Consider the following 57,671-nt stretch of genomic DNA (forward strand, 5'->3'; position numbering starts at 1 on the left):
ATCGCTGATAATACTGCTCTTTTCAAGAGTGGGAATGTAGGTCGGTGCAGGGATAGGGAAATGTTTTTTTAGTCTTGCTTTTTATTTGATTTCATTATTGACTCATTGTTTTGTTTGTTTAGGGGTTTAATATTTTATGGTTTTATTCAAAGGTTTTTAGGGTTAAGAAAACGAGTTTGAAAACAAAATAAAACTTAAAATCATAACATAAGATCTAAAATCCAATTTTTTAGAAAGTTTAATATCTTTGGAAAGAGTCCGCACCAATTAAACATGGATTTAAGAAAAAAGTTTTATTCTCTAAAGAATGTAATTATTTATAAAACTCTTATCTAAGCTTCTTTTTAAAGGAAGTTTATGAAGTTTTTTAAAATCCCTAAACTGCACTTAAATTCTAAAGAGCGCTAAGAAATGTTTTTAGAAAGTTTTATTCTTTAAAAAGTTATCGCTTTACACAACCAATCTTATTCTTTATTCTTTATTCTTCCGCTGGTGTTGTTTTTTTATTTCTTTTGTTTTTAACTTTTTAGTTGGGGTGTTGTTTTTGATTTATGGTGTTTAACTTTTTGTTTTTGCATGCTCTAAACCGATGAGAGGTTGTTTGAAGTCTTCCCTGCTCATAAAACTTATCAGTTAACGCGCCTCTTCTCTGCCATGTCTTCAACAAATCTTTTTTCTGCCTAGGCTCTGTGGTTTTAGGTTTGACTTTTTGATGGTTGTTTTTGCATGCTTGATTTTATTGGTGGTGTTGTTTTTTATTTCTTTGCCTTAAGACAAACCATAGAGTCGGCTTGCTACCCCAAAATTCAGGCACTCTTAAGTTAAGTCTAAGTCTACTATACTCAAAAGCTTATAAAATCATCAAAAAGAGTGCTGAAATGAATGTTTTAATCAGATTGTGCTTTATTCTTGTGATTGGGTTTTTTGGCGCGAATAAATTATTTATAAGGAGATATTATGGCATTAGATTTAAGTAAATACACTATGGAAGAACGCTTTATTCCAGTATTTTTATTGTTAGATACGAGTGGTTCAATGAGTCATTCTTTGGGTAATGGCACACGCATTGGAGTGCTTAATCTTTGCATTCAAAAAATGATAGAAACTTTAAAGCAAGAAGCTAAAAAAGAGTTATTTAGCAAAATGGCTATTGTTACTTTTGGCGGAAATGGCGCGGTTTTGCACACGCCCTTTGATGATATAAAAAACATTGACTTTGAGCCTTTAAGCGCGAGTGGTGGCACCCCTTTAGATCAAGCGTTTAAATTGGCTAAGGATCTTATTGAAGATAAAGACACTTTCCCTACTAAATTCTATAAACCTTATAGCATTTTAGTTTCGGATGGTGAGCCAAATAATGATAAGTGGCAAGAGCCTTTGTTTAACTTCCACCATGATGGGAGAAGCGCTAAAAGTGTGTGTTGGAGCATTTTTATTGGCGATAGAGATGCCAACCCGCAAGTTAATAAGGATTTTGGCAAAGATGGCGTATTTTACGCAGATGATGTGGAAAAGTTAGTGAAGTTGTTTGAAATCATGACTCAAACCATTAGCAAGGGTTCTGCTTCAATTAAAAAGTTGAACTGGATTCCAGATGAATGATTTAAAATCTTTACGCCACAAAAACGCTTTGTTTATGGATTTAAACGAAGAAGTTGATAGATATTTTAAACTCTTTAAAGAGAAAACATGAAGATCATTATAGATAATTCAGGATCTATGAATGAAAACGGGAAAAAAGAAGCCCTTCAATTATGGCTTTTAGCTTTTGAGCAATTGGCTAAAAATAAAAATATAGATATACAAAAGTGGGATTTAAAGGGTTTAAAAGGGGAGTTTGAAGACGCTTTGTTCTTGAGCGATGGGCATTTTACAGAAGAAATTCAAGTTAAATCCAGTGTGGCTTTTGGAGCGGATGCCAATATGATCAAACTTAAAGAAATCTCTTCTAAAGTGTTTGATAGCGCTGAAATTTTTCAAGTATTGCATTTCATGAAGAAAGTGGATGTGATTAAGCAATGAGAGATTTTAAGGCGTTTGGGGCTTCTATTAGGGGAGTATACCATGCGTATGCTAGATTGCCTAATCAAGACGCTTTTTTAATCAGAAAAAATCAAAAGGGGTTATTGCTTGTTTTGTGCGATGGTTTAGGGAGTAAAAAGATTCACAAATTGGGGCTAAAAAAATGTGTGAGAGCGTAGAAAAAGCCTTAAATGCTATTGATATACAAGGTTGCAACTTAGGCGTTATTGAATAAAGTTGTTTTTAGTATTTGGGAGTGTCTGCTCTATCCTTTGGAAGTTCGCAATGCGCTAAGCACTCTGCAACTGGTTTTTATTGGCAAAGAAAAGGCGTTTATAGGTAAAGTGGGTGATGGGTTGTTGGCTGTTTTAGGAAAAGAACATAGATTATTAAGAGAGAATAAGCAAGATTTAACGCATTTCACAACACCTTTTGATCGCAATACGCTTTTAACCTGGGAAGTCTTAGAGAGTAAAAAAATTGATGCGTTATTCTTATGCACGGATGGATTAGATGAAAGCTTAATAGATGCAAGACGCTTGGATTTTGTTAAGGACATAATCAGTGAATTTAAACATAAAAAAAGGCATCAAAAAAGTGCTATACGCTCTTAAAGAATCATAAATTTTATGATGATACGAGTTTGATTATAGCGTATAGAAAGGATAGTTTATGGAGTTAGAAGAAATTGTTGATGGTGAGGGGAATATCCATAAGACTATAGAAGTTTTAGGAAAAGGCGGACAGGGTATAGTGTATCGCTGTTTGGATAAGGATGTGGCTATTAAGGTAGTATTGAGGGATGGAGATTTCATTAAAGACAAAGAATCCCTTAAACAATATGAAAAAAGCGTTCTAAATTTATCTTTTAAGCCGATAGAGAGGCATTTCCCTATGTCAATTCCGCTAGTAACTTTGAGAGGAAAACAAGGCTATGTGATGAAAATGGCTGAGGGCTATGAACCACTAAAAACTTTTTTAAAGAAGCCCAGTATTTTAGAAAACGAAGAAAAAGATGGGATTTTTAGGATCAATAATGCCATTCAAGAACTTTGCGAAGATAACCATCATATGGCTTTAAGTTTAAGTTATTACTCACAAACACAAGGATTGAGATCACGATTAAAAATACTCACCCATTTAGCAAAACTTCTATTCAGATTGCAAAGTAAGGGTTTGGTGTATGGGGACTTGAATTTAAACAATGTGTTTTATAAAGACAATTCAGCGTTTTTAATTGATGCGGATAATGTGCGTTATGAGAGCGAAAAAGCCCTGTGTGTTATTTTTGCGCCTAACTATGGGGCTTTAGAGATTAGCCAAACCTCTAAAAATAGCGATACAACCAATTACAACACCATGCTTAGCGATACCTTTTCTTTTGCCATCATAGCTTATGAACTTTTAAATATGGTTCATCCTTTTGATGGGAATAGTGCTGGTGATGCAGAAAATTTTATAGAATTGCCTTGGATTGAAGATAGTGAGAATGATAGCAATCGTTCTTGTGGCTTACTGCCTTTTTTCTTAACAAGGGATTTAAAAAATTTATTAGCACAATGCTTTGAAGAAGGCAAAAAAGATCCTTTGAAACGCCCTACTATGCCCTTATTTATAGAGAGCTTAGAAAAAGCTAGCTTGCAAGTGTTAGAATGTGAAAATTGTTCAATGACTTATTATGATAGAGAATGGGAGATTTGCCCTTATTGCGATGCTAAAAAAACCTATCAGACTTGTAGCAACAAGTTATTACCAAAATAGCGAAGTTTTTTATTTTGCCTCGAATTTTACAGACCCTATTTTTTTACCGACAACCTTATTTAAGGGGATTGAAGTGGTTAAAAGCGAATGGGAGTTTGCAGAGATTGCTAATAATATATTGATTTTTCATCATGACATACAACAAGAAAAGATTCTCATCAATGATAAAAGGTTGGATCACTATAGGATAGAAATAGATTTAGAAAAAGAATTGACTATTTCATACAATGGTTTTTTAATTAAGGTTCAAAAATGCTGAGTTTTATCAAAGAAGATAGCATCATCAAGGCTTATAACCTCAATACCGCAAAACTAGAGCCAAAAGATAGAGAAAAATTGGGATTATTAAAGATTGAAAAAGATAAAATATATTTTCATCTAGATGAAGAGCGTTATTTGAAATTAGAGATCATAGGCGAAACCAAAGAAAAAGAAATTGAAAACGCTTTTTGCAGTAACGCTTTTCTTGCAGCTCAAGTCCTAAATTTAAGCGAAAACCAAGAAAGACAAGTTTTAGAATTGAAGTGCCATTTCTTCAAACGCCCTATAAAAATTCTTCCTGAACCATTAAACATTAATTTCAAAGACACAATCGTAAAAAAGTTACTAAAAAAAATGGGCAAAGACAAAAAACTAGAAGATTTTAAAGAAACTTGTATTTTAAAAATAGCTGGTTTTACTTATTTTGTGTGCGTATTGCCTTATGAAGATGAGGATAAAGAGGATAAAGAGAATAGTGAAGAGATTTTAAAAGAAGATTTCAGGCTATTAAATACCAAGGGGGGATTAAGCGTTAAGCGCGCTTTGATAAATAATAGGCATTCTTATGAAGCGATAAAATTAATACCCATTAAACAAGCACTAGCGCCTGGTTTGTGTTTGTTTTTTCAAGGTTCATTAGAGTTTAATGATAAAACCACAAAAACCATGCGAACGAGCCTTTTAGACCAGATCCAGCAAGATAACAAATCTTATTTAAAAATTTGGAAAAAATATCTCATCAAAAGCGCTCAAAAAAGTTTTAATGAGGCAAAAGAAGTGGGGGTTTTAGAGATTGAAAGCGTGAGTAAAGAAGGAGGGAATTTAAGAATTCGTTTTAAGCCAGCTTTAGGCAAGAATAAAATGGAAATCTTAATAAAGAAAACGCAATTAAGAGAGGGGAGTGATTTAGGGGTTTTAGAGGGATTAGACCCACAAAATGAAGAAAGCTTAATCAATTTTATTTGCATGCCAAAGCCTTTGATGATAGTAAGGAAATAAGAGTGGAATGCAAGAATCACCCTATTGAAAAGATGGCAGAAAAATTAGAGGAAACTAATCCTAAATGGTTTAAAAAATGGAAGGAAAAACAATATACCCAAACTGACGAATCTAAGCCATCAAAACGAATCAAAGTTTTTAAAAATTTTACGGCATTTGATGACAGATTGCATACAATTGAAAGTAATTTAAAAAATCTAGATACCCATCAAAAAAAGTTTGAAATTTGTGGGGCTCTGTATGACATTTATGAACAAATTTTTGATGAAACACCAAGCTTGAAAGGGCACGATTTAGAAACATACAAAGCACAAGATTTGTCAAAGAAATTCATGCATTTAGGTTTTGAACAGATCTCAAAGGATTAAACGACTCTAGATTGAACGCTTTATTGCGCTATGAGGAAAAAGTCATGCAAGCTTTGGCTAAAAAATACCCTAGTTTTTTACAAGATTTGCATGATATAAAAAATACAGGAATAAAGATAAACACGGCGAGAAATCACAAGATGGGTCTTCTTTAACGAGAGTGGAATTAGAAAGATACAGAGATGAAATTTATTTTCTAGTAGAAAATCTTTTAAAAAACCCCTTGATTAAAGAGAGAGAAAATGCTCAAGAAGAAAAACATGAAGAAAAACATTATAAGAAAAATGCAGAGATTGACGCCCGATCCCAGCTATCAAACTTAAACGCACCCAAACCCTTATTTGAATGTTTTGTGGGAGTTAATCTGGCCAAAGCCAAATATTATTCTAAAAAAGAAGATAGAGAAAAAGAAAAGATGATTTTGAATTTTTGTAAGATATTTGAAATTATTCTTTTTGAAGCTATCCAAAAACAACCAAAGCTTGATCCTAAAACTAAAGACGAACTTTTAGGGGATTATCCTAATCTTAAAAATTTAGATTCTTTAAGAGAAGTGAGGGAAGACTTTTTGAAAAGAGCGTTTGAGTATAATAAAGCGAGTTTGGGAGCGTATGTGTTAGTGTTGCTTAGCTGTAAGTATTTTGAGAGCGTGTTTGAAAAAGTTCAAGAATGGCTAGATTTTATCGCTAGGCTTATTGCTTTGAGAGGCCATATGCACAAGATAAGTAAAGAACTTGAAAGATTAGAAGAAGAGGATTTAAAAAAATTGGAAAAACAAGCACTAGAATATTTTAATAAAATAGCAAATAAAATATATCCAAAGGAGAAACGATGAGTAGAAATGAAGAATTGGAGCTAAGAGCTAGAGAAACTGAGTTGGATAAAAGAGTAGCTGAGTTGGATAAAAGAGAAAAACAGATTAGAAAAGACATTGATGCGTTCAATCAAGAAAAAGAATTTTATCTAAAAAACCGAAAAGAATTTGAAGATTTTATAAAAGATAGAGAGATATTTGAAAAAAAGCAGGTTCAAAAAGTTGAAGAGGGCTTACGGACTTATGAAACAAAGAAAAAAGAATTGATCTTAGAAACAACAGACAAGCAACTACAAGAGCAACAAGAATCTCTCAATAAAGATTATAAAAAGAAGCTAGAAAGCATCAAAGAGCGCTCCGATAGGCTAGAGAATGATCTTAAAACGCAATTTGACGCCCAATTAGAAAAGTGGGAGCAAAATTTTAAGGGCTATGAACAACAACTAACAGACATCTGATGGTGTGGGGTCATTGATGAATTTGGATCAAATTTTCTATTTGGAGTATTCATACCAAGCCCAATTTTATACTTCTATGAACATTGAACCCACGCTAATTAGAAATGAACAAGATTTATACGCGCTAATTAAAAATAGTTTTTCAGTGAAAGATTTATCGTTTGAAAAGATACGTTTAAAAGCGAAAGAGTTTTTGGAATTAAAACAGCCTATAAATTTAAATCAAGAAATCCCGCAATTGGAATTGTGTAAGGGAGTTTATAAAGAAATGTATATTGATATGTTTAGCCCCAAACCCTTCGCTTTGTTAGTGGGTAATGACAATGAAGAAAAGATTTTAAAGCTCCCCCTTTTAGCCAAAAAGCAGGAGGATAATATTTACATCAACGCTAATGGCGCTAAGGGTGAGATAAATAAAAAAGGTTATTTGGCCAACGCTCTCAAAGGCTATGATGAGACTCTTGTGGAAGCTTTTATGAGAGATTTCAAGGAACGCTATAAGATAGAAAAATTATATTATTTATTAGATGATAATATTAAAAATTTTGAATTTGCTAAGATCAAGCATAAAATAAGCTTGTATTTTAAAGACGCAAAATTCTATCCTAAAAGCGTTGCTTTAGGACTTAATTTTTTGTTTGAAAATAAATTAAAGAAAAATGAGCGTTTGCGTTATAACGGCGTGGATTTGGTCGTTAAAGAAAACCATAAAAGTAAGACCTTTAATGATTGTGGCTTGGTTTTGGAGAGGCAAAAAAGCGATGATTCAAAAGCTTATTTATTAAAAGATGAGCCTTGTTATATCAAAAAAGCTTTAAAAAATTTTAAAAGAGCCTTAGGATTAGAAAAAGAAGGCTTTATTCTGTATAAAGAATGCTTGCCTAAGCTCTCTATGGAAGTGATTAAAGACAGGCGGTTTAAAAATTTTGAGATCATTAAAGATAAAACAATTTTAGGAGATAAAGAAACCCTAGAGATTGAAACGCCTTTTATTATCCCTAAAGGGCGAGAAAGCCTTGCTTTGCCCTTGATCCTAAATGAAGAAAAATCGCCTATCAAGGCAAAATCACCTCTAAAGATTTTCCCCTAGAAAATGACGAAGAATACAAACTCACGCTCACTTATGACATTGGCACCGAGTTTAACTATGTGTTAGAGTTTAAACCTGTCAATAATGATTTAAAGCCCATTGTTATAGAATGGCAGCGTATTGATATAAAGGGGGTTGAACTCCCTACGCCTAATCCCATCAAAAAACCAAGTATTAATGAACTAAAAAGCGACTTTAATCCTAATAAGGGCAAAAGTTCTGATTTATTTGAGTGGGCGCTAGAGCAATTAGAGACATTGAAAGATTTAAATAGTCCACCCAGATTTGTTTTAGAGAGAGGCATAGAATTCTCAGATAAAAAACTAAAATGCGGTGGAATCTCAAGAATAGGGAAAGATAGAAACAATGAACTTTTTTACATAGTGGAAACAAATGGTAAAGAAGTTTTTTGTCATAGCCGTCAATGCAAAGAGAGCGTGAACAAAAATGAGCTTTCACAAGGCGCGCGAGTGTGTTTGGAAGTGTTTGATAGGGAAGACCCTAGTAAATATTGAGGTAAAATTTATGGTTTGGAAAAAATAGAGAAATTGTTTTATTAAATACAGCTAAAAATTATTATCAAAGAAAACCTCTAGATGAGAAAATTGAACACAGAATAGAAGCGCTCAAAAGAATCAAGTATCCTTGTTTAAAAATTTTTTCACATTACACGCTTGAAGAGTTAGAAACCCTAAATCCTGAATTTGCTACTCCCTTTAAAGAACATTTGAGACGGTTAGAAGAGTATTATTTTGACCCACAAACAGACAAAGATTTTAAAAAAGAGATCTTGGATTTCTTTAGTCGCTTGAATGATAGCATTCCCGCAAAATTACAACAAGAATTTATTAATTTACCTTTTGAATTACCTTCTACGGATTTTTTAAGCAGATGTTTAGGCTCTCTTGAAAAAGACTTTCAAAAAACGATTTTTAAGAATCTTAAAACTACTTTTTTTAACCCTAAGATTGATCAAAAGATTCGTTTTACAATTTTAAGCATTGTGGCTAGGGCTAGTTGGATTAATGAGAAATTTTTAAAGAACTTGATGGCTCAAACCGACTTGGAGCAGCAAAAAGACTTTTTAGAGCGTATAGAAGAGTGTTTGAGAAATCCTGAGCCGCTTTATTTCAGTAGCGCATGCGAATTGTTGTTAGCGTTTTTGTCTTATCGTAACGCTAAAAGAGAGTTAGAATTGATCCCTGAAAGCGAGAAAAACCATGCGTTTATTGGACAGCATAGATAAAGCGATAGAAAAAGAGACTAAAATTAAAAGCTTTGTAAAATTAGAGCTAAAAAATCAAAGCTTCAACAATATCCCACCTTTGTTGTCGGCGTTACGCTTGTATTTAAGGGGGGATTTGGAAGGTGTTGGAATTGAAATTAAGGGGACAGAAGAGGATGAATAAATCAAACAAATTAGTCATTATCAATCGTGCCATTCCAGGTGGGGGCAAGACCTCTTTGACCAAACAGATTGAAGAGTCGGCAAAAAGCTTGGGGCGTTCTATCAGCGTTCATTCTACCGATGAATATTTTATTCAAATAGATGAAAAGGGTATCAGGCGTTATGTTTTTGATAAAAAGAAACTCAATGAATACCACCAAAACAATCAAGAAACCTTCAAACAAGCTTTAGAAAATCGTATAGATATTGTAGTGTGCGATAACACCAATTTTGAATCGTGGCAAAGCAAACCATATACAGATATGGCTAGAGGATTTGGCTATAAAATTTTGTTGATTGATTTTAAACCCAGAGAATTAGAATTGCATTTAGAAGCTCAAAAGATAACCCAAGAACGCCCTGATGCGCATCAAGTTGATAAAGATGTGTCAGAAAGAATGCATAAAGAGCGCAGGATTTCTAGTCCTTGCTTGGATAAGACCAAGATTTTAAGAATAGATACCTTAGAAACCCCCATGGATTATGGATGGGATGTTGCGCAATGCATCAAGAAGCCACGAGGTATTGCAAAACATTATGACTATGATTTTTATTTGGAGAGGGTTCCGGTTGAACAACAAGATTATGAAAAACAAAATAGAGAATTGAGCCTAAAAGCCTTAGAATTTTTAAAATACAATTTTGATTTTGATGTGATTTTTTATTCTTTTGGGGAGCAATTAATGCCTATTTTTTAGGAATGCGTCAATTTAGCGCTCAAAAACATGTTTTTATCACTTCTAGTTCCAAAAACGCTAAGACATTAAAGAGATTTTTTGAAGAACAAAAAGAAACTAATGAGAGTTTTCAAATCAATACGGATAGTCTTATTTCTATAGAAGTGAATGTTTTTGAACCTAAAAATATTTATGGAAAAATTTTGGAACATACAAACAAACATGGTTTAAAGGATAAGAGATTATGTTTTAATTTGACCGGTGGGACTAAAATGATGTTTCTAGCAGGGCTAAAGGCATCAGAATATTTTCAAGTGCCTTATTTCTATATTGAAGAAAAGGATCAACAATTATCATTTTTTAAAAATCCAAGCGAAATTGAGCCTTTTGCTATTCCGGCTATCCCCATTAAAGATGTGGAAACTTTTTTCTCTTTGCATGTCCCAAATCGTATGATAAAACAAAATGGTATTGTAGATGAAAAGAGTTTAAAAAAAATATAAGAGCGTAAAAATTTAAGTAATTTATTGTATGAATATCGTTCAAGAATTATTGAAAATTATCAAAAAAATTAATGATAGTTATTCTAAAGATAAAACGATGGATATTGATGAAAATAATCTTAAATTGCTTTACAAAGACCATCAAGTTTTCGTGAATATAGATGGAAAGGAAATAAAGCTTAAATATTCAGAAGATGAAGATGATTTTAGAGATTATATAATAGGGGGTTGGCTTGAAGAATATATTTATTGTGAATTACTGGAGTTGCTAGACAAACAAGTGATCTATGATCTACGCTTGAATATGATTTTGGGCGTTGAAAGCATGACTGCCATTCAAGAAGATAAGTGACCTATTTATACTGAGCTTGACATAGCTTTTAGCGATGGTAAAAATCTCTATGTTGTAGAGTGCAAGAGTGGGGAGTTAAAAAATAAGGGGGTTTTAACCGCTCTATCCACTAACACTCAAATTTTTGGTGGAGCCAATGCGAAATGCATTTTAGTAGCAAGCGATACTGATATTTTGTCTCAAAATATTCAAGAAAGAATTAAGAATTTGAATATTAAGCTTATTTCTAGAGATTTTAAAAAAAATATTGAGAACTATATTAATAACTCTAGGCGTTGATAAATTAGGGAGAGGGTGTTTAGTTGGTGTTAAACCAATATGCTATTGGATTTTAGAGTTGAAAGAAATTGCAAATCTCACTAAAGAGTTAAAGGGAATTTTAGAATCAGATTAATATTTTTAGGTAGGATTAAATGAATCAAAATATTTTAGGAATAGGGTTTGTTTATCCTACCTAGAAATTGGTATGAGAGCTGATCTCACCGATTCAAGCCATTCTCTTTTCTTGAGGTCATAGGGCGTTGATTCCTTGGAGCGATCGTTATTAAAATAAGTTTGGGTTTTTGTGGCAAAATTCTCCCATGCAAGCTTTGTTTAGAGAACTTACCTCTATTGCCCAAACCTTTTGACTCTTTTTCTCATGTTTATAAAGGTAAGCGTCTGCAAAAGCGTTTAGCGCTTCGCTGTTTTCATCATTATTATTCCAATGATTCGCTAATTTTTCCAATCGCTGTTTCTTGTTTCATTTTTCCCATGTTGTTTCCTTTTTTCTTTTGTTTCACTGCCAAGCGCATGGCTCTTATGCCATGCGTTTCTCTTGCTCTTGTTTAGCTTTTAGATTTTTTTCTACTTTCTCAAGTTCATAATGATGTTATACACCCACTCTTTAATGGTTTTATTTAAATAGTAGGTTAGCTCATCGTTTAAAACCTCTTTTATTTTATCGTTATATTTTTCCACTAAACGACACACGCTACCGCTTGACATAGGGTCTCCTTTAAATTTCAAGTATCACTGCAATCAATGCGTCTCACACCAATCATTTAGAAGAGTCTTGATTTTTAATAGCAATATCTAACTTATTAAAAGGGATTTCAATATGGTTAGCGTCTAGGGCGTTTTTGATGCGTTCAATGAGTTCGCTGCGCACATTAAAAATTCCGTCTTCAATCTTTGCCCAAACTCTAATGGTGAAATTCAATGAACTTTGTCCAAAATCCGTGATTCCAATAAAAGTGGGCATGTTTTTATCAATTTTTTCCATTGCGTCGATAACATCTTTTATAGTCTTATGCACCAGTTCAATATCGCTCCCATACCCTACCCCACAAACCCATTCAATGCGCCGACACGCCGTGTTATTGCTGTTGATAATATTAGAATTAGCGACACTTCTATTGGGTAAAACCGCCAAGCGTCCGTCATGCAAGCGTAAAGAAGTGTTAAAAAAATTAAGTGCTTCTACTTTGCCCTCTAGGCCAGAGATTTCAATGATGTCTCCTTTTTTGAAAGGGTGTAAAATAATAAGGATTATCCCTCCAGCAATGCTTGAAAGATAATCTTTTAAAGCCAACGCCACCGCAATCCCCACCGTTCCTAAAACAGTGATAATAGAAGTGGTTTGCACGCCTAGCGTGCTGAGTGCAATGATTGTGGTGATGATAAGGATTAAGATAAAAGTAACCTGTGCGACAAAATTCGCTAAAATCTCATCCTTTTTGGATAAAAGTTTCATGGTTTTGTTCCGTAAGAAAAACGAAAAATAAAAACCTATACAAAAGACAACAATAGCCTTGATTAAGATTATCCCAAAATGCTTTGCCTGCGGAAAAAAATCCACTAACAGCGTTTTAATTTCATCCATAAATTTTTCCTTTTAAAATCAATTGATTAACTTTCCCATAAAGTTCCAATCTTTTCTGCGAATATTTAATAGTGAAGCTTTGAAGTGCGCTATTGGATAGAATTTTGTTTTTTGAAATAGTTCCATTAGGAATGCACAGACAGGGTTGATTAGAATCGTTGCGATCGGCAAGAATCCCTTTTAATGGTGGCATGAAGATCCTTTTTTAGAATAATTTTACAATAATTTTTGCCAAAAATTTTTTTGAGCGTTTCCTTTTATAATAAAAACAGCTCGCTTTATAACAAGCCCTCAAAGATACTTATAAAATCATAAAACACAATAAATAATAAAACCATAAAACCCTAAAAACCCCTAAACAAACAAAACAATGAGTCAATAATGAAATAAGATAAAAAGCAAGACTAAAAAACATTTCCCTATCCCTGCACCGACCTACATTCCCACTCTTGAAAAGAGCAGTATTATCAGCGATGAAGAGCTTGACTTCCAGGTTCGGAATGGTTAACTGGGTAGTTCCTCTTCTCTAAAAAAATCCGCTAAATGCTCTAAATGCGCCTTTTTTTTGATGGAGCAAAATTTTAAACGAGCGGTGCAATTTCACATTAAACCCATCAAGTCTTTGCAACCATTCATCGCTGCTAGGGAGTAAAATCTCCATCGCGTTTGAAGGCGTAGAAGCCCTTAAATCCGCCACCAAATCGCTCAATAAAAAATCGCTCTCATGCCCAATAGCTGACATGCTGCAAGTTTTAGCCAAATAGTATCCATAGCTTTTGAAAAGGGCTTTTTTGCGCGTAGCTATCATTTGCTTGATGAGTTTTATTTTCTTCATTTTCTTCTTTGTCCATGCCCTTTAATTTCACATAGCCCCCAAGCGGGATCAAAGACAAAGCGAATTGCGTGCCAAAAAGCTTAAAAAAACAGAGTTTTTTACCAAAACCAATGCTAAACACTTCTACTTTCACCCCACAAACCCTAGCAATAGTGAAATGCCCTAATTCATGGACAAAGATTAAAAACGCCAGCATTAAAACCGCTACAATGAACATCATACCCCACCGCTTACACGACGCTTCCCTGAAATATTGTTGGAATTTTTTCTCATCTCATGGCCATTAGCATAGCTTCTTGGGGTGGAAAACAGCAAAACTAACACGCCTGCCATTTGCTTTTTAAGAAAGAATGGCAAGCGTATTGAGACCCTAGACTATCATGGTTTAAGCTATGAGACATTAAGAGAGAAATTGTTAGAATGCGCCGCAGCAAGAAACAAAATGGACGACCTAGAAAGAAACAAAAGCTACAAAAGGAGGCGTTGGAGCTAGGATTAACCTATGAAGACTATAAAAAACAAATAGAGCAAAATAGGGTGCATGAGGGCTTATTATCGTTTTAAGCAACCTAAAAAGAACGCGGGGCGTGGGTAAAACCATGACCTTTTTTTGTTATAATAAGTAAAGAAAACAAAAAACAAGATAAAACTAAAGGAGCAAATAAGACCATAACGCCTATTGGCATAAACAGAGAGCAAGAGCTATGTTTTAATAGATAACTATGATAGTTGGGCGGTATCATCTTGGAGTTTAGAAAACATGGAAGCGTATAATCTAAAATCAACATTAGAAGCATTGACTATTGATTTTGTCAAATCAGAGCAAGTCAATCAGGAGTGAAAAAAAAGGGCGAGCAAAGAATGAAACAAGACAAAGCCAAGCGTTGGTCTTGTTGCGAGCGTGTTAGAAGACTCATAAAGCTAATGAGCGAGAGTTTTTCACTGATGCATGCGATTTCTTGAAAAAAGATTATCAAAGAAAGTGATGGATTGTCTGATAAAATCATTGCTATTATCAATTATTTTGATAGGAAAAATATTATCTGTATTTGATGAGATGTGAAGCCCAATCAAATTAAAAATGCATTGACCTCACAAATTCATAACGGAGCGTATAGTTTCAGGGGTGGTGAGTGTGAAAAACAAAGCCCTTGATTTTTGCCAAATGGGTTTCTAGCGTTTCATTAACTAGGAGGTGCTTTGGGATATTCCCCTTTAAAGCACTTTAAAATCCCCTAAACGCTCTAAAAACTAGCACACCCCATTAAAATCAAAGCTTTTTAATTTATTCTAAAAAACGAATGAGAGCGAACCCAACAAACCGCTTTATTATAGCCCTATAAAAATAGGGGAGAAAAGCGAGATCTGCAATTAATCTTGCTGGATCCTTATGGCTGTGGGTGTGGATAGTTCTTCTTCAGTAGGGATTCTTAAAAAATCGCTATTACCCACTTTTCTTGTTTGTTTCACCACAGGCTGAGAGGGCGTAGCGATAGATTCCAAACTCGCTCCACCGCTGTTTCTTTCAGAACCGGTTGCAATGATAGTAACGCGCACATGATCAATGGGGATACTCTCGCTCGTGTGTTGGCCAAACTTAACATCAACATCTTGATTGGCTCGTTCTTGAATAGATATGCAAGCTTGAGAATAAGCATACATAGGATAATCAGGGTGGTGCTCAAAAAAGACAATAATGCTCTTAGCCCCATCAATAGAAGCGTCATCAAGAAGAGGCGATTGGATCGCATTTTCCACCGCTAATTTAGCGGATTCTTCGCCAGTGGCCTCACCAATACCCATTAACGCAAAGCCTTTAAAACCAAGAGCGCTTTTTAAATCGGAAAAATCAACATTAATATCACCAGGTTTAGTGATGATCGTAGAAATGCCGCTCACAGCCCTAACCAAGACATCATCAACTTCCTTATAGCATTCTTTAGTGCTGGCGTTTTTTTTCATGGTCAAAAGAATTTTATCATTAGGGATAACCAAAATAGAATCGCTAGATTGCTCCAATTCCTTTAACCCTTCTTCGGCTTTCTTGCTTTTTTGAGATCCTTCGTATTTGAAAGGCTTGGTAACGATAGCAATCGTGAGCGCTCCCACTTCTTTTGCGATTTTAACGATAGTAGGGGTGGCTCCAGTCCCAGTACCTCCTCCAAGCCCTGTAGAGACAATGACTAATTTGGCGTCCTTAATCGCTTCTCTAATTTCATTAGCGCTTTCTTCAGCGGCTTTCCTACCAATATCAGGAACCCCTCCAGCACCTAAACCTCCAGTAGACTCTTTGCCTAAAAGGATTTTAACCGGAGCGGGATTGTTTTTGAGGTGTTGGCCATCAGTGTTCGTTGCAATGGGGGTAACATCTTGATGCACGCCGTATTCAACCAAGTGTTTAATCATGTTAGACCCCCCACCTCCAACACCGATGACGACAATCTTAGCCCCTTTATAAGCTGGATCGCTTACTTCTTCAATGCTCGCTTGACCAATATTATAATTTTCCATCTCTGATTGATGAACCATAGCCACATTCCCCTTGAGATACGATTTTTGCAAATCTTAAACTTTGATAAATAGCTAAAGAATTATACCATGTTTTCTGGCTTTTGATAACTATCAAGGCGTTTTTATCGCATAAAGAAATGGCTGTATCTTAAAAGATTTTAGAAATCTTATCAAGGAAACTTTTAAAAAAACCTTTTTGTTCGGTGGGTTTTATAGGCAAGAAGTCATCGTTTTTAGCGGTGTTTAAAGGAGCGTTAGGGGTTTTTAAATCGCTCAAATTCCTTTCTGTGGGCGATGAATGGATATGGGGGGTAGGGCTTGATTGATGGGCTGTTCTTGTGTAATCATCGCTTTCATGGTAGCGGATAACCCCTTTAGAGTCTCTTTCATAATTGGTATGCCCCCCTGCTTTGTATAAAATCAAGCCAACCACGACTGAAAAGCGAGGATCTTTCAAGTCTTCAAACATGCCCATGATATTGTATTTTTCCACAGGGGCCGCCAAACGCACCGGGTAATTAGTGAAATGGGTTCTGGCTAGTTCTTTGATCCCTTTCATTAAAGCCATCCCACCGGTTAACACAACGCCTCCGCCCAAATGCTCTTCTAAGCCGCTATCTTGAATGCTCCTGTGGATGATTTTAAAAGTTTCTAAAGCCCTTTCCCTCATGATAGTTTGGATTTCACTAAGCGGCACAATATGGCTTTCATGACCATCAGAGCCGGTGGTAGGGATTTGGACATTTTGAGAGGGCGTTTCTTCACCACCTTCAAAAGAAAGATCCCCGTATTTGATCTTAACTTCTTCAGCGTAAGGGAATGGGGTGTTGAGCATGTGCGATAAATCCGTGGTTAAATGGTGAGAGCCTACGGGTAAGTATTTGTTATAGCGTATGGAATTGCCGCTATAAATCGTAAGGTTGCATGTCTCTCCGCCCATATCCACGCAAGCCACGCCCAATTCCCTTTCATCATTAGACAAGGTGGCAATCGAGGCTGCATAAGAATTGATCACAATGTTTTCAATCTCCACCCCAGATTGGATCATGATTTTTTCTAAATTTTCAATGTTGTTTTTTTCTGTATAGACAATGTGGATAAAGACTTCTAAGCGAGTCCCGCTCATTCCTAAGGGGTCATTCACTTCTTGTTTGTCTAAAGTGAAGCGATAAGGGAGGGCATGCAAAATATGTTTATCGTTATCCAAGCCTGCTTTAGCGCATGCGTTATTGATAGCGCGATTGATTTCATCAATGGTTACCACATTATCTTTAGTGCTAGCCACACCGGTAACATCTCTAATGCTTTCAGTATAAGCCCCAGAAAAAGAAACAATCGCTTTAGTTTTAGGGTAATACGATTCCCTAAAGGATGAAATGGGGTTATTCCTATCTTCATCAGCGTTCAAACCTGCCATTTTTTTAGCGCTATTGATCACTTCTTTAATGGCGTTAGAAGCGTGAGCAAGGCTATTGATACGCCCTCTTTTAATGGCTTTTGAATTGATTTCTTTAGAGTCTTGATGAGCCGTGCCAATGATGCGCAAAATCCCGTCTTTAAATTCAGCCACTATGGCGCAAATCTTTCTAGAGCCTATATCAACCCCTATAACGATTTCTTTATGTTCCATGATTTCCCCTTGCATTATTGAATGTATTTGACTATCTTATAGCGTTTTTTCAATTCTTCTATCAACGCTTTATCAAAAAAATCCGTTTTAGTGTTATTGACTAAACGCTGCATATACTGGCTTTCTTCTGCGCTAAATGAGTGGTTGAAATTTTGTTCTGTGATTTGATAGAGCACCACTTTATTACCAATAGTAATAAACCCTTTTTTTTCTTGGCGGTTAAAAAGGGTGTTGATAAACTTAGCGCTTTCTTCTTGGTTGAGTTCGCTAATAGTGCCTCCAAAATTAGGGCTTACATAGCCCACGCTTTTGCCTTTAAAATCCTTAAGCTTTTCTTTAGCTAATGCCTGCAACGCCATAAGGGTTTTTTCTTGAGTTAGGCGGGTTTTAAGAGTGCTTTTAGCTTCATTAAAATTTTGCAATTCGTCTTTAATTTGAGAGATGAGCTGCACCACGATAAAACCATCTTTAAAAGGCTCTGGTTTTAGGACTTCAAGGGGCTTGAGAGCGGTGAGTTTTTGCGTGATTTCAGCAGTATAGGGGGAGTTGTTTTCTTCAAAATCTTGCGTGGTGTAGTTTTTTGCGTTCCCTTTTTTTAGAGCGATATAGCTCCTTAAGGCTTTTTCATTCGCTTTTTGCATGCTTAAATCGTGTTTGACTTGCTCTTGAACGCTTTTAAAATCCTGCAATTTCCCCTCTTTGTCCAAATAAGACGCCTTGTTTTTATGGTAGTATTCCTCCAACTCTTTCAAATCAGTTTTTTCTAAACTGGCGTCAAAATATAAAGAGCGTGTTTTAAAGCTCGTGGGCTTTTTAAAATCCTTTTTATGGGACTCGTAATATTTTTTCATCTCTTCTTCATTAAGAGAGATTTTAACATCATTAGGGTTTAGGATAAGAATGTCTAATTTGTCTTGCAATTTTGCCCAAAGCGATAAACTGGATTGCTCCAAAGGGGTAGTGGTTTTGGGGAATAGAGCGCTGATTTTTTGAAGGATTAAAAGCCTTTCAACGCTTTCTTCAAAATGCTTGGGGCGGTAATGGCTTTGTTTTAAGATATTTTTATACAATTCTTCATCAAAAACGCCATCTTTTTGAAAAACGCTCGTTTTTCTGATTTCTTTCGCCACTTCTCGCTTCGTAGCGCCAAGCCCTAAATCTAAAGCGAGATTCCTCAATAGGGCTTGATTGATGAGCGAATCTAGAGCGCTTTTTTCTAAATGCATGGCTTTGATTTGATCTTCAGTGAGTTCTTTAAAATCAGGGATAGACTCAGCATAGGCGTCTTTAAGGCGGCGGTATTCTTGGGCTAATTCTTCTTGAGAAATCTTGATCTGTCCCACTTTGGCAGCGCTATCGCTATCTAAAGAAAAGCTGTATTGCCCCCAGCCTATCATCCCAGCAGCAATAAAAGCGATCGTGCTTATCCATATTGTAACCACTAAATATTTTCTATGATTTTGCATCCATTCAATCATAAGAACTCTAATCCCTTTTAAAAAATCAAAAATGTGAAATTCAGGTTTAAACAACCTTATAGTAAAATCAAATAACCTTATTTTAACCAAAGGTTATTAAAATTATCCTTATTATAGAGAGTTTTTAACATGAATTTTCAAGAAAATTTAGCCGCTTTGGATTTGGAGTATCTTTGGCACCCTTGCTCGCAAATGCAAGAGCATCAAAATTTCCCCATTATCCCCATTAAAAAGGCTCAAGGGATTTACCTCTATGATTTTAATGATAACGCTTACATGGATTTAATCAGCTCATGGTGGGTGAATCTTTTTGGGCATAATAACGCCTACATTAGCCAGCAGCTCAAAAATCAAATTGATGATTTAGAGCATGTCCTTTTGGCTTCTTTTAGCCATAAGCCCATTATCACGCTCTCTCAAAGGCTCTGTCAGCTTACAAACATGGATAAATGCTTTTATGCGGATAACGGCTCATCTTGTGTTGAAATCGCTTTGAAAATGAGCTATCACGCCCATTTTTTAAAGAATCAAACGCGCCCTAAAAAGCTTTTTTTATCGCTTTCTAATTCCTATCATGGCGAGACTTTGGGAGCGTTAAGCGTGGGCGATGTGAAACTTTATAAAGACACTTATACCCCCTTATTGCTCAAAAATCTCACTACACCCGTGCCTAAAAACGACAATGAAATAGAAAATAGTTTGAACGCTTTAAAGCGTTTGTTAGATAAACATGGTGAAGAAATTTGCGCCTTCATTGCAGAGCCTCTTTTGCAATGCGCAGGGAATATGCATATTTATAGCGCAAAATATTTAAAACAAGCCGTTTTATTATGCAAGCAAAAAAATATCCACATTATTTTTGATGAAATCGCTACCGGGTTTGGGCGCACAGGGAGCATGTTTGCTTATGAACAATGCGAAATTGAGCCTGATTTTTTATGCTTGTCTAAGGGGATTAGTGGGGGGTATTTGCCTTTAAGCACGCTATTAACGCATAATGAAATTTATAACCAATTTTACGCCCCCTATGAAGACAATAAAGCGTTTTTGCATTCGCACAGCTACACAGGAAACGCCCTAGCATGCGCATGCGCGAACGCCACGCTGGATATTTTTGAAAAAGAAAATGTTATTGAAAAAAACAAGGCTTTGAGCGAGTTTATTTTTAGCGTGCTCCAAAACGCGTTAAAACCCTTGATAGAGCAACAAGTGGTGTCTAATCTAAGGCATTTGGGCATGGTCTTTGCCTTTGAAGTCTTTATTCAAACTAAAGAGCGTTTGAGTTTGGCGGTTTTTAAAAAAGCTCTAAAAAAAGGTTTGTTATTACGCCCTTTAAACAACACCATTTACCTCATGCCCCCTTATATTATCACGCATGAAGAAATCAAAAAAGCGATTGCGGGGTTAGTGGAAATTCTTGATGAGTTAAAAAAAGGCTGAAAGCCCTTTTAAAAAATAAAATATAATAAAGCTTAATTTTCGTCAAGCGATAGCTTTTTTCTGTCTGTTTGATTTCAAAAATCAAGCTTTTAACCTGATATGAAACCTATTCAATCAAACCTATTCAATGATTTTGGGCACAACGAAGTAATGATCCTGGCTGTGTTTGTTGTGGCTTAAAATCTCTTTGGCGATGTTAGGTTGGCTTTTGGGTTCGTCTTCTCTTAAAGGGGTGCTAAGATGCGTATCTGTTTTTAGATTATGAGTTTCTAAAGCGAATATGTTTTCTACAAAGCCTAAAATCTCCGCTAAATGGCCTTTAACGCTCTCTTTATGCTCGTCTTTAATCTCTAACATGCTCAATTTTTCCAAGCGTTGCAATAATGCGTCATCAATTTGCATTCTTTTCCTTTAGTTTAAAATAGGGGTTCGTCCATCGTTGCTGGGGCTTTAAGGCCCATGAGTTTTAACACGCTGCTAGCGATATTGTTTAAGGCTCCGTTTTTAATGGATTTGACTCCATCCCCTAAAACAAAGCAATACACGCTCCCAGCGGTGTGGTTGGTTAAGGGGTTTTGGTTTTCATCTTTCATGCGTTCGCAATTCCCATGATCGCTAGTTAAAAGCATGGCGTAATCCAATTTTTTAGCTAGTGAAAGGATTTCCCCTAAGCATGCATCCACTGCTTCTACCGCTTTAATGCTCGCTTCAAAATTCCCCGTATGCCCTACCATATCGCCATTAGCAAAATTCACAATGATCAAATCCGTGCCTAGTTTCATTTGCTCCAATACCGCAAGGGTTACTTCTTTAGCGCTCATTTCAGGCTTTAAGTCATAAGTGGTAACTTTAGGGCTTTGGATAAGCACCCGGTTTTCATTTTTAAAAGGCGCCTCCACTCCGCCATTGATGAAAAAGGTTACATGCGCGTATTTTTCAGTCTCAGCGATATGGCTTTGGGTCAGGTTATGTTGAGAAACCACTTCAGCGAGCGTGTTTTGAACGCTTTCTTTGGGGAATAAAATAGGGTAGGGGAAAGTGTTGTCATAAGGGGTCATGGTAGCGATATGGAGTTTTTTAAAAGCTTGGCGTTTAAAGCCACTGAATTCCTTTTGGCCTAAAGCGCTCACGATTTCTCTAGCCCTATCATTCCTGAAATTGATAAAAATAAAGCTTTCACCATCTTGCATGCCACAATAATCTTTAAAACAAGCGGGCATGATAAATTCATCGGTGATATTTTTATCATATTGGCTTTGGATATATTCGCTAGGGCTTAAGGGCGTGTGATTAAGCCCCATTAAACTATGATACGCAAGCTCAATCCTTTCAAAGCGATTATCCCTATCCATCGCATAAAAACGACCGCTTATGGTAGCGATTTGAACGTTTTCATTGCAGATATTTTGCATGGTTTCTAAATAAGTTAAAGCGCTTTTAGGAGCGACATCGCGCCCGTCGGTGATTAAATGCAGAAAGACTTTTTTATGGGATTTTTCACACTCTAAAGCCAGAGCGATAAAATGCTCAATGTGTGAATGCACGCCCCCATCGCTCATCAAACCCATAAGATGCACCACAGGGCTTTTTTGGATCGTGTTTAAAAAAGCGGAGTTGTTTTTTAAGTCATCGTTTTGAAGGCTTAAAGAAATTTTGACTAAATCCTGATACAGCACTCTACCAGCCCCAATGCACATATGCCCCACTTCAGAATTCCCCATTTGTCCCTTAGGCAAGCCCACGCTCAATCCATGCGTATCAATCAGGCTATAAGGCAAGGTTTTAAACATCAAGTCATAAGTGGGTTTTTTAGCATGAAAGAAAGCGTTATGATCGCTATCTTTACGATACCCAATGCCATCAGTGATAATCAAAAGAGTTTTTTGCGCCATTTTTAGGACTTTTTAAAGCTCTTGCATGAGAGTGATGTGGTTGGCTAAAATCGCATTCCTTTGCCCTGGAGAGCAATTTTTGCACACTTCTTTATTTTTGGAATTTTTGGAAGCGGTTTTAGCGTTGCTTTTTACATTATTTATATTATTTTTGGAGGAGCGTTTTGGACTCGCTTTAGCCGGTTTTTGAGAGCGTTTTTTAGCGGGTGTGAAATCAGCGCTATTATTTTGAGCGAAATACATGGGTTTATCTTTTGCTTTTTCTGGCTTGTTGGTTATTTGCTCGCTAGTTGCCTCTTTCATTTCTTGAGATTTTTCTGCTTGGGTTTCCTCTATTTGAGATTTTTCTATTTGAGATTTTTGGGCGGCTAAAGTTTGGGGCATGGTGTTACCGATAGGGTCTAAATCTAGGTTGCTATTAGCGCTTTTTTGCAATTCTTGGTCATTACTAGACTGCGAATCAAAGATTTTAGATTCTTTCAAACGCCTGATTCTGTCTTGTATCTCTTCGTAATATTTTTCAGCTTCGGCGTTAGACTTCTCGTTTTTTTCCCAACGACTGCCCTTGTTGTAAGATTTAATCATGTCTTTTAGATTATCATGGTAGCGTGTTTTCCAATAGAGCAACTCTTTTAAAGCCACTTCAGAAGCAAACGCATCGTCTTTAATGAGCAATTCCCCCATCACATTACGCAAAAAGGGGCTATCGTTATGCCCATAGCTTTTTAGAACGCTTGGGATATAAGAATGGTACACGCCAGCACTCGGATCGGAAAAATTGATTTTATAAACCCCTGCGCATGATTCTTTCCATGCGATGCCTGCCATTTCATAGCCTAAATTTTCTTTAGAGCCGAATTGATAGGCGGCTTTTAAAACTTCTTTTTGCTTAGCGTTAAAGTCTTTAAGATTGTCGCAATTAGTCATCATGACTTTAGTAACGGGCGATTTGGGTTTGTTTTTAACCCCTTTAGCGGGCTTAGGCTCTGTTTTAGTGGGGCTTTCTGCTGCGGCCAAACTTAAAGATGCACTTAAGGCTGTGCCTAGCCATAAGGCTTTAAAAAGGGTGTGAGTGAGTGGGGTCAAATGTTTCAAAACGCCTACCTTTTGTATTTAAAAAATAAACTAAACTAAAAATAAATTCAAGTATAATTCTAACATGATTTAGTCTTAAAAGTGATTTTGTTTTTTAGGGAGAATTGAGATTTTGCATTCAGATGAATTGTTAGTAGAGATTTTAGTTGAAGAATTGCCCGCACAAGCGTTATTGAATGAATATAAAGAAATGCCTAAAAAACTCCACGCTCTTTTTCAAAAACGCGCTTTAGAAGTGGGAAATATAGAGATTTTTTACACCCCTAGGCGCTTGTGTTTGTTTATTAAAGACTTTCCTCTTTTAACCCAAGAAACCAAAGAGGAATTTTTTGGGCCTCCCGTTAAAATCGCATGCAATCATCAAGATAAAACGCAAGGGTTGAACGCGCTAGGTTTAGGGTTTTATCAAAAATTAGGGTTAAAGGATTCCAAGCATTTCCAAACAGCGTTTAAAAACAATAAAGAAGTGCTTTATCACGCTAAAATCCACGCCAAACAGCCTACAAAAGATCTAATCATGCCCATTGTATTAGAGTTTTTAGAGGGTTTGAATTTTGGGAAGTCTATGCGTTGGGGCAATGTGGAAAAAAGCTTTATCAGGCCCATTCATAATATTTGCGTGTTGTTTAATGGGGAAAATTTTAACGGTATTGAAGTCAAAGAGTATGGTTTTAAAACCAAGCAAGCCACCAAAGCGCACCGACAAGAGGGTTTTGATTTTATCCAAGTGGATAGCCCTAAAGCGTATTTTGAAGTTTTAGAAAAAAACCATGTCATTTTAGACCCTAAAAAGCGCGAAGCGAAAATCTTGCAAGAAATTAAAGAGCTAGAAGTAAAGCATCACATTAGCGTAGAAATAGATAGGGATTTATTAGATGAGGTTGTAGCGATCACTGAATACCCTAGTGCGCTTTTAGGGGAGTTTGACAAGGCGTTTTTAAAATTACCCAGTGAAATCATCATTACTTCCATGAAAGAAAACCAGTGCTATTTTGCAACCTTTAGTCAAAAAAGCCAAGAAGAAAGCCCAACATTACACAACGGCTTTATCGTGGTGAGTAACGCTACCAATAAAGACAAGCAAAAAATCATTTTAGGCAACCAAAAGGTTTTAAAAGCCCGCTTGAGCGATGCGGTTTTCTTTTATGAAAACGATCTCAAAAAGCCCTTAGACAACGCCCCTTTAGAGAGCGTGGTTTTTGTGCAAGGTTTAGGGACTTTAAGGGATAAAATGGAGCGAGAATCGATCATCGCTCAATATTTGACGCAAAAATACGCTTCATCATTAAATATGCCTTTAGAAAAAGCCCTTGAATTGATGAACCGGGCTATTAAAATCGCTAAAGCGGATTTACTCAGTGAAGTGGTGTATGAATTTACCGAGCTTCAAGGGATCATGGGCTATTACTACGCTTTGAAACAAAATGAAAACGAATGGGTCGCCTTGAGTTTGAAAGAGCAGTATTTGCCCGCAAGCGAAAACGCCCCCTTGCCCTCTAGCGTTTTTAGCGCAATCGTTGCTTTGAGCTTGAAATTAGACAGCTTGTTTTCTCTTTTTAGTGCAGGAAAGATCCCTAGCGGTTCTAAAGATCCTTTTGCTTTAAGGCGCTTGAGTTTTGGGCTATTGAAGATCATCGCGCATTACGGGTTAGAATTTGATTTAAAAGTGGATTTAAAAAACCTCTTTGAAAAAGTGGGCGTTTATCAAAGCTTTGACTTAGAAATTTTAGAGAAGTTTTTACTGGAGCGCTTCAATAACTTGATAGATTGTAACCCCTCTATCATAAGGAGCGTGTTAAACACTAACGAGCGAGATATAGTTGCAATCATTCAAAAAGTCAAAGCCCTAAAACGCTTTTTAGACGACCCTAAAAACGCCCCCAAAAAAGAGTTGCTTTTTAGCGCTTTCAAACGCCTAGCCAATATCAATAAAGACAGAAACCCTAACGAGTCAAGTGGGTTTTCTACGAGTCTTTTCAAAGAATCGCAAGAGCATGCCCTTTTTGAAGCGTTCAATGCGATCAAAACAAGCACTTTTGAGAGTTTGGATAGCAAAATAGAGGCTTATTTTGGTTTGCATGCGCCTTTAGAAGAGTATTTTAAAAGCGTGCTAGTCATGGATAAAGATATAGAAATCCAAAAAAATCGTAAAAATTTCTTATGGGGCGTGTATCAAAGTTTCTTAGAAATTGGGGATATTAAAGAAATTGCGATTTAATGCTATCAAACGCAAAATCCAGCGTTTTTTGGGGGTAACTTTTTTAATGAGCATGTTTAGTGCGGGCATGCTTAGCGCGAAAATCTTTACCCTACAAGAGTTTTTTAAAGAAGTGGAAACCAACTCTATGGAGTTGATCGGCAAAAAAGCCGATTTTAAAAGCCGTTTGAATGAGCAACGCTCCGTGAACGCTTGGGATTTCCCCTATATTTATAATGAAACTTCTATGGTGAAAAACTTCCAAGGCATTGTAGAAGCGCAGCCCAGAACCCTTTTAATGGTAAGGCCCAAGCTCCCATGGGTGAGTTCGCTTTTATCCAAAAGCCTTTCTATTAAAACCATTCAATACGATAAAAGCTATCAATTGAATAAAAATCTCGCTTTTATTGGTGCTAAACGCTTGTATTTGACTTATGTGATGACTAAAGAAAAGTATCAGGTGTATGCGCAACGGGAAGCGAACTTTTATTCGCAGCTCAAAATCGCCAAAGAAAAAGTCAAAGCCGGCAGCATGAGCGAAAAAGATTATATCAACTTCAATAACTCTTATTTGGAATCCAAACTCGCTAAAACCAATGTGGAAACCAAACTCATAGATTTAGAAAAAATGCTAGACACGATGCTCGCGATTGTGGAGCCGGTCAAAGAGGGGGCGCATTTTGACACTTATTTAGACCATTTGCATGATGTCAAGGTGATCGGTTTGGATTTTGAATACGTGCGCTTAGAACCTGAAGCCTTAAAATTTAAATTGGATCGCTCGTTGTATGTGGATATTTTGGATTTGACGGCTAAAGATTATCAAGTGAATGCGAAATTGGCTAATAGAGATGTGTTTAATGCATTTGAGTTTGGGATTGGCTCTGAAAGCTATAACTCTTCCACTAACCTTTCTATAGAAGTGCATATCCCTTTACCGGTAACGCCTAAAAACATCTATCAAAAGCGTAAATTCTTAGATTTGCAAAGCGGGACGCTCGCGCAAAATGAGGTGATGAAACGAAACATTAGAATCAACGCTAACTCCTACTTAAACCAGCTCAAAACCAAAGAAGCATACATTGAAACCCAAAAAGAAGCCATTGCCAATAAGAAGCGTTTGATGGAAATGGGGCGCATCGCTTATGAAGCCCAAAAAATCGGGCTTTTTGAATACTTGATTTATCAAAATTCTTACATGGACGCCCTCATCACTCTAGCGGAAGCCAAGATTGAATACATTGATATTAGCGCGCTTTTAGAAGAGACTTTAGGGGAGAGTTTGACCAGATTAGGAGAATTGCATTGAAGCGGGCGTTATGGTGGCTTATGTTAATGGGCGTTTTTTCAATGGGTGTTTCTTTGGAAGCTAAAGAGTATCCAGAAATTATTTTAGAAGAAAAAAACTTGCAACCCATGGGGTTAAAGGTGATTAAATTAGATAAAGAAATCTTTAGTAAAGGGCTTCCTTTTAACGCTTATATTGATTTTGATAGTAAAAGCTCTGTGGTGCAGAGCTTGAGTTTTGATGCGTCTGTGGTCGCTGTTTATAAAAGAGAGGGCGAGCAGGTGAAGGCTGGAGATGCGATCTGTGAAGTGAGCTCTATTGATTTGAGCAATTTGTATTTTGAATTGCAAAACAACCAAAATAAATTAAAAATCGCTAAAGATATTACTAAAAAAGATTTAGAGCTTTATAGGGCCGGGGTGATCCCTAAAAGGGAGTATCAAACGAGTTTTCTAACCAGTGAAGAAATGGGCTTGAAGGTGGAACAATTAGAGAGCGCGTTTAAAAGCTTTGGCGTGGATCCTAAAAACCCTAAAGGGCAGTATGGTTTTAGGATTGTGGCTAGAGACGGCGGTCTTTTGGCGCTAGCGCCTAAAAATGTGGGCGAGAAGATTTTAGCTTTCACTAGCTATGTGCGTATTTCAAAAAGCGATGATTTGATCGCTCAAATCAAATTGCCTGTAGGCGTTTCTAAAACCATTAAAAGAGATTCGCCAGTCTATAATGAAGAGGGGGAAAAAATCGGGAAGATCCAAAGCGTTTCGGTGGTGTTAGACAAAGGCTCTAACACGATTTTAGCCACCGCTTTATTAGATGAGGGCAATTACCATGTGGGGGAAATGGTAGAAATGTATATTCAAGGCTCTCAACCCAAAGACTCCGTTTTAATCCCTTCAAACGCTTTGATCAGAAACGGGAAAGATTACCTGGTGTTTGTGAGGACGCCTAAAGGTTTTAGGCCTGTGGTGGTTCAAGTTTTAGAAGAGCGCAGCAAGATTTTTATCGTGAACGCTCAAAATTTACACCCTAATGACAGCGTGGCAGTGGGGTCATTGATAGGGTTAAAAGGCATGATCAACAATTTAGGGGAAGAATAATGCTCGCTTCCATTATTGAATTTTCCTTACGCCAGCGAATAATCGTGATTGTTTGCGCGATTCTTGTTTTGTTTTTTGGGACTTATAGTTTTATCAACACTCCAGTAGATGCTTTCCCGGATATTTCGCCCACTCAAGTTAAAATCATTTTGAAACTCCCTGGCTCTAGCCCTGAAGAAATGGAAAACAACATCGTGCGCCCTTTAGAATTGGAGCTTTTAGGGCTAAAAGGGCAAAAATCTTTAAGAAGTATTTCCAAATATTCTATTTCAGATATTACGATAGATTTTGATGACAGCGTGGATATTTATTTAGCGAGAAACATTGTTAATGAGCGCTTGAGCAGCGTGATGAAAGATTTACCCGTGGGGGTTGAAGGGGGCATGGCGCCCATTGTTACGCCGCTATCAGACATTTTTATGTTCACCATTGATGGCAATATCACCGAGATAGAAAAACGACAGCTTTTAGACTTTGTGATCCGCCCGCAATTAAGAATGATTAGTGGCGTGGCGGATGTCAATTCCATTGGAGGCTTTAGCAGGGCGTTTGTGATCGTGCCGGATTTTAATGACATGGCGAGGCTTGGGGTGAGTATTTCTGATTTAGAAGCGGCCGTAAGAGTGAATTTAAGAAACAGCGGAGCGGGGCGCGTGGATAGAGATGGTGAAACCTTTTTAGTCAAAATCCAAACCGCTTCTTTGAGTTTAGAAGACATTGGCAAAATCACCGTTTCCACTAATTTAGGGCATTTGCACATTAAGGATTTTGCGAAAGTCATCAGCCAGTCTCGCACCCGATTAGGGTTTGTCACTAAAGATGGCGTGGGCGAGACCACAGAGGGCTTGGTGCTTTCTTTAAAAGACGCTAACACCAAAGAAATCATCACTCAAGTGTATCAAAAACTAGAAGAATTAAAACCCTTTTTACCCAATGGCGTGTTTATTAATGTTTTTTACGATCGCTCAGAATTCACGCAAAAAGCCATTGCCACCGTTTCTAAAACGCTCATTGAAGCCGTTGTTTTAATCATCATCACGCTCTTTTTATTTTTAGGGAATTTGAGGGCGAGCGTGGCTGTGGGGGTGATTTTACCCTTAAGCTTGTCCGTGGCGTTTATTTTTATCAAGATGAGCGATTTGACTTTAAACCTAATGAGTTTAGGGGGGTTGGTTATCGCTATAGGCATGCTCATTGACTCAGCCGTAGTGGTGGTGGAAAACGCTTTTGAAAAATTGAGCGCTAACACCAAAACCACTAAACTCCATGCGATCTATCGCTCTTGCAAAGAAATCGCCGTTTCAGTGGTGAGCGGGGTGGTGATTATTATGGTGTTTTTTGTGCCGATTCTAACCTTACAGGGGTTAGAGGGCAAGATGTTTAGGCCTTTAGCGCAAAGCATTGTGTATGCGCTTTTAGGCACTTTAGTTCTATCTATTACTATCATTCCTGTAGTCAGCTCTCTTGTCTTAAAAGCCACGCCCCATAGCGAAACCTTTTTAACGAGGTTTTTAAACAGAATCTACGCCCCTTTATTGGAATTTTTTGTGCATAACCCTAAAAAAGTGATTTTAGGAGCGTTTGTGTTTTTGATCGCAAGCCTTTCTTTATTCCCTTTTGTGGGGAAGAATTTCATGCCCGCTTTAGATGAGGGCGATGTGGTTTTGAGCGTGGAAACCACCCCTTCTATTTCTTTAGATCAATCTAAAGATCTCATGTTAAACATTGAGAGCGCGATTAAAAAGCATGTCAAGGAAGTCAAAAGCATTGTCGCGCGCACAGGGAGCGATGAATTGGGGCTGGATTTAGGGGGCTTGAATCAAACCGATACTTTTATTTCTTTCATTCCTAAAAAAGAATGGAGCGTTAAAACCAAAGATGAATTATTAGAAAAAATCATGGATTCTTTAAAAGACTTTAAGGGGATTAACTTTTCTTTCACCCAACCCATTGAAATGAGGATTTCTGAAATGCTGACAGGGGTTAGGGGGGATTTAGCGGTTAAGATTTTTGGAGATGATATTGGCGCCTTAAACGAGTTGAGTTTTCAAATCGCGCAAGCTCTAAAAGGGATTAAGGGATCTAGTGAAGTTTTAACCACGCTCAATGAGGGCGTGAATTATTTGTATGTAACCCCCAATAAAGAAGCGATGGCGGATGTGGGGATCACTAGCGATGAATTTTCCAAGTTTTTAAAATCCGCTTTAGAGGGTTTGATCGTGGATGTGATCCCTACAGGGATTTCACGCACGCCAGTGATGATCCGCCAAGAGAGCGATTTTGCAAGCTCTATCACTAAAATCAAAAGTTTAGCTCTGACTTCAAAATATGGCGTTTTAGTGCCTATCACTTCTATCGCTAAGATTGAAGAAGTGGATGGCCCTGTTTCTATCGTGCGTGAAAATTCAATGCGCATGAGCGTGGTTCGCAGTAATGTGGTGGGGCGCGATTTGAATTCTTTTGTAGAAGAGGCTAAAAAAGTGATCGCTCAAAACATCAAGCTCCCTCCTAGCTACTATATCACTTATGGGGGGCAGTTTGAAAACCAGCAACGGGCCAACAAAAGGCTTTCTACCGTTATCCCTTTAAGCATCTTAGCGATTTTTTTCATCCTTTTCTTTACTTTTAAAAGCATTCCTTTAGCCTTGCTCATTCTTTTGAATATCCCTTTTGCGGTTACCGGGGGTCTTATTGCGTTGTTTGCGGTAGGGGAGTATATTTCAGTGCCAGCGAGCGTGGGCTTTATCGCTCTTTTTGGGATTGCGGTTTTAAACGGCGTGGTGATGATAGGCTATTTTAAAGAGCTTCTCTTACAGGGAAAAAGCGTAGAAGAATGCGTTTTATTGGGCGCTAAAAGGCGCTTGAGGCCGGTTTTAATGACCGCTTGCATTGCCGGTTTGGGCTTGATACCCTTATTATTTTCTCATAGCGTGGGATCCGAAGTCCAAAAACCTTTAGCGATCGTGGTGCTTGGAGGCTTGGTTACCTCAAGCGCTTTAACCTTACTCCTACTACCGCCTATGTTCATGCTCATCGCTAAAAAGATTAAAATCGTTTGAGTTAAAGGGGTTAAAATGCTAGCTTTAGAAATTTATATTGATATTTGTTTGAAAGACGCTTTAATAGATTATTTATTTGAAAAAGGCTTTGATGATTTTTTTTATGTGGAATGCTATAAATACGCCGCTTCTTCGTTGCTTTTAAGCCAAAAAGAGCAGGTGAGCGGGCGTAAAGACTACGCTAAATTCAAGCTTTTTTTAAGCGATGAGATCGCTTTATCTTTGGCCCAAGCTTTAAAAAACCAGTTCGCTTCTAAAGAAATGAAATTGTTTTATTCGCAAACGCATGGGTTGTAAAAGCGCTAATCAAACGGATTTTTAGTAAAATATGCTACAACACAAACTAATAAAGGAGTGAAGATGTATGCCGTAACCTTTGATCTTGACACCAATTGCCTGAATGAAAACGGAATGAATCTCTCAAAAGTTTATTCAGATATTCGTAAATTCATGGAACAACATGGCTTCAAATGGCAACAAGGTAGCGTGTATTTTGGCGATGAGACCATCAATGCCGTTACTTGCGTCGCTACGGTGCAAATTTTAGCCAAGCAAATACCAAGCTTTGCGATCTGTGTTAAAGATGTGAGGATGCTAAAAATAGAAGAAAACAACGATTTAATGCCAGCTATCAAAATTGTTTTGTGAAATTGAGTATAATACTAACCATTAAATAGTGATAGGAATTTGTAATGATTGTTATTCTTAAAAATTCGCCTTCTCTCTCTCTCTCTCTCTCTCTAGTCAGCTGCTTTATCTTTTTACCCCCATATAAACCCATACCCATATAAACCCTTTTTTAGGGATCTTTTGGGGATTTTTGCATCTTGTTTGGATTTTAATTTTTAATTATAAAAAGGATTGATGATGATTTTACGCGCACAGACAAATTTTGTGAAGTTTTTAGAACAGGTTTTAGAAGTTTTAAAAGAAGTAGAGATTGATAAAACAGAATGCTCTACTCTTTTAGAAAGCATTCAAAAACAACAGCTTGTGATACCCGTTGTGGGGAATTTTAGTGCAGGCAAAAGCACGCTATTAAACCGCTTTTTAGGCAGCAGCGTTTTGCCTACCGGTATCACGCCAGAGACTTCTTTAGCCACTGAGTTGCACCATAGCGCTAACGAACGCATAGAGGCTTTTTCAAACAATGATGAAAAAACAGAGAGTTTTGAACTGAATGAGCAAAGTTTTGAGATCATTAAAGACAATGCCACGAAGTATTCCTACCTTAAGGTTTATTTGAATAATGAAGCCCTAAAAGATAGTGCGCCTTTAGTGTTTGTGGATATGCCTGGGTTTGATAGCCCCATTTCAAGCCACACCCATGCCATTTTGGAATATTTAGAAAGGGGCGTGCATTTTGTCATCCTCACAAGCGTAGAAGAGGGCAACCTTACTAAACGCATGGTTAGGGAATTAAAAAACCTTTTAGAGTTTGACAAAGGCCTTAGCTTTATTTTGAGTAAAACGAATTTAAGAACGCCCTCGCAAGCAGAAGAGATTTCTCATTATATTCAAGATCAAATCCAAGATCACCTTGATTTGACAACGCATCTTATTTATTCTAATAAAGACAATAACGCTCTTTTAGAGGTGACGGATAAAATAGATGCTGAAAAGCTTTTTAGCGCTTTGTATTTGAAACGATTGAAGTTTTTAAATTCCCAGTTACAAAACAGCCTAAAAAGCGTGATTAAAAGCTTTGATTATTCTAAAGAAAAGGCTTTAGAAGAAATACAAGCGTTGGATTTGAGCGTTAAAGACATTGAAAAAACCTATGAAAAATTAAGGGCTAATTTAGAGGAAGAATATTCTAGCGTGGCTGTGGGATCGGTGGTTAAAAAAGTGGTAGAAGAGGTCAGGGAGCAAAAATCCTATTTAGCCTCTTTAATCAACAAGCCTAACGAGTTCAATAGCGAAATAGAAAGCATCATGCAACAAAGCTTGATCAAAAACGCTAAATTAGAGATTGAAAAGATCAACCTTTCTTTTTCAAAAGATTTTTGCGCGGAATTTGAAAGCCTGAACAACACGCAGCTTTCTAGCGGTTTTTCTGTGAATTTAGAGCATAGCCTTGAATTAGGGATCAACGCCTTAAGCGTGATTTTAGCCAAGAATCCGGTTACAAGACCTTTCGCGCTGATCTTGCAAGGGTTAAAACCTCTTTTAAAAGAATTATTGACATTGTTGCCTAATATCATCGCTTCATTCTTTAGAAACGCGGAAAAAGATCGGGCGAAATTAGAAAAACTGATTGAAGTTGAAGTGATACCAGAGGTTCAATACAAGCTTAAAAAAGTTTTACCGGGTTTGTTTGTTTGTTTAATGAATGCTTGGAAAGTTCCCTCAAAGGTTTAAAAGATCGGTGCGAACTGGAAATCACGCATAAAAAACAAGAAATCGCGCTCGCTCAAACAGAAAAAGAAAAACACCTTAACGATTTAGAAGATCAAAAACAAATCTTAGAAAACAAGATCAACGCTTTAAGCGATCTAGAACAACAATATTTAAAGGATTAAAAATGAACGCTCAAGAACTCATTAAAAAAAGCGCTTTAATTGAAAAAACGCTACAAGAACAAGGCTTGCAAGAAAGAGCGAAGCCTTTTATGAGCGATAACTCTGTGATTAAAACCGAAGAGTTAGAGAAAACGCTAAAAGAAATGCAGGCTGAAGATAGGGATCTTAAAGTCGGTATCATCGGGCGCGTGAAAGCGGGTAAAAGCTCGCTTCTAAACGCTTTGATTTTTGAGGGTGTAGAGGTTTTACCCAAAGCGGCAACGCCCATGACCGCTAGCCTCACCATTTTAAAATACGCCAAAACCCTGAGCGCTGAAGTGGAGTTTTATAGCCCAAAGGATATTGCAGAGCTTGAAAACGAACATGAACGGTATGTAAGGGAGTTTAACAAAATTGTTGAAGAAGAAGTCAAAAAACAAAAAGAAAAACAGAGTTTGGCAAATAGGGCTAAAGAGGGATTTAAGAATCTTGGCAACAAGTTTAGCAGAAATAAAAGCGATAAAGAAGCGCCCAAAGAGAGGGTTTTAAGCGATGAAGAAATATTGGAAAAGGCTAGAAGGATCGCTAAAAATACATTAAATGAGGATACGAAGCTCGTTTCATCATACGATCAATATGAAAGAATGAAAAAAAGCGGTTTGCTCAACACGGAAAAATTAGATCCGCGCATTCAAGCCAATAGCTTACAAGATCTGAATCAAAAATTGCTCCAATTCGTGGGTGCGGACGGGAAGTATATGCCCTGCACTAAAGCGGTGCAAATTTCTTTGAATAACCCCAATCTTAAAGATTTGGAAGTGATTGACACCCCAGGAGTGAACGATCCGATCGCTTCCAGGGAAGAGCGCACCAAAGCCTTATTGAAAGATTGCGATGTGGTGTTTATCATAAGCCCTTCTGGTCAGTTTTTAACGGATAGCGATATGGATTTGTTTGACAGGGTTTCTAATAAAGAAGGCCTTCAAGAAATTTATTTTGTGGCAAGCCAAGCCGACAGCGCCGTTCTTTCTATGAGTGAGGTAGAAAAATCTCGCCAACATCTCCCTACAGCCTTTGAAAACGCGCAAAAATCCCTTTCATCTCAATTAAATAATATCATGGAAAAGTTGATTCAAAACTACCCCAACCAACGAGAGGTTTTTGAAAAAGCGATCAAAAATGGCGTCATTTTGGCTTCAGGGGTTTGCTTTAGCATGTATAAGGATTTCAAAAACCAAGCTTCTTGGGCAAGAAACCAAAAAACAGAAGAGTATCACAATGCCTTACGGAATTTAAAAGATTTTTACCCTGACGCTTTTAGTAGCGATGATAAGTCTAAAGAAAGCTTATTGTTTTTAAGCAATATGGGCGCGATTGAAGAGCGTTTAAAAAAAGCCGCCCAAAGGAAAGAAGAGATCGTTTCTCAAAGATTGCAAGATTATGCACAAAGCCAAGCGAACAATCTCCATAATTTGATCACGCAGTTATTACAAGACCTAGAAGATGAAAAAAAGAGGGTTAAAAACGCTGATATGGGCGCGATTAAAAAGCAAATAGAGGTTTATGAAAAGCTCTCTGGTAACATTGAAATAGGGTTTAAGGAAGCGTATGAAGAATTTATCTTGCATTTCATCAACAATATCAGAGTTGGCTTAGAAGAAACATTGAAGAAAGCTATCCAAACGGCTAAAACGCGCTCTAGAGAAGAAGAGGAAGAAGAGCATTATATTGAAAGAGTGAAGCAAAGCGGTTTGGGAGGTTGCGCAAGATTTTTTGGTGGCGTTTTTGGTGAAAAAGATTGGGGTTATGATGAAGTAGAACGCACAAGAGCAACCATTAAAGCCGGAGCGGTGCTTGATTATTTAACAGAGATGCATGATAATTGCGAAAGCGCTTTGAATGACAGCGCTGATTCTTTTAAAGTCGTTTTCAAAAAAGAACTCTACGCTAAAGTCTTTAAACAATTGCGCGAAATCATCTCTGATGATTTGATTGATGAGATGGCTTTCCAAAAAAGCGTGATGGCTGTCTTGGATCGCATTGAATTTAAAGAGTTTGATTACACTGATAAGCTTCCTGGCGAGATAAGGGGGAAAACGGGCTTTTTAAAAGGCGATGAAGCTAATGTTTTCATACAAAGCGTGGGGAATTATGTGAGGGATTTTGAAGCTGAGACTAAAAAAGATGTGAAAGGCTACATCGGAGGTTTAAGAGAGGCTTTAGAAGGGCAAAACTTCGCCAGCGATACGCTTAAAAAACTTAAAGAAAACATGCAAAACTTGCACAATCAAGTCCAAAATAAAGAACAATCCATCGCTCAATTAGACGCACAAATCAAGGCTTTAAAGGGGATTTAATGAGCGTTAATTTTTTTAATGACAAATTTAGTGCGGCTGAAAACCACCACAATACAGAGGCGGTGGGCTTAGAGGAGCACTACAATTTGATCGCTCGTATTTTAAACGCTAAAATGGAAAATGAAGGACTGATTCAATACCAGAGAATCTTGGATAACGAGTTTTTAAAGTTCGCTAGCGGCGTGGATTCGCTCAAAGAAAAGGAAATAGCGTTACTGACGCTCCAAGAAATCCAAAAAGAATTGCAATTGGTAGCGAGCTACCCTAGTTTGTTCCAAAAAACCATCGTTGCGGTGGGGGGAGGGTTTAGCGCGGGCAAATCCACTTTTTTAAACAACTTGTTGGGTTTGAAATTAAAACTCCCTGAACACATAGATCCCACCACAGCTATCCCCACTTATTGCTTAAAGGGTAAAAAAGAAGTTTTAATGGGGTTTTCTCAAAATGGGGGCATGGTGGAATTGCCACATCTTAAGTTTAACCATCAGTTTTTAGAATCCCTTGGCTTTAATTTGAAAGAAATCATGCCTTTCATGCTTTTAAGCGCTCCTAGCGCGCCTTTTGAATTTTTATGCTTCATAGACACGCCTGGCTATAACCCCGGCAATCAAGGCTATACGGGTGGGGACAAAGAAGCCTCTAAAGAATCCCTAAAGCATGCTAAACACATTTTATGGCTTATTAGTTGCGAGAGTGGGGGCATTGAAAGCGATGATTTAGACTATTTGCAAGAATTATACGAAGAAGGCAAGCAGGTTTTTATCGTATTGAGTAGGGCTGATAGGCGCACCAAAAGCCAATTAGAAGAAGTCGCTAAACAAATTAGAGAAACTTTAAAAGATCATGGTATTGAGTTTTTGGGGATTTGCGCTTACAGCGCTACAAGGTATCTAGAAATTAAAGAGTTCAGCGAAAAAAGCAAAGTTTTTAACTCGCTTGAGGAATTTTTAATGAAGTTAAATCAAAGGAGCGAGAAACAAAACGAAATTTTAGAATCTTTATACGAGGTGCATCGGATGTATGAAAAGGCTATTAAGCAAGACGCTAACCGATTCAAACGCTACCAAAGCGAATTGCGTTCTGTTAGATTGGATTTGATGCAAAAAGGCTTTGATGACTTCAACGATGCTACCTTTAATAAAATTTATTCGCTCAACAAAGAATTTTCTGAGCAAGAGCGATCTAAAGAAGAGAGTTTAGCGCAACTCAACCAAGTGATCAGCTTGTTTAAGGAAAGCATTGATAAGGTTTTTGATCGTGTGAGCGCTTTTACTTTTGAAAAATACAAAGAACAAAACGACGACGAAGAGGACGATGAAGCAAACTACAGGGAATTTGAAGAAATCAAAAAAATGGCACTGTATTTTAGGGATTATTACATGTTTTGCTTGGATTGGTATGATTTGAGCCAAGAAAAAATCCAAGAATATAGAGATTTGATAGATTATCGTAATGAAATGCTCCAACTAGACTATTCTTTAGCAAATTTGTCAAGGCTTAAAGGATACAAAGAAACAAGTGAGAAAGTTTATCAAGATCGCTTAAACGATGAGGAGCTCCAAAACGATTTGCGAGAATGGAGGGGTTTAAAAAACACACCGGAAGAAACAAACCGCCGAGAGTTTGAAGAAATCAAAAAAATGGCGCTGTATTTTAGGGATCTCTGTTTGTTTTATTTGGATTGGGTTGAATTGAGTGAAGAAGAATTGAGTGAAGAAGAGATCCAAGAAATTAGAGATGGTTTAGATAAATACAATGAGTTACTCCAACTAGATTATTCTTTAAAAAACCTACAAAGGCTTAGAGAATTTAAAGAAGAAGAGAACAACGACTATCAAGAGTTTTTAAACGATGAGGAGCTCCAAAACGATTTGCGGGAGTGGAGGAGAACAAAACGGCGGTGATTTAGATTAAAGCGTGAAAGAGATTTCTGATTTAAACTACCCTATTTTTAATCAAAGACAGCGTTTTGAATGTAAGGGCTATTTTAAACTTATTATTGTAAAATGGTGAGTTTTACAATCAATGAGATTAGGAATTTAATGGAAATTGCAGTATTTGGTGGCGGGGCGTGGGGGAGGGCTTTAGCCTTTGCTTTTGGAGAAAAGAATGAAGTCAAAATCATTTCAAGGCGGGATTTAAACGAGCCGCTAAAAAAGCTCAATGACGCTTTAATCTCTAAAGGTTCTGCCCCCATAGAGCAAGTGGATTTACAAAGAGGCTTAAAAGCAGCGCTCTATGTGATCGCTATTAGCGTGCAGCACTTAAGGGAATGGTTTCAAAACGCTTCTTTACCCAAAAACGCTAAGGTTTTAATCGCCTCTAAAGGGATAGAGGTTTTAAACAAGGCGTTTGTGAGCGAGATCGCAAAGGATTTTATCGATCCTAACGCTTTGTGTTTTTTAGCCGGCCCGAGTTTTGCGGCTGAAATCATTCAAGGCTTGCCTTGCGCGCTAGTCATTCATTCCAATAATCAGGCTTTAGCGCTAGAATTTGCCAATAAAACCCCCTCTTTTATCAGAGCCTACGCCCAACAAGACATCATAGGGGGTGAAATCGCTGGGGCGTATAAAAATGTGATAGCCATTGCGGGGGGGGTTTGTGATGGCTTGAAATTAGGCAATAGCGCTAAAGCGAGTTTATTGTCTAGAGGTTTAGTGGAAATGCAGCGCTTTGGGGCGTTCTTTGGGGGCAAGACAGAGACTTTTTTAGGGCTTTCTGGGGCTGGGGATTTGTTTTTAACCGCTAATTCTATTTTATCCAGGAATTATCGTGTGGGTTTGGGACTAGCCCAAAACAAGCCTTTAGAGGTGGTTTTAGAAGAATTGGGCGAAGTGGCTGAAGGGGTGAAAACGACCAACGCCATTGTGGAAATCGCTAGAAAATACGGCATTTACACGCCTATTGCGAGCGAACTAGCCTTGCTTTTAAAGGGTAAGAGTGTGCTAGAGAGCATGAACGATTTGATCAGACGCGCTTAAAAGGAAAGAGAGCATGCAAGATTTTTCAAGTTTATTATTAAAATTACAAGAGTATTGGAAAGATCAAGGCTGTTTGGTGATCCAGCCTTATGATATTCCTGCAGGAGCCGGGACATTCCATCCGGCCACGCTTTTAAGGAGTTTGGATAAAAAGCCGTGGAATGTGGCGTATGTCGCGCCCTCTAGAAGGCCTACTGATGGGCGCTATGGGGAAAACCCTAACCGCTTGGGGAGTTATTACCAATTCCAAGTAGTCATCAAGCCAAGCCCTTCTAATATCCAAGAACTCTATTTAAAAAGCTTGGAAGTGTTAGGGATAAACCTTAATGAGCATGATATACGATTTGTAGAAGACAATTGGGAGAGTCCCACTTTAGGGGCATGGGGGCTTGGCTGGGAAGTGTGGCTTGATGGCATGGAGGTTACGCAATTCACTTATTTCCAGCAAGTGGGGGGCATTCCTTGCAGCCCTATTCCGGTAGAAATCACTTACGGCTTAGAAAGATTAGCGATGTATGTCCAAAAAGTGGAAAATATCCTAGAGATTGAATGGGCTAAAAAGGATAATGAAAGCGTGCGTTATATGCAAGTGCATTTGGAAAGCGAATACGAGTTCAGCAAGTATCATTTTGAAATAGCGAGCGTGAAAAGGCTATTAGAAATGTTTAAAAACGCTCAAGCCGAAGCCTTGCATTGCTTGGAAAACAAGCTCCCCTTGCCGGCTTATGATTTCGTGATGCTATGCTCGCATTTTTTCAATATTTTAGACGCTAGAAAAGCGATTTCGGTGGCTGAAAGGCAAAATTATATTTTACAGATTAGGGATTTAGCCAAAGGGTGCGCCGTTCTTTACAAAGAGCAAGAAGAAGAAAGAGAAGAGCGCTTAAAAAACGCTTTAACAAAGGCTTAAAATGGCGTTAGTTAAGGAAGTGTTGGAAGTTTTGAACCGCCTTTCGCCTTTTGAACTCCAAGAATCGTGGGATAATAGCGGGTTGAATGTGGGGAGTGGAAATAGCGAGTTTAGCGAGATTATCGCATGCTTAGAAATCACGCTTAACATCGCTCTAAACGCACCACAAAACGCCCTAATCATCACGCACCACCCTTTAATTTTCAAGCCTTTAAAAACGCTAAATTATGAGGTGTATCCGGGGAATATTTTAAAAATCTTAATCCAAAAAAACATTTCAGTCATCAGCATGCACACGAATTTTGACAAAACGCATTTAAACAAGCATTTCGCGCGCACGCTTTTAGGGTTTGATGGCTTGATAGAAAAAGGCCTTATGTTAGTGAAAGAAAACGCTAATATAGAATTTGATGCGCTGTTAGAAAAAATCAAATCGTCTTTAGGGGTGGGACAATTAGCGTGTGTCAAAAGTTCTCAAATGATTAAAGATTTAGCGTTTGTGTGCGGATCGGGGGCGTCCATGTTTTCTTCTTTAAAAGCACAAAGCTGCTTGATTACAGGCGATGTGAAATACCATGACGCTATGATCGCTCAATCTTTAGGGATAAGTTTGATTGACGCCACGCATTATTATAGCGAAAGGGGTTTTGCGCTGATTGTGGCTGAAATTTTGCATTCTTTTGATTATTTGGTTACAATAGAGAATTTTAAAAACCCCTTGCAAATCATTTAAAGGAAAGTGATGAACACCCACCTCAAACAATTGATTGAAATTTCGCATTTGGATAAAGAAATTGACTCCTTAGAGCCGTTGATCAGAGAAAAACGGAAAGACTTGGATAAGGCTTTGAATGATAAAGAAGCTAAAAATAAAGCGATTTTGAATTTGGAAGAAGAAAAATTAGCCCTAAAATTACAGGTTTCTAAAAACGAGCAAACCCTACAAGACACCAACGCTAAAATCGCCAGTATCCAAAAGAAAATGAGCGAGATCAAATCTGAAAGGGAATTGCGATCTTTAAACATTGAAGAAGATATTGCTAAAGAGCGATCCAATCAAGCCAACAGAGAAATTGAAAACCTGCAAAATGAAATCAAGCACAAAAGCGAAAAACAGGAAGTTTTGAAAAAAGAAATGCTAGAGCTTGAAAAATTAGCGTTGGAATTGGAAAACTTAGTGGAAAACGAAGTCAAAAACATCAAAGAAACCCAACAGATCATCTTCAAAAAGAAAGAAGAATTAGTGGAAAAAACCGAGCCTAAAATCTATAGCTTTTATGAAAGGATTAGAAGATGGGCGAAAAACACGAGCATTGTAACGATCAAAAAACAGGCTTGTGGGGGTTGTTTTATCCGCTTGAACGATAAGATTTATACTGAAGCGCTAACGAGTGGGGATATTATCACTTGCCCGTATTGCGGGCGTATTTTATACGCTGAGGGCGCGTATGAAAACAGCGCTCCAAAAGAAAGCCAAAAAGAAAGCCAAGAATTAGTTTGATTGTTTAAGTTTTTTTACCTTTTATGTTTGACTTTGGGGCATCTTATTAGCGCGCCTTTCATCTTTTTTTGGAGTTTTAAAGAAAAATACCGCCATTCTTTAAAGGCTCGTTTTTTTTTAAAAGACAATCTTTTAAAAAGCGAGCCGGTTTTTTGGTTCCATGCATGCTCTTATGGGGAAGTCAAATCGCTAGAGCCAATCATTCGCACTTTAAAAGAGCCGATTTTAATCAGCGTTACCACCAATACCGGTTTTCAATTAGCCGCTCAAACTTACCAGCATTCCAAACACATAGAAGTGCGTTACCTGCCTTTTGAAACCTTATTGTTTGCATGGAAAAAAAACTTAAAACGCTTGAAAACTTTAGTGGTTACAGAAGCGGAATTGTGGTTCAATGTGTTTGATAGCGCTCAAAAATTAGGGGCAAAAACCATGCTCATTAACGCTCGCATCAGCGTTCGCTCTTACCCCAAATACCAGCGTTTTTCGTTCTTTTATGCGCTTTTATTCAAACGCATTGATTTGATTTTGGCGCAAAGTAAGGACGATAAAAAGCGCTTATTAAATTTAGGGGCTAAAAAAGTGGTGGATTTTTTGAATATCAAGCGTTTTTCAAAGCCTGTGATCACTTCGTTTTACCCCAAAAACCCTAGCACTTTAAATGTGATTTTAGCCAGCACGCATGAGGGTGAAGAAGAGCTTGGGTTAAAAGCGTTTTTGGAATTTAAAAAGGCTTTTAAAAACGCAAGACTAATCGTTGTGCCGCGCCACCCTGAGCGTTTTAAAAGCGTGCAAAATTTATTGCAAGATGCTTTAAAAACGACGCCTTTTAGTTTGGAATGTTTTTCTTCAAAGGGTTTTGTGGAATGCGACATTTTGTTAGTGGATAGTTTGGGGGAATTGAATAACTTTTATGCGATCGCTGATGTGGTGATCTTAGGGGGTTCGTTTGTTAAAATGGGGGGGCATAACCCTTTAGAGCCGGCATTTTTTAACACGCGCTTAATCACAGGGGAATACCTTTTCAACCAAGTAGCGTTGTTTGAATTGGTTAAACCCTATAAAATCGTTCAAAAAGAGGATTTATTAGACGCTCTTTTGGATTATGAAAATTTGGGCGTGGTGCGGTTTTTAGAAAACGGGCATGATTTAAACGAATTGCTCGCATTCATTAAAGGATAATATTAAAAAGGATAAATATGGAAAAAGCTTATAAATTATTGAGCGTTCAGGAAAATATTTCGCACAAAAAAGCTAAAGCTTTGATTGATTTGGGGTTAGTGAGTATAGGGGGGAAAAAATTGATGGTTGCCAGAAAGGAATTGCCCCAAAACACGCGCTTTAATGTCCAAAAAATTGAAAAGCCCAGCGTGATTTTTGAAGATGAAAATGTTCTAGCCCTTTTTAAACCCCCTTTTATAGAGAGCTATGATTTAGTTTCTTTTTTTAAAGGTTGGACGCTGTTGCACCGCTTGGATAAAGAAACAAGCGGGGTGATTTTATTGGTGAAAGAAAATTCAGAATTCCACTTGAAAGCTAAAAAAGCGTTTAAAGACAGGGCGGTTAAAAAAGAATATTTAGCGCTAGCTCAAGGGATTGTAGAAGAAGAGCAAGAAATCAACGCTCCCATTCTTACCATTAAAACCACTAAAGCGTTTAGCAAGATCTCTAAAAAAGGGCAAGAAGCGATCACAATCATCACGCCTTTAAAAATCATCAATAAAAAAACCCTTCTAAAAGTGGAAATCAAAACCGGAAGAACCCACCAGATTAGAGTCCATTTAAAGCATATCAACCACCCCATTATAGGCGATACGCTCTATAATAACGAGCCAAGTTCAGCCAAACGCTTGATGCTCCATGCGCATAAAATTGCGTTATTGGGGTATGAATTTGAAGCGATCGCTCCTAAAGAATTTGAATTTTAAGGATTGGCATGAACGCTTGGAATACGATTTATGAGCGCTTTAACCCCATCGCTTTTAGTCTTGGAAGTATTGAAGTGCATTGGTATGGTTTGGCGTATGCGTGCGCGATTGTTGTTGCATTTTACATGGCGTTAAGAATGATCCAACAAGATCCCAAACGATTCCCAGTTGCAAGAAAGGATTTTGAAAGTTATTTTTTATGGGCGGAGCTTGGCATTGTGTTAGGGGCAAGGATAGGATACATTCTTATTTATGAGCCTAACTCTGGTTATTATTTGACGCATTTTTGGCAAATCTTTAACCCTTTTGATAGTCATGGGAATTTTATTGGCATTCGTGGGATGAGCTATCATGGGGGGTTGGTGGGGTTTTTGATCGCTTCGTATCTTTACAATCGTAAGGATTTGAAAAAGCTTTTGATTTATTTGGATTTGATTGCAATTAGCCTGCCTTTAGGGTATGTTTTTGGGAGGATTGGGAATTTTTTAAATCAGGAGCTTTTTGGGAGGATTGTCCCTAAAGACAGCCATTTAGGGCAAATCATAGGCATTGTGGTGGATAATCAATTGCGTTATCCTAGCCAATTGATTGAAGCGTTTTTAGAGGGGGTTGTTGTGTTTTTAATGGTGATGTGGGCTAAAAAACACACCAAAACGCATGGGTTGCTTATTGTGGTTTATGGTTTGGGGTATTCCTTGATGCGTTTTATTGCGGAATTTTACAGAGAGCCAGACAGCCAAATGGGGGTTTATTTTTTGAATTTGAGCATGGGGCAGATTTTAAGCCTGCTTATGGTAATTGTTTCGTTAGGGATTTTATTGTATGCTACGAAAAATTCTAAAAAAATAAAGGAAAATCCATGAAATTTTTGGATCAAGAAAAAAGAAGACAATTGTTGAATGAACGCCATTCTTGCAAAATGTTTGACAGCCATTACGCATTTTCTAGCGAAGAATTAGAAGAAATCGCTGAGATCGCCAGACTATCGCCAAGCTCTTACAACACACAGCCATGGCATTTTGTGATGGTTACTGACAAAGATTTAAAAAGTCAAATTGCAGCGCATAGCTATTTCAATAAAGACATGATTGAAAGCGCTTCAGCGTTGATGGTGGTGTGTTCTTTAAACCCTATTGAATTGTTACCGCATAGCCATTATATGCAAAATCTCTATCCGGAGTCTTATAAAATGAGAGTGCTTCCTTCTTTTGCTCAAATGCTTGGCGTGAGATTCAACCACAGCATGCAAAGATTAGAAAGCTATATTTTAGAGCAATGCTATATCGCTGTGGGGCAAATTTGCATGGGCGTGAGCTTAATGGGATTGGATAGTTGCATTATTGGAGGCTTTGATCCTTTAAAAGTGGGCGAAGTTTTAGAAGAGCGTATCAATAAGCCTAAAATCGCATGCTTGATCGCTTTGGGCAAGAGGGTGGCAGAAGCGAGCCAAAAATCAAGAAAATCAAAAGTTGATGCAATTACTTGGTTGTGATTAAACGAAATCAAAAACTTTTTAACTATAATCAAACCTAAATTAAAGTTTAAGGAGTGGTATTTTGTTTAAAAGAATGGTTTTAATCGCTCTTTTAGGGGTGTTTTCAAGCGTTTCATTAAGTGCTAAGAGTCTTTTAAGAGATGATGGGATTTTAGTCTCTGATTTAAAGGGCATGAAATCAGAACTATCTGATGCTCCCGCTTGGGTTTTTGAAGACCCTAAAGTCCCCTACGAAGAAATGGGCGTGGCGTATATCCCTGTTAATAACAAATATTTAGGGATTGAGCAAGCGACTTTAAACGCTAAATTGAGCCTGATCGTGGTTTTTCATGAAATCATGTTGAAGTATAAAAAACGCTTCATGGAGCAATTCCATGAGTCTGAGCAAACGGCTACGAATATCAGCTACGCTATCTATAATTACCTAGCGACTAAGATCCAAGTAGCCTACACCTATACGAATTTAAAATCGGAGGTGGCTGTGGTGAAAATCAAGCTAGTGGGTTGTCAGATTGAGCAAATCAAAAGGTATTTAAAAGCGAGCGTTGAAAACCTTAACGATAATGAAATCGCTTACATCGCTAAGGTCGCTCAAAAAGAATTTGGTAGCGTTTGCGCGTTAAGGTAGTTTTATAGCATTCTAGCGAGCATGTTTAGGGCATGCTCTACGCTTTTGTTTTGGATACTCTCTCTGTCCCCTTTAAAAAAACAACGGTCAATGAGGGCATGAGATCCTAATCTTTGCGTGCCAATATAGATCGTGCCTACCGGATTAGCCTTACTCCCCCCATTAGGGCCAGCCACCCCACTAACCGCAAGCGCTAAATCCACTTTAAAGTTTAAAAACACGCCCAATAGCATTTCTTTCACGCATTCTTCGCTATAAACCCCAAAGACTTTTAAAGTCGTGGCATTGACTTTCAACAATTCGCGCTTAACCTCTTCACTATAACACACAACGCCCCCCATAAAAACCGCTGAAGCCCCGCTAATGGAAGTGAATGCATGCGATAGCAACCCCCCAGAGCAGCTTTCAGCCACTGCGATTTTTAAATCTAAAGATTTCAAGCGCTCTATTAAAGCGTTCGCGCTTTTTTTGTTATCGTCTAATTCCACAATATTAGAGTTAAAAAGCGTTTGAAGATAAATTCTCGCTTGTTCTACATTCTCGCCTTTTAATTCAATGCCATCTTCTTTGACTTGAGAAAAAAGTTTCAAGCGCTTCAATTCCTTTTCAATCAAAATAAAACCGCTCTCATTATCCATATTCAAAAATTTAAATTTCATCTTTAACCTTTCAAAACCCTAAATTCAGCGTGCGCCATAATTCTTCCACTTCTTCTGTTTCTAAATCAATCGTGCTTTGAGTGCGAAAAAAAGCTTGGATTTTTTCTAAATCCAAGCTTTTAGCTTTCAAACAAGAGGGGTGCGCTAAAATAAACCCTTGCGCCAAAGCGACAGAACGCTCTAATTTTGCATCGCATAAAAAACAAGAATTGTAACTTTGCAAGCGCCCTTCAAAATTCAAAAGGACTGTATACATTTCTAAGATCACTCTTAAGGGGTGCTGTTTGGAGAGTTTGCTAGCCCCATCATCTAAAGTGTCAAAATAGATGCTATCCAAAGAATGCACGCCTTCTAAATGTTTGAACAAAAGAGCGCAAAAGCGTTGCCAAAAAAACAAGCGCTCCATTTCTCTTTCCCAAATATAGCCTAAATGCAAAATATTCCTTAACTTGGGTAAAAATTTATCATCGTTTTCTTCTTCAAAATCAATTTTACGCCCCACATTCAGCACGCTGTGGCGTTTGCCATAGAAACGATAGAGGGTTTTGAGTTGGTTTTTGGTTAAAACGCGCACGATTAAATCTTCATCTCTTATGCTTTGTGTTTGTAAAAGAAACCCTTGCATCACTACTCTTAAACTAATTTTGTTTATTATAAGCAAAACTTGGATACAATACTAATAAAACTGCAAAATTAAGGAAAAACATGGGATTTGCAGATTTCTTTAAAAATTTCAAGATCAACAAATTGCGAGAAGCGCCAAGTAAGAACGAACAGCCAAGCCATTGGGTGAAATGCCCTAAATGTTATGCGTTAATGTATCATAAAGAAGTGTTTGGCAAATACAGCGTGTGCTTGAAATGCCATTACCATTTCCGCATGAACGCGACTGAAAGGATTGAATTTTTGTGCGATGTGGGGAGTTTTGAAGAGTTTGACAAACACTTACGGCCTAATGATCCTTTAAATTTCGTGGATAAAGAGAGCTACAAGCAACGCATTAAAAAATACGAAAAAAGGACTAACCGCCCAAGCTCAGTGATCAGCGGTGAGGCAAAAATCAACCGCATGCCTTTGCAGATCGTGGTGTTTGATTTTAGCTTTATGGGGGGGAGTTTAGGCTCTGTGGAAGGCGAAAAGATCGTAAGAGCGATCAATCGTGCGGTCGCTAAAAAAGAAGCGTTATTGATCGTTTCAGCGAGTGGGGGGGCTAGGATGCAAGAATCCACTTATTCGCTCATGCAAATGGCTAAAACGAGTGCGGCTTTAAACCGATTGAGTGAGGCCAAACTCCCTTTCATTTCGCTCTTAAGCGATCCCACTTATGGGGGCGTTAGCGCGTCTTTTGCTTTTTTAGGGGATCTCATTATCGCAGAGCCTGGGGCGATGATAGGTTTTGCAGGGCCTAGGGTGATTAAACAAACCATAGGGGCGGATTTGCCTGAGGGCTTTCAAACAGCGGAATTTTTATTGGAGCATGGCTTGATTGATATGATTGTGCACAGGAAGGATTTGAAGAAGACTTTGAGCGATCTCATCGCTATGATGACGCATAAGACTTCAAAGATTTTTTAAAGTTTTAAGATTGATGCGTTGCGTGGTGTATTCTATCGCTAAAAATTCGCCCCTAGATTTGGTGAAAAGTTATCAAAAGCAATGCAAGCGATTTGATTGCGAGTTGGAATTAGTGGATTTATTCCCTAAAAATACCGCCAACGCTCAAAAAGTTTCTAAAGAACTCGCTCAAAAAAGCTACTCTCTAGCCTTTGAGCCGTATTTAAACCCTAAGGCAAAAAATATTGCCTTACACCCTAAAGCTCAAAGGGGCGACAGCTTTGCGTTTAGTAAAATGTTAGAAAATCATCTTAATATTAATTTTTTTATCGCTGGAGCGTATGGGTTTGAAGAAAAGTTTTTAAAGGATTGTCAAGCTTGGAGTTTGAGCGAGATGACTTTTAGCCATGAAGTGGCTAAAATTGTCTTGTGCGAGCAAATTTATAGGGCTTTGAGCATTATTTTTAAGCATCCATACCATAAATAGGAGGCGTGCATGCGTTTTTATATTATTTTTACATTTTTGTTTATCGTGGGTTTTGGCGTGTTTGTTTATAGTATTGATCCGCAAGCTTACGCTTTCAATTTAGGGAGCTATAGCTTTAATCTCCCCATTGCGGTATGGCTTATGGGCGTTTTGGGCATGTTCGCTTTTTTTTCATGGGTTTTTTTATTCAAACACAATCTCAGCCATAAAATCCGCTTATACCACGAAAAAAGGGATTTTGACAAATTGCTCAAACAAATCCTGTCTCAAGACACTCAAAAGACTTTTTTAAAAACGAAATTTAAAAGCGATCTCGCTAAAAACCTCTCTCAAATCTTAGCCCGCTATGATTTAAAGGCTGATTTAAACACGCCAAGTAGCGGGTGCGAAAAAGTGGATAACCTTTTTAAGCATTACCACAATATAGAAAATAACACCCTTGAGTCTAAAGATCACGCTAAGCACTCTCTAGCTTATGATCATGCTTATTTTTCCAAACGCTTGAAGGCTTTCATTCATAACGACTTAAAAAACGCCTTTGAAGTTTTAACAAACGCGCAAATCCCTTTGGAATTGCGCCACTACGCTTTTATAGAAATCGCCCAAAAAGGCAGCAAAAAAGAGGTTTTAAAGGCTTTGAACGCGATGCAAGATAACTTGGATAAAGAGTGCGTGAAATCTTTTTTAAAAGCCTTTTTTGAAAAATCTTTAAACACAGACACTTTAAAAATTTCAGAGCTTTGCAAAAGGGTGGGTTATGACAAGAACGATTATTTACAGCTCGCGCAAAAAGTGCAAAAATTTCTTGTCCCTGATCAATGGTTCCAATTTTTTGAGATTTTAAGCCAAGAAGACGATAAGGCGCAAAAAGCCTTTTTATTCGTGCTGTTGGAATTAGAAATGAACGATCTCGCTAAGGAGCATCTAGCGGTTTTATCTTTTGAAGAATACATGCTTTTAAACGCTTACATGGATTTGAAACAAGAGCATAAAAAAGCTTATAAATTAGAAGCGTTTTTGTAGGGGGTTTGTTTGGCTTCGTATTTTTAGGGCAGATAAAAATAGATGGTTGCAAAAAATTCAAGAAATGGGCTAATTGGATCGCTTTTAACGCCAAATGATAAGAGGAAAAACGCTAATGCTTTAAACCTTGATGAAACTAACCCTAAAAGAAACAACTAAAGCCAAAAATGCACTATAACCCACCATAAAAAGTTTTAGTAACCCGCATTTGATGAAAACAGAGCTTTTTTATTTTTCTTTTATGAATTTTATCCGTATTTTAAAAATACTTTGCTCAATCAATACAACAAAAGAGTTTTAAGAAGATTTAAAAAAGGGCTAAAAAATAAATTTGTGTTTTTAAGAGATGATATTTTAAAAGACGATAAGGGTATTAAAAAATACCCCAAATAACGCTTTAAAAACGCACCACCATAGTGGCCATGTATGAGCCTGATTTGAAGTTGCTAGGAGCGCCTTCAGGCAATTTGATATGGAAATACTTTTGACAACCATTAACCGCTTTTTCATAATTTTTAGTGAAAGAATGATGATGGCGGTTTTCCAAAGGCCCTTTCATGTGCTTGCTCATTAACGCAGAATGCTTTAATTTGACAAACAGAAGCAAGTTTTCACCGAACAATGATTTCATTGTGAAAACGAACGCTCGTTTGTAAAATGTACGTTTGTCAATATCAATCCCAATCATCCCACTTCCAGCCGAATAGACTAAAGGCTTTGAATACAATCCCAGATCATCGCCATTCAAAACGCTTAACAAAATCCCTAAACTTATTAGTGTCCTAACCCCATTTTCTTTCCTTAAGATATAACATTATCCGTATGTTTAACAGATAAGGAAATTTAACCTAAAACACCTTAATGGTTGATTAAAAAATTAAAAAAAATGTATTTTTTAAAAAAGCGTTACGATTTAGAGAATTGTGAAGATTTTTATAATTGATGGTTATTTTTGAATAATTTTTTTAAATTGATTGATAATGAGATAAGACTCTTTTTTAATCCAATAGAGATTGCTAAAACCTTATTTTAATTTTAAAAAATGGGATTTTTAAGCTTTACTTCAATCAATATTCAAGTTTTTAGATTTTCACCATAAAATTTTTTTAAAAGATAAAACACCCCCACAAGCAAAGCCACACCGATTAAAAGAGCGAGCGAGCGAGAATGCATAAAACTTGCCACCCCTAAACTCACCGCGCTGCAAAGCATCGCAATAGTCGCATAGGGGAGTTGCGTGATAAAATGGCTTTGCACCGAACACCCTGCCCCCGTAGCCGATAGTATAGTCGTGTCAGAAATGGGGCTTGTGTGATCCCCATAAACCGCGCCTGAAAGGATCGCTGAGACAATCAAAATAATATCGCTTTCATTGGCCATGCCCGCTCCAATGGGCAGCATGATCGCAAACGCTCCCCAGCTTGTGCCGGTAGAAAAAGCGATAAACCCAGAGATTAAAAAAAAGATTAAAGGCATATACGCGCCTCCCCCATTATTTAAAAACCCCTTGCTGATGTGGGCCAAGTAAATCCCCGTTTGAGCGTCATCTCTAATCACAGGCCCGATAGCCCAAGCGAGCGTTAAGACTAGTATCGCTGGTCCCACACTCTTAAAGCCATCCAACATGAGTTTAAAAAAACTCCCTTTTTCTAAAAACTTATAAGCTAAAAGATAGGTGATAATGAGCGAAAACAATCCCCCATAAAAGAGCGAAAAGCTTGCATCAGTGTTTTTTAAGATCACTCCGGTATAAAAAATCAATGATGAAATGGACACAATCAATAATAAAATAGAAAGAGGTAACAGGCTTAAGGGGGCTAGTTTTGAAGAGCTTTCTTCTTGTTCGCTATAAAAATCCTTCACGCCTATGTTTTGATACTTTCTCATGCTAGGGAGGTTGATTTGCCATAAAATAGTGAGAAAGACTGCAATGAGTGCAAAAATCGCATAATAATTACTGCTTAAGCTTTGCACAAGCACCGAAAAACTATCTTTTAATAAGGGCGAGCTGTCGTTATTCATAATCCCCATAATATATGCCCCCCAACTAGAAATGGGGACTAGCAAGCACACCGGCGCTGAAGTGGAGTCTATGATATAAGCCAAGCGCTCTCGTGTGGAGTTATGAGCGTCGTTTAAAGACTTTGAGATTTGCCCCACGGTCAGGGCGTTAAAATAATCATCTACAAAAATAATGATGCCTGAAAAAAAGGCGATAAATTCGGGGGTTTTAGCGTTTTTAGAGTATTTTTTGGCTTTTTTGACAAAGTTTTGCACGCTACCGGATTTTAAAATCACCTGGCTTAAGACGCCTAAAAAGATTAAAAACCCAAAAACATAGAGATTGGAAAGATTGAAATGAAGCCCTTTTTCTGGCTCGTAAGTGTAAAAAACGGAAGTGATTTTGATATAGGCATATTCTACGATGTAAGAAAGGTGTAACGAATGCATTAAAACAGCGCTCACTAAAATGCCCACAAACAACGAGAGCGCGACTCTTTTAGTGAAAACCACCATTAAAATAACGCTAAAAGGAACGATAAGGCTTAACGCTGACAATCCCACCGAATAAAATCCTTTAAACTAATCTTTAAATTTCAATTAAAAGAGACAATCAATATTCACAAAATTCTTTATTAATTAAAAGAAGAGATGAATTTGCCAAAACAAATCGCTTAAAAGATTTTAATCAAGTGGCCGGGAGAGAGGGATTCGAACCCCCGGAGGTATGACCCTCAACGGTTTTCAAGACCGCCGCTTTCAACCACTCAGCCATCTCCCGCTATTTTCATAAAAGTCCCTTGCAAAAGTCCCTAAATGACTACAATATGGAGGCGACACCCGGATTCGAACCGGGGAATCAAGGTTTTGCAGACCCATGCCTTACCACTTGGCTATGTCGCCTTAAATTTAACAATAGTGCATCTATTGAGATAACAAAATCAAACCATGTTTAATTTGGTTTAATTTGCAATGATGGTGCCCAAAGCCGGACTTGAACCGGCACGGTATTGCTACCGAGGGATTTTAAGTCCCTTGTGTCTACCAATTCCACCACCTGGGCAAACTAATGGGTAAACTAACTAAATAGAAACCATGCTCTAGAAGTTAAATCAAAATATGGAGCGGGAAACGGGGATCGAACCCGCGGCCCCGACCTTGGCAAGGTCGTGCTCTACCACTGAGCTATTCCCGCACTCTTTATTCAAAAAGACGATTGTTATTGTATCTAAACTCAATAATAAAAGTCAAGGGCTTATGAAAAATTTCAAAACTGATTTTAAAACCAATCAAAACAGCCAAAAATCCCTTTTATTTAAAAAATGAACAATAATGTTTTGAGTTTCCATTCAAACAAAACCCGTTTAAGAATTTCTAAATATGGGTAAAAAATATACAATACCTTATAATAAGATGAAAATTCATGGCGTTTTGCGTTCGTTTTTTATTTCTTTTTAATTTGATTGCATAATAATAGCTAGCATAATACACAATCATAGGAGTTTTAACCATGAAAAAAGTCATTCATTCAACGCTAGCCCCAAAGGCTATAGGCCCTTACTCTCAAGCTATCGCTACTAACGATCTTGTTTTTGTCTCTGGACAATTAGGCATTGATGCAAGCACCGGCGAATTTAAAGGTGCGGACATTCATTCTCAAACCACGCAATCCATGGAAAATATCAAAGCGATTTTAAAAGAAGCTAATTTAGGGATGGATAGCGTGGTCAAAACGACTATTTTATTGAAAAGTTTAGACGATTTTGCTGTGGTGAATGAAATTTATGGGAGCTATTTTACAGAGCCTTATCCGGCCAGAGCGACCTTTCAAGTGGCCAAATTGCCTAAAGACGCTTTAGTAGAAATTGAAGCGATAGCCATTAAGTAATTCTATTAAAGGGGTTATCAGCATGAAAAAAGAGGTCGTGGTAATCGGCGGTGGGATTGTAGGGCTTTCTTGCGCGTATTCTATGCATAAATTAGGGCATAAGGTTTGCGTGATTGAAAAAGGCGATGGCGCAAACGGCACTTCTTTTGGGAATGCTGGGCTCATTTCTGCGTTTAAAAAAGCCCCGCTCTCATGCCCTGGTGTGGTGTTAGACACCCTAAAACTCATGCTCAAAAACCAAGCCCCTTTAAAATTCCATTTTGGGCTTAATTTAAAGCTCTATCAATGGATTTTAAAGTTTATGAAAAGCGCGAACGCCAAATCCACGCACCGCACCATGGCGTTGTTTGAACGCTACGGGTGGCTGAGTGTTGATATGTATCATCAAATGCTAAAAGACGGCATGGACTTTTGGTATAAAGAAGATGGGCTTTTAATGATCTACACTCTAGAAGAAAGTTTTGAAAAAAAACTTAAAACTTGCGATGACAGCGGTGCTTATAAAATCCTTAGTGTGAAAGAAACCAAAGAATACATGCCTATCGCTAATGACAATATCTGTGGGAGCGTGCTTTTGACCGAAAACGCGCATGTGGATCCGGGCGAAGTGATGCGCTCTTTGCAACAATATTTGCAAAATGTTGGCGTGGAGTTCCTTTATAACGAAGAAGTCATTGATTTTGAGTTTAAAAACAACCTTATTGATGGCGTTATCACGCATAAAGAAAAAATCCAAGCAGAAACAATCATTCTAGCCACCGGGGCTAACCCCACTCTCATCAAAAAAACCAAGAACGATTTTTTAATGATGGGGGCTAAAGGCTATAGCATCACCTTTAAAATGCCTGAAGAATTAAAACCCAAAACCTCTTCTTTATTTGCGGATATTTTCATGGCGATGACCCCACGAAGAGACACCGTAAGGATCACTTCTAAATTAGAATTAAACACCAACAACGCTCTCATTGACAAAGAGCAAATCGCTAACATGAAGAAAAATTTAGCCGCTTTCACGCAACCTTTTGAAATGAAAGACGCCATAGAGTGGTGCGGTTTTAGACCCTTAACCCCTAATGATATTCCTTATTTGGGCTATGACAAACGCTATAAAAACTTAATCCATGCCACAGGGCTTGGGTGGCTTGGCATCACTTTTGGCCCGGCTATTGGTAAAATCATCGCTGATTTGAGCCAAGATGGCGCGAATGAAAAAAATGCCGATATTATGCTTTTTTCTGCATTTTTTAGGGATTAAGGAATTTCTTTTTTAAACCCTATTTACAAGGAGTTTTTATGGAAACGATTGATTCGGTGGTGCGTTTGTTATCTAATTTTGTGTGGGGGATTCCCATGCAAATTTTATTAGTGGGCACCGGCTTGTTTTTGACCTTCTATCTTAGGGGTTTGCAATTCAGTAAAATCTTTTATGCAATCAAAATCCTTTTTGATAAAGAGTCCCAATCTAAAGGCGATATTTCGCAATTCTCCGCCCTCATGCTCTCTTTAGGGGCAACTGTAGGCATTGGGAGTATCGTAGGCGTAGCGACCGCTATTAGCATTGCAGGGCCAGGGGCGGTGTTTTGGATGTGGGTTACTGGGCTAGTTGGCATGGCGACTAAATATTCTGAGGGGATTTTAGCCGTGAAATACAGAGAAAAAGGGGCGTTTGGATACAACGGAGGGCCCATGTATTACATTAAAAACGGCCTTAACATGCCCAAACTCGCCATGGCGTTTGCGATTTTTACCATTATTGCAAGCATTGGCACCGGTAACATGACACAATCTAATGCAGTTTCTTCCATTTTAAGCGAACAAGCGAGCTTGCCCAATTGGGTTTCAGGCTTATTGCTCACCCTTTTAACCGCTGTTATTGTCATAGGGGGGATCAAATCCATTGGTAAATTCACTTCTTATTTAGCCCCTATCATGGTGCTTTTATATTTGATCGCTATCATTTATATTATTGTTAGCCATTTTGATTTAGCCATTCAAGCCATCAAGCTTATTTTTGAAGAGGCCTTTAACCCTAAACCCGTTGTGGGCGGAGCGGCAGGTGCGTTGATGACGACGATGATAAAAACGGGCGTGGCTAGGGGGCTGTATTCTAATGAAGCGGGGTTGGGGAGTTCAGCTATCATTGCCGCAAGTGCTCAAACGCACCACCCGGTGCGCCAAGCCTTAGTGTCCATGCTCCAAACTTTTATTGTAACCTTAGTGGTGTGTTCGGCAACAGCGAGCGTGATTTTAATGGCGCCAGAATACAACACCTTGCTCCCTGATGGCACGAAAATGAGCGCTAATTTGCTCACGCTAAAAAGCACGGAGTATTTTCTAGGCTCATTAGGGACGGTGGTGATTTTTTTGACCATGATCTTTTTTGCCTACTCTACGATCATTGGCTGGGCTTATTATGGGGAAAAATGCACTGAATACGCCTTTGGTGAAAAAAAGGTTAAATATTACCGCTTGATCTTTTTAGCGAGTGTCATGGTAGGGGCTATGGCTAAAATTGATTCTGTGTGGAATTTAGCGGATCTGTCTAACGGGCTTATGGCTATCCCTAATTTGATCGCTTTGATTTTATTGCATAAAGTGGTGTATTCTGAGACTCGTTGGTATTTTAGCAAGCACTCCAACAAATAAAATAACATGTTAAAAAGGGCGAGTTTTGTGGAGGTGGACACTTCTTCTTTAAGGCATAATTTTAATGCAGTCAAAAACGCTATCCCTAAAGACGCCCATATCATGGCGGTTGTCAAGGCGAACGCTTATGGGGTGGGGGCGATTAAAGCGAGTGAGGTTTTTTTGCAAGAGGGGGCTAATTATTTAGGGGTAGCGACCTTAGATGAAGCTTTAGAATTGCGTTTTCATTTTCCTAAAACCCCTATTTTGATTTTAGGTTATAGCCCTAATTCTAACGCTCAAATGTTGGTTGATAATCATTTGAGTGCCATGATTTTTAGCCTTGAACAAGCGGAAGTTTTTTCTCAAATAGCTTTAAAATCCAAAAAACGCTTGAAAGTGCATCTCAAAATTGATACCGGGATGCACCGTTTGGGTTTAGAGCCTAATTTTAAAAGCGTAGAAATCATTAAAAAAATCCGCGCTTTAAAGGGTTTGGAAGTGGAGGGGATTTTCACGCATTTAAGCAACGCTGATGCTAACATTAAAACCCATGCTAAAAACCAAATGAAAGCCTTTAACGCTTTTTTAGAACAGCTTTTGGATCAAAAAATAGAGTTCCAATACCGCCATGCTTATAATTCCGCCGGCATCCTTTCTTTGTGCAACAACAATGAAAATCGCTTCTTAAACCTTTATCGCCCAGGGATCATGCTCTATGGCTTCTACCCCTCTAATGAAATGAAAGAATCGTGTCCCACGATCTTAAAAAATGTTGTGAGCCTGAAAGCTCAAATCGTTCAAATCAAACGAGTCAAAAAAGGCGAGTTTGTTGGCTATGGCAAGCATTTTTACACGAATGAAGAAACTTTAGTGGGTGTTTTAGCGCTAGGGTATGCGGACGGGTTAGCGCGCGCTTTAGGCAATCGCATTCAAGTAGCGATCAATAACCAATTAGCCCCTCTTATTGGCAAGGTGTGCATGGATCAGTGCTTTGTCAAACTCAATAATATTCAAGCCAAAGAGGGCGATGAGGTCATCTTGTTTGGGGATAAAAGCGCTAAGGCTAATGACGCAAGCGAGATTGCTGCACTTTTAAACACCATTCCTTATGAAACTATCAGCACTTTATCCAAACGCTTGGAGCGCGTTTATATTTAAAATCAAACCATGCAAAATTTTTATTTTGCGCTAGAATGCGCGAAAAATAAAAATCAGGATTGGCTAAAAAATGAAAAAAGTTTTATTTTTATTAGTAATAGGCTTTTTTGGGGGTTTTTTGAACGCTTCTAGCTTGTATGAAAAACTGATTAATAAAGAAACGATCAGCGTTGGCACAGAAGGCATTTACCCCCCTTTCACTTACCACAATAAAGAAGGCAAGCTCACCGGCTATGATGTGGAAGTGGCTAGGGAGTTGGCTAAAGAGCTTGGCGTGAAAATCAAATTCCACGAAACTTCATGGGATATCATGCTTACAGGTTTGAAATCGGGGCGTTTTGATATGGTCGCTAACCAGGTGAGTTTGACGACTAAAAAGCGCCAAGCGACTTTTGATAAAAGCTTGCCTTATAGCTATTCAGGCACGATCATGCTGGTTAGAAAAGATGAAAACCGCATTAAAGACATTAAAGATATTAAGGGTTTGAGAGCGGCTAACACTTTAAGCTCCACTTATGGGGAAATCGCTTTTAAATACGACGCTCAAATCGTTTCGGTGGATTCTATGGCGCAAGCTTTGTTGCTGGTGGCACAAAAACGAGCCGATTTGACCTTAAATAGTTCTTTAGCGATCTTAAACTACCTTAACACCCACAAAGATAACCCCTTTAAAATCGCATGGGAGTCCAAAGAAAAAGATGGGGGTGCTTCCTTTGTCATTAACAAGCACCAAGAAAAAGCCTTAGAGCTTATCAACCAAGCGATGCAAAGATTGATCAACAAAGGGGTTTTAAAACGCTTAGGCGAACAATTTTTTGGAAAAGATGTCAGCCA

The 57,671-nt window shown here is 37.8% G+C and carries 48 protein-coding genes, 4 tRNA genes, 1 rRNA gene and 7 pseudogenes (2 of these 60 only partly in view); 39 read left to right on the forward strand and 21 right to left on the reverse strand.

The features are described 5' to 3' along the window. Nucleotides 1–957: 957 nt before the first annotated feature. The 11 genes and pseudogenes from EAL49_RS05765 to EAL49_RS08470 all read left to right on the forward strand — a co-directional run bounded on the left by EAL49_RS05765 (nucleotide 958) and on the right by EAL49_RS08470 (nucleotide 10,752). Nucleotides 958–1,602 (forward strand): vWA domain-containing protein, encoded by a 645-nt coding sequence (locus EAL49_RS05765; protein WP_162968388.1) that lies wholly within the window; start codon nucleotides 958–960, stop codon nucleotides 1,600–1,602. An 87-nt stretch (nucleotides 1,603–1,689) separates the two neighbouring features. Further along, nucleotides 1,690–2,022 carry a hypothetical protein gene (locus tag EAL49_RS08275; RefSeq protein WP_162973120.1) on the forward strand — a complete coding sequence of 111 codons (333 nt, stop codon included), beginning with the start codon at nucleotides 1,690–1,692 and terminating at the stop codon, nucleotides 2,020–2,022. Then, nucleotides 2,019–2,636: pseudogene (locus EAL49_RS08555) on the forward strand (protein phosphatase 2C domain-containing protein). The gene EAL49_RS08275 and the pseudogene EAL49_RS08555 overlap by 4 nt, the downstream one beginning before the upstream one ends. 58 nt (nucleotides 2,637–2,694) lie before the next feature. Beyond that, nucleotides 2,695–4,042: pseudogene (locus EAL49_RS05780) on the forward strand (protein kinase). Continuing rightward, nucleotides 4,036–5,043, forward strand: a complete 1,008-nt coding sequence (locus EAL49_RS05785) for a hypothetical protein (RefSeq protein WP_120829468.1) — start codon at nucleotides 4,036–4,038, stop codon at nucleotides 5,041–5,043. Before EAL49_RS05780 ends, EAL49_RS05785 begins: the two are co-directional and overlap by 7 nt. Beyond that, a pseudogene (locus tag EAL49_RS08560) lies at nucleotides 5,001–6,246 on the forward strand (hypothetical protein); the annotation flags it as partial. The gene EAL49_RS05785 and the pseudogene EAL49_RS08560, both read left to right, overlap by 43 nt. After that, nucleotides 6,243–6,683, forward strand: coding sequence for a hypothetical protein (locus EAL49_RS08280; protein WP_236620571.1), 441 nt, complete (start codon nucleotides 6,243–6,245; stop codon nucleotides 6,681–6,683). The pseudogene EAL49_RS08560 and the gene EAL49_RS08280, both read left to right, overlap by 4 nt. Before the next feature lie 268 nt (nucleotides 6,684–6,951). Then, nucleotides 6,952–9,182, forward strand: a pseudogene (locus tag EAL49_RS08460) (hypothetical protein). Beyond that, the gene (locus EAL49_RS05820) at nucleotides 9,175–9,918 is read left to right on the forward strand and encodes an AAA family ATPase (protein ID WP_120829469.1); all 744 of its coding nucleotides are present in this window, start codon (nucleotides 9,175–9,177) and stop codon (nucleotides 9,916–9,918) included. The pseudogene EAL49_RS08460 and the gene EAL49_RS05820 overlap by 8 nt, the downstream one beginning before the upstream one ends. A gap of 2 nt (nucleotides 9,919–9,920) precedes the next feature. After that, nucleotides 9,921–10,400, forward strand: coding sequence for a PDDEXK family nuclease (locus tag EAL49_RS08465; protein ID WP_120829470.1), 480 nt, complete (start codon nucleotides 9,921–9,923; stop codon nucleotides 10,398–10,400). Nucleotides 10,401–10,428: 28 nt separating this feature from the next. Continuing rightward, a complete protein-coding gene (locus tag EAL49_RS08470) occupies nucleotides 10,429–10,752 on the forward strand; it encodes a hypothetical protein (protein WP_236620597.1) in 324 nt (107 codons plus the stop codon). A gap of 846 nt (nucleotides 10,753–11,598) precedes the next feature. Here the strand turns inward: EAL49_RS08470 and EAL49_RS08305 are convergent. From EAL49_RS08305 to EAL49_RS05880, 10 genes and pseudogenes are all read right to left on the reverse strand, one after another. Next, nucleotides 11,599–11,739 (reverse strand): hypothetical protein, encoded by a 141-nt coding sequence (locus EAL49_RS08305; RefSeq protein ID WP_162973119.1) that lies wholly within the window; start codon nucleotides 11,737–11,739, stop codon nucleotides 11,599–11,601. A gap of 52 nt (nucleotides 11,740–11,791) precedes the next feature. Further along, nucleotides 11,792–12,616: a small-conductance mechanosensitive channel MscS gene (mscS, locus tag EAL49_RS05840; RefSeq protein WP_000343427.1), complete on the reverse strand. Its 825-nt coding sequence runs from the start codon at nucleotides 12,614–12,616 to the stop codon at nucleotides 11,792–11,794. Continuing rightward, entirely contained in the window at nucleotides 12,609–12,809 is a 201-nt protein-coding gene (locus tag EAL49_RS05845; RefSeq protein ID WP_001134830.1) for a hypothetical protein, read from the reverse strand. The genes mscS and EAL49_RS05845 overlap by 8 nt, the downstream gene beginning before the upstream one ends. Before the next feature lie 239 nt (nucleotides 12,810–13,048). After that, nucleotides 13,049–13,145, reverse strand: a 5S ribosomal RNA gene (gene rrf / locus EAL49_RS08600). A gap of 11 nt (nucleotides 13,146–13,156) precedes the next feature. Next, nucleotides 13,157–13,379 (reverse strand): annotated as a pseudogene (locus EAL49_RS05850) (exodeoxyribonuclease VII large subunit); the annotation flags it as partial. Beyond that, nucleotides 13,372–13,671: pseudogene (locus EAL49_RS05855) on the reverse strand (site-2 protease family protein); the annotation flags it as partial. The pseudogenes EAL49_RS05850 and EAL49_RS05855, both read right to left, overlap by 8 nt. After that, complete coding sequence (locus EAL49_RS08310) at nucleotides 13,668–13,808, reverse strand: hypothetical protein (RefSeq protein WP_162967235.1); 141 nt, start codon at nucleotides 13,806–13,808, stop codon at nucleotides 13,668–13,670. The pseudogene EAL49_RS05855 and the gene EAL49_RS08310, both read right to left, overlap by 4 nt. Nucleotides 13,809–14,822: 1,014 nt before the next feature. Then, a complete protein-coding gene (gene ftsZ, locus EAL49_RS05870; RefSeq protein WP_120829473.1) occupies nucleotides 14,823–15,980 on the reverse strand; it encodes a cell division protein FtsZ in 1,158 nt (385 codons plus the stop codon). A gap of 130 nt (nucleotides 15,981–16,110) precedes the next feature. After that, nucleotides 16,111–17,592, reverse strand: coding sequence for a cell division protein FtsA (gene ftsA, locus EAL49_RS05875; RefSeq protein ID WP_097568617.1), 1,482 nt, complete (start codon nucleotides 17,590–17,592; stop codon nucleotides 16,111–16,113). Nucleotides 17,593–17,606: 14 nt separating this feature from the next. Continuing rightward, nucleotides 17,607–19,070 carry a peptidylprolyl isomerase gene (locus tag EAL49_RS05880; protein ID WP_120829513.1) on the reverse strand — a complete coding sequence of 488 codons (1,464 nt, stop codon included), beginning with the start codon at nucleotides 19,068–19,070 and terminating at the stop codon, nucleotides 17,607–17,609. A 129-nt stretch (nucleotides 19,071–19,199) separates the two neighbouring features. On the opposite strand from EAL49_RS05880, the gene EAL49_RS05885 reads away from it, so the two are divergent. Beyond that, nucleotides 19,200–20,510 carry an adenosylmethionine--8-amino-7-oxononanoate transaminase gene (locus tag EAL49_RS05885; RefSeq protein ID WP_120829474.1) on the forward strand — a complete coding sequence of 437 codons (1,311 nt, stop codon included), beginning with the start codon at nucleotides 19,200–19,202 and terminating at the stop codon, nucleotides 20,508–20,510. Between the two features lie 120 nt (nucleotides 20,511–20,630). Here the strand turns inward: EAL49_RS05885 and gatC are convergent, their stop codons facing one another. The 3 genes from gatC to EAL49_RS05900 are packed head-to-tail and all read right to left on the reverse strand — an operon-like array spanning nucleotide 20,631 to nucleotide 23,497. Beyond that, on the reverse strand, nucleotides 20,631–20,912 hold the full coding sequence (gene gatC / locus EAL49_RS05890) for an Asp-tRNA(Asn)/Glu-tRNA(Gln) amidotransferase subunit GatC (protein WP_033757282.1): 282 nt from the start codon (nucleotides 20,910–20,912) through the stop codon (nucleotides 20,631–20,633). Between the two features lie 14 nt (nucleotides 20,913–20,926). Continuing rightward, complete coding sequence (gpmI, locus tag EAL49_RS05895) at nucleotides 20,927–22,402, reverse strand: 2,3-bisphosphoglycerate-independent phosphoglycerate mutase (RefSeq protein ID WP_120829475.1); 1,476 nt, start codon at nucleotides 22,400–22,402, stop codon at nucleotides 20,927–20,929. Between the two features lie 12 nt (nucleotides 22,403–22,414). Next, the gene (locus tag EAL49_RS05900; protein WP_120829476.1) at nucleotides 22,415–23,497 is read right to left on the reverse strand and encodes a hypothetical protein; all 1,083 of its coding nucleotides are present in this window, start codon (nucleotides 23,495–23,497) and stop codon (nucleotides 22,415–22,417) included. A 112-nt stretch (nucleotides 23,498–23,609) separates the two neighbouring features. Here EAL49_RS05900 and glyS point away from each other — a divergent pair, with 112 nt between their 5' ends. From glyS to EAL49_RS05995, 18 genes and pseudogenes are all read left to right on the forward strand, one after another. Continuing rightward, complete coding sequence (glyS, locus tag EAL49_RS05905; protein WP_120829477.1) at nucleotides 23,610–25,715, forward strand: glycine--tRNA ligase subunit beta; 2,106 nt, start codon at nucleotides 23,610–23,612, stop codon at nucleotides 25,713–25,715. Continuing rightward, nucleotides 25,705–27,003 carry a TolC family protein gene (locus tag EAL49_RS05910; RefSeq protein WP_162973121.1) on the forward strand — a complete coding sequence of 433 codons (1,299 nt, stop codon included), beginning with the start codon at nucleotides 25,705–25,707 and terminating at the stop codon, nucleotides 27,001–27,003. The genes glyS and EAL49_RS05910 overlap by 11 nt, the downstream gene beginning before the upstream one ends. Continuing rightward, entirely contained in the window at nucleotides 27,000–28,079 is a 1,080-nt protein-coding gene (locus tag EAL49_RS05915) for an efflux RND transporter periplasmic adaptor subunit (protein ID WP_120829478.1), read from the forward strand. The genes EAL49_RS05910 and EAL49_RS05915 overlap by 4 nt, the downstream gene beginning before the upstream one ends. Next, nucleotides 28,079–31,138: an efflux RND transporter permease subunit gene (locus tag EAL49_RS05920; RefSeq protein ID WP_162973122.1), complete on the forward strand. Its 3,060-nt coding sequence runs from the start codon at nucleotides 28,079–28,081 to the stop codon at nucleotides 31,136–31,138. Before EAL49_RS05915 ends, EAL49_RS05920 begins: the two co-directional genes overlap by 1 nt. Nucleotides 31,139–31,153: 15 nt before the next feature. Beyond that, entirely contained in the window at nucleotides 31,154–31,435 is a 282-nt protein-coding gene (locus EAL49_RS05925; protein ID WP_000880314.1) for a DUF3240 family protein, read from the forward strand. Between the two features lie 63 nt (nucleotides 31,436–31,498). Next, nucleotides 31,499–31,786, forward strand: coding sequence for a virulence factor (locus tag EAL49_RS05930; RefSeq protein ID WP_120829480.1), 288 nt, complete (start codon nucleotides 31,499–31,501; stop codon nucleotides 31,784–31,786). Between the two features lie 219 nt (nucleotides 31,787–32,005). After that, nucleotides 32,006–33,660 (forward strand): annotated as a pseudogene (locus EAL49_RS05935) (dynamin family protein). 2 nt (nucleotides 33,661–33,662) lie between these two features. Then, the gene (locus EAL49_RS08315) at nucleotides 33,663–35,996 is read left to right on the forward strand and encodes a dynamin family protein (protein WP_162973123.1); all 2,334 of its coding nucleotides are present in this window, start codon (nucleotides 33,663–33,665) and stop codon (nucleotides 35,994–35,996) included. Beyond that, nucleotides 35,996–37,900, forward strand: a complete 1,905-nt coding sequence (locus tag EAL49_RS05950; protein ID WP_120829482.1) for a dynamin-like GTPase family protein — start codon at nucleotides 35,996–35,998, stop codon at nucleotides 37,898–37,900. Before EAL49_RS08315 ends, EAL49_RS05950 begins: the two co-directional genes overlap by 1 nt. A gap of 138 nt (nucleotides 37,901–38,038) precedes the next feature. Beyond that, nucleotides 38,039–38,977: an NAD(P)H-dependent glycerol-3-phosphate dehydrogenase gene (locus EAL49_RS05955; RefSeq protein WP_000401696.1), complete on the forward strand. Its 939-nt coding sequence runs from the start codon at nucleotides 38,039–38,041 to the stop codon at nucleotides 38,975–38,977. A 13-nt stretch (nucleotides 38,978–38,990) separates the two neighbouring features. After that, entirely contained in the window at nucleotides 38,991–39,887 is an 897-nt protein-coding gene (glyQ, locus tag EAL49_RS05960; protein WP_033746238.1) for a glycine--tRNA ligase subunit alpha, read from the forward strand. Nucleotide 39,888: 1 nt separating this feature from the next. Then, entirely contained in the window at nucleotides 39,889–40,620 is a 732-nt protein-coding gene (locus tag EAL49_RS05965) for a GTP cyclohydrolase I (protein WP_033764986.1), read from the forward strand. A gap of 9 nt (nucleotides 40,621–40,629) precedes the next feature. Further along, nucleotides 40,630–41,388, forward strand: a complete 759-nt coding sequence (locus tag EAL49_RS05970; RefSeq protein ID WP_120829483.1) for a zinc ribbon domain-containing protein — start codon at nucleotides 40,630–40,632, stop codon at nucleotides 41,386–41,388. Continuing rightward, nucleotides 41,389–42,570: a lipid IV(A) 3-deoxy-D-manno-octulosonic acid transferase gene (gene waaA, locus EAL49_RS05975; RefSeq protein WP_120829484.1), complete on the forward strand. Its 1,182-nt coding sequence runs from the start codon at nucleotides 41,389–41,391 to the stop codon at nucleotides 42,568–42,570. Between the two features lie 17 nt (nucleotides 42,571–42,587). Further along, on the forward strand, nucleotides 42,588–43,316 hold the full coding sequence (locus tag EAL49_RS05980; protein ID WP_120829485.1) for an RluA family pseudouridine synthase: 729 nt from the start codon (nucleotides 42,588–42,590) through the stop codon (nucleotides 43,314–43,316). A gap of 8 nt (nucleotides 43,317–43,324) precedes the next feature. After that, nucleotides 43,325–44,179, forward strand: coding sequence for a prolipoprotein diacylglyceryl transferase (lgt, locus tag EAL49_RS05985; protein ID WP_120829486.1), 855 nt, complete (start codon nucleotides 43,325–43,327; stop codon nucleotides 44,177–44,179). Then, a complete protein-coding gene (gene rdxA / locus EAL49_RS05990) occupies nucleotides 44,176–44,808 on the forward strand; it encodes an oxygen-insensitive NAD(P)H-dependent oxidoreductase RdxA (protein WP_120829487.1) in 633 nt (210 codons plus the stop codon). The genes lgt and rdxA overlap by 4 nt, the downstream gene beginning before the upstream one ends. 64 nt (nucleotides 44,809–44,872) lie before the next feature. After that, nucleotides 44,873–45,439 (forward strand): hypothetical protein, encoded by a 567-nt coding sequence (locus tag EAL49_RS05995; RefSeq protein WP_000476715.1) that lies wholly within the window; start codon nucleotides 44,873–44,875, stop codon nucleotides 45,437–45,439. A 2-nt stretch (nucleotides 45,440–45,441) separates the two neighbouring features. Here EAL49_RS05995 and EAL49_RS06000 read toward each other — a convergent pair whose 3' ends face one another. Together EAL49_RS06000 and recO are read right to left on the reverse strand one after the other, a co-directional pair. Next, the gene (locus EAL49_RS06000) at nucleotides 45,442–46,098 is read right to left on the reverse strand and encodes a CinA family protein (protein ID WP_120829488.1); all 657 of its coding nucleotides are present in this window, start codon (nucleotides 46,096–46,098) and stop codon (nucleotides 45,442–45,444) included. A 10-nt stretch (nucleotides 46,099–46,108) separates the two neighbouring features. Continuing rightward, on the reverse strand, nucleotides 46,109–46,723 hold the full coding sequence (recO, locus tag EAL49_RS06005) for a recombination protein RecO (RefSeq protein WP_021435793.1): 615 nt from the start codon (nucleotides 46,721–46,723) through the stop codon (nucleotides 46,109–46,111). Nucleotides 46,724–46,803: 80 nt separating this feature from the next. Between recO and accD the strand changes: the two genes are divergently transcribed. From accD to EAL49_RS06020, 3 genes are read left to right on the forward strand one after another with little or no spacing between them, the layout of a single operon-like run. Then, nucleotides 46,804–47,673, forward strand: a complete 870-nt coding sequence (gene accD, locus EAL49_RS06010) for an acetyl-CoA carboxylase, carboxyltransferase subunit beta (protein ID WP_033600323.1) — start codon at nucleotides 46,804–46,806, stop codon at nucleotides 47,671–47,673. Nucleotides 47,674–47,686: 13 nt separating this feature from the next. Continuing rightward, nucleotides 47,687–48,139 carry a 23S rRNA (pseudouridine(1915)-N(3))-methyltransferase RlmH gene (gene rlmH / locus EAL49_RS06015; RefSeq protein WP_001203845.1) on the forward strand — a complete coding sequence of 151 codons (453 nt, stop codon included), beginning with the start codon at nucleotides 47,687–47,689 and terminating at the stop codon, nucleotides 48,137–48,139. Between the two features lie 9 nt (nucleotides 48,140–48,148). Further along, the gene (locus EAL49_RS06020) at nucleotides 48,149–49,162 is read left to right on the forward strand and encodes a LapA family protein (RefSeq protein WP_120829490.1); all 1,014 of its coding nucleotides are present in this window, start codon (nucleotides 48,149–48,151) and stop codon (nucleotides 49,160–49,162) included. A gap of 397 nt (nucleotides 49,163–49,559) precedes the next feature. Here EAL49_RS06020 and EAL49_RS06025 read toward each other — a convergent pair whose 3' ends face one another. From EAL49_RS06025 to EAL49_RS06050, 6 genes are all read right to left on the reverse strand, one after another. After that, complete coding sequence (locus EAL49_RS06025; RefSeq protein ID WP_120829491.1) at nucleotides 49,560–49,922, reverse strand: hypothetical protein; 363 nt, start codon at nucleotides 49,920–49,922, stop codon at nucleotides 49,560–49,562. 314 nt (nucleotides 49,923–50,236) lie between these two features. Further along, entirely contained in the window at nucleotides 50,237–51,727 is a 1,491-nt protein-coding gene (locus tag EAL49_RS06030) for a Na+/H+ antiporter NhaC family protein (protein ID WP_120829492.1), read from the reverse strand. 129 nt (nucleotides 51,728–51,856) lie between these two features. Continuing rightward, nucleotides 51,857–51,944: transfer RNA gene (locus tag EAL49_RS06035), tRNA-Ser, on the reverse strand. Between the two features lie 47 nt (nucleotides 51,945–51,991). Further along, nucleotides 51,992–52,066, reverse strand: a tRNA-Cys gene (locus tag EAL49_RS06040). Nucleotides 52,067–52,139: 73 nt separating this feature from the next. Continuing rightward, nucleotides 52,140–52,226, reverse strand: a tRNA-Leu gene (locus tag EAL49_RS06045). A 57-nt stretch (nucleotides 52,227–52,283) separates the two neighbouring features. After that, nucleotides 52,284–52,358, reverse strand: a tRNA-Gly gene (locus tag EAL49_RS06050). A gap of 315 nt (nucleotides 52,359–52,673) precedes the next feature. Between EAL49_RS06050 and EAL49_RS06055 the strand changes: the two genes are divergently transcribed. Then, nucleotides 52,674–53,051 (forward strand): RidA family protein, encoded by a 378-nt coding sequence (locus tag EAL49_RS06055; protein ID WP_025453204.1) that lies wholly within the window; start codon nucleotides 52,674–52,676, stop codon nucleotides 53,049–53,051. 22 nt (nucleotides 53,052–53,073) lie between these two features. After that, nucleotides 53,074–54,306 (forward strand): NAD(P)/FAD-dependent oxidoreductase, encoded by a 1,233-nt coding sequence (locus EAL49_RS06060; protein WP_120829493.1) that lies wholly within the window; start codon nucleotides 53,074–53,076, stop codon nucleotides 54,304–54,306. A 38-nt stretch (nucleotides 54,307–54,344) separates the two neighbouring features. Continuing rightward, nucleotides 54,345–55,697: an alanine/glycine:cation symporter family protein gene (locus EAL49_RS06065; protein ID WP_120829494.1), complete on the forward strand. Its 1,353-nt coding sequence runs from the start codon at nucleotides 54,345–54,347 to the stop codon at nucleotides 55,695–55,697. A 6-nt stretch (nucleotides 55,698–55,703) separates the two neighbouring features. Then, a complete protein-coding gene (gene alr, locus EAL49_RS06070) occupies nucleotides 55,704–56,837 on the forward strand; it encodes an alanine racemase (protein WP_120829495.1) in 1,134 nt (377 codons plus the stop codon). Between the two features lie 70 nt (nucleotides 56,838–56,907). Further along, nucleotides 56,908–57,671, forward strand: partial view of an amino acid ABC transporter substrate-binding protein gene (locus tag EAL49_RS06075; protein ID WP_120829496.1) — the 5' portion only. The gene runs 7 nt beyond the window's last position; the window shows 764 of its 771 coding nt (coding positions 1–764); its start codon is at nucleotides 56,908–56,910; its stop codon lies beyond the right edge, outside the window. Further along, nucleotides 57,662–57,671 carry the beginning of an amino acid ABC transporter permease gene (locus tag EAL49_RS06080; protein WP_120829497.1) on the forward strand. 704 nt of this gene lie beyond the right edge of the window, so 10 of the gene's 714 nt are visible here — the first part of the coding sequence; its start codon is at nucleotides 57,662–57,664; its stop codon lies off the right edge, out of view. Before EAL49_RS06075 ends, EAL49_RS06080 begins: the two co-directional genes overlap by 17 nt.

Origin of the sequence: Helicobacter pylori (assembly GCF_003637665.1) — a bacterium.
In the GTDB taxonomy this organism is placed as follows: domain Bacteria; phylum Campylobacterota; class Campylobacteria; order Campylobacterales; family Helicobacteraceae; genus Helicobacter; species Helicobacter pylori_CK.

Bases quoted from the DNA above. Each gene is read 5' to 3' on its own strand.
- EAL49_RS05765 (WP_162968388.1), top strand. From the start codon at position 958: ATGGCATTAGATTTAAGTAAATACACTATGGAAGAACGCTTTATTCCA.
- EAL49_RS08275 (WP_162973120.1), top strand. From the start codon at position 1,690: ATGAAGATCATTATAGATAATTCAGGATCTATGAATGAAAACGGGAAA.
- EAL49_RS05785 (WP_120829468.1), top strand. From the start codon at position 4,036: ATGCTGAGTTTTATCAAAGAAGATAGCATCATCAAGGCTTATAACCTC.
- EAL49_RS08280 (WP_236620571.1), top strand. From the start codon at position 6,243: ATGAGTAGAAATGAAGAATTGGAGCTAAGAGCTAGAGAAACTGAGTTG.
- EAL49_RS05820 (WP_120829469.1), top strand. From the start codon at position 9,175: ATGAATAAATCAAACAAATTAGTCATTATCAATCGTGCCATTCCAGGT.
- EAL49_RS08465 (WP_120829470.1), top strand. From the start codon at position 9,921: ATGCGTCAATTTAGCGCTCAAAAACATGTTTTTATCACTTCTAGTTCC.
- EAL49_RS08470 (WP_236620597.1), top strand. From the start codon at position 10,429: ATGAATATCGTTCAAGAATTATTGAAAATTATCAAAAAAATTAATGAT.
- EAL49_RS08305 (WP_162973119.1), bottom strand. From the start codon at position 11,739: ATGTCAAGCGGTAGCGTGTGTCGTTTAGTGGAAAAATATAACGATAAA.
- mscS (WP_000343427.1), bottom strand. From the start codon at position 12,616: ATGGATGAAATTAAAACGCTGTTAGTGGATTTTTTTCCGCAGGCAAAG.
- EAL49_RS05845 (WP_001134830.1), bottom strand. From the start codon at position 12,809: ATGCCACCATTAAAAGGGATTCTTGCCGATCGCAACGATTCTAATCAA.
- ftsZ (WP_120829473.1), bottom strand. From the start codon at position 15,980: ATGGTTCATCAATCAGAGATGGAAAATTATAATATTGGTCAAGCGAGC.
- ftsA (WP_097568617.1), bottom strand. From the start codon at position 17,592: ATGGAACATAAAGAAATCGTTATAGGGGTTGATATAGGCTCTAGAAAG.
- EAL49_RS05880 (WP_120829513.1), bottom strand. From the start codon at position 19,070: ATGATTGAATGGATGCAAAATCATAGAAAATATTTAGTGGTTACAATA.
- EAL49_RS05885 (WP_120829474.1), top strand. From the start codon at position 19,200: ATGAATTTTCAAGAAAATTTAGCCGCTTTGGATTTGGAGTATCTTTGG.
- gatC (WP_033757282.1), bottom strand. From the start codon at position 20,912: ATGCAAATTGATGACGCATTATTGCAACGCTTGGAAAAATTGAGCATG.
- gpmI (WP_120829475.1), bottom strand. From the start codon at position 22,402: ATGGCGCAAAAAACTCTTTTGATTATCACTGATGGCATTGGGTATCGT.
- EAL49_RS05920 (WP_162973122.1), top strand. From the start codon at position 28,079: ATGCTCGCTTCCATTATTGAATTTTCCTTACGCCAGCGAATAATCGTG.
- EAL49_RS05925 (WP_000880314.1), top strand. From the start codon at position 31,154: ATGCTAGCTTTAGAAATTTATATTGATATTTGTTTGAAAGACGCTTTA.
- EAL49_RS05930 (WP_120829480.1), top strand. From the start codon at position 31,499: ATGTATGCCGTAACCTTTGATCTTGACACCAATTGCCTGAATGAAAAC.
- EAL49_RS08315 (WP_162973123.1), top strand. From the start codon at position 33,663: ATGAACGCTCAAGAACTCATTAAAAAAAGCGCTTTAATTGAAAAAACG.
- EAL49_RS05950 (WP_120829482.1), top strand. From the start codon at position 35,996: ATGAGCGTTAATTTTTTTAATGACAAATTTAGTGCGGCTGAAAACCAC.
- EAL49_RS05955 (WP_000401696.1), top strand. From the start codon at position 38,039: ATGGAAATTGCAGTATTTGGTGGCGGGGCGTGGGGGAGGGCTTTAGCC.
- glyQ (WP_033746238.1), top strand. From the start codon at position 38,991: ATGCAAGATTTTTCAAGTTTATTATTAAAATTACAAGAGTATTGGAAA.
- EAL49_RS05965 (WP_033764986.1), top strand. From the start codon at position 39,889: ATGGCGTTAGTTAAGGAAGTGTTGGAAGTTTTGAACCGCCTTTCGCCT.
- EAL49_RS05970 (WP_120829483.1), top strand. From the start codon at position 40,630: ATGAACACCCACCTCAAACAATTGATTGAAATTTCGCATTTGGATAAA.
- EAL49_RS05980 (WP_120829485.1), top strand. From the start codon at position 42,588: ATGGAAAAAGCTTATAAATTATTGAGCGTTCAGGAAAATATTTCGCAC.
- lgt (WP_120829486.1), top strand. From the start codon at position 43,325: ATGAACGCTTGGAATACGATTTATGAGCGCTTTAACCCCATCGCTTTT.
- rdxA (WP_120829487.1), top strand. From the start codon at position 44,176: ATGAAATTTTTGGATCAAGAAAAAAGAAGACAATTGTTGAATGAACGC.
- EAL49_RS06000 (WP_120829488.1), bottom strand. From the start codon at position 46,098: ATGAAATTTAAATTTTTGAATATGGATAATGAGAGCGGTTTTATTTTG.
- recO (WP_021435793.1), bottom strand. From the start codon at position 46,723: ATGCAAGGGTTTCTTTTACAAACACAAAGCATAAGAGATGAAGATTTA.
- accD (WP_033600323.1), top strand. From the start codon at position 46,804: ATGGGATTTGCAGATTTCTTTAAAAATTTCAAGATCAACAAATTGCGA.
- rlmH (WP_001203845.1), top strand. From the start codon at position 47,687: ATGCGTTGCGTGGTGTATTCTATCGCTAAAAATTCGCCCCTAGATTTG.
- EAL49_RS06020 (WP_120829490.1), top strand. From the start codon at position 48,149: ATGCGTTTTTATATTATTTTTACATTTTTGTTTATCGTGGGTTTTGGC.
- EAL49_RS06055 (WP_025453204.1), top strand. From the start codon at position 52,674: ATGAAAAAAGTCATTCATTCAACGCTAGCCCCAAAGGCTATAGGCCCT.
- EAL49_RS06060 (WP_120829493.1), top strand. From the start codon at position 53,074: ATGAAAAAAGAGGTCGTGGTAATCGGCGGTGGGATTGTAGGGCTTTCT.
- EAL49_RS06065 (WP_120829494.1), top strand. From the start codon at position 54,345: ATGGAAACGATTGATTCGGTGGTGCGTTTGTTATCTAATTTTGTGTGG.
- alr (WP_120829495.1), top strand. From the start codon at position 55,704: ATGTTAAAAAGGGCGAGTTTTGTGGAGGTGGACACTTCTTCTTTAAGG.